Below are 55992 nucleotides of genomic sequence, written 5' to 3' on the forward strand. Positions count from 1 at the left end.
ATCTACCTCCTGGCTTTCGCCAGGACGACAGCGGTGAATGTCGCAAATCTCGGCTACGCCGGCCTGAATCCCGCCTTCGTCAACGCAGCCCGCCCCTCATTCGATGCCAGCGCGTCAAGAAAAGCCCGCACTGCCGGCCGCTGCTTGCGCGCCGTCACCAATGCGAAGTCATAATGCTCTTCAGCATGCGGTATGAAGCCGAGTCCCGACGCATCGGCGACCGGCGCGATGGTCATGCCCCAGTCGGCGCGGTGCTGCGCCACTGCGGCCGCAACCGCATTGTGCGAGCGCGGCTGATTCCAGTAACCGTCGGGCCGGCTGCCCGCGAGCAAGCGATCGATCAGGATGCGGGTGCCGGCGCCCTGGTTGCGGTTGACCATGATGCAGGCGGGATCGGCGAGCGCGGCGCGCACCGCCTGCTCTGCGCTCAATCCGGCGAAACGTGTGTCGTCCTTGCGGAACACGATGCCCTGCATGCGCCGCCAGCCCGGCACCAGCTCGAGTCCGTCGGCCAGATACGGCGTGTTGTAGGTCTCGGTCTTGTCGTCGAACAGGTGGATCGGGGCGAGATCGCATTCGCCGCGCTTGGCGGCAGCGAGTCCGCCGAGACTGCCGACCGCGATCGAACGCACCACGAGCCCGGCATGCGCCAGCGGCGCCGTGACGAGATCGAGCCCGGTGCAATGGCTGCCGACGATGACGAGATCGGGCACCCGCACATGCGGCGTGAACAGCGTCACCTCGGCCTCGCTGCCGGCCGGCAACTGGTCGGCCAGCGCCTCGATCTTCAGGAAGCCGTCGGCCTGCGCGAACGACGTGATCGCGCCCGAACCCTTGCCGCCGGGATAGGCGATCAGGCCGTCGGCGCCTTCGACCAGCGACACCATCACGAACTCGGTACGCCCGAGCTCGGAGGCGATGCGCACCGGCACCTTCGCCGCCACCTTGGCATCCGAGCGCGGCGGCAGCCCGGCCATCCGCCGCAGCGCCGGCACGATCATGTCGTGGAAGGTGAACATCGCCGAGGTCGGAAAGCCCGGCAGGATGACGACCGGCTTGCCGTCGCACACCGCAAGGCACAGCGGCTTGCCGGGCTTCAGCGCCACGCCATGCGCGATGATGCCGGGCTCGCCGAGCCGGGCGATGATCCGGTGCGAGACATCGCCCGCCCCCTTGGATGTGCCCCCCGACAGCACCAACATGTCGCTGTCCGCCAGCGCCTTGCGCATCACGGCCTCGAGCATCGCCTCATTGTCGGCGATCGCGCCGAGGAACGACGCGTCGCCGCCGTTCTCGGCAATCGCCGCGGTGACGATCGCACCATTGGTGTCGTAGATCGCGGCCGGCCGCAGCTTCTCGCCCGGCTGCACCAGTTCGTCGCCGGTCGAGAGGATTGCGACCCGCGGACGGCGCACCACCCGAACGTCGGCGATGCCGCAGGCCGCGAGCATGCCGATCTCGCGCGACCCGATCATCGTTCCGGCGCGCAGCAGGGCCTCGCCGCGCGCGATGTCGGAGCCGGCATAGGACACGAACTGGCCGGGCGACGCCGCACGCCGGACCTCGATGGTGCCGTGGCCGGCGGGCTGGGTGTGCTCGACCATCACGATCGCATCAGCGCCGCGCGGCACCGGACCGCCGGTCGCAATCGCGGTCGCGGTGCCCGGAAGAGCCGGCAGGGTGGGCGCGGTGCCGCACGAAATCGTCTCGCCGTTCAGCGCGAGTTGCACCGGCGCAGCCTCGCCGGCGCGCGCCAGATCGGCCGAGCGCACCGCAAAGCCGTCGACATTGGAGCGATCGAATGGCGGCACGTCGATCGGCGCCACCACGTCCTCCGCCAGCGCACGGCCGAGCGCATCGGCGAGCAGCCATCTCTCGGACGGCAATTGGCGCGGGAACAGCGCCGCCTCGAAACGTGCGAGCGCCTCCTCGCGCGACAGGATGGTCAGGAACTGGTCCTGCTCGAAGCGGGAGGTGTCATTCCGGGATGGTGCGCCAGCACCAGACCCGGAATCTCGAGATTCCGTGTTCGCGCTATCGCGCGCCCCGGAATGACGTTGCTGCTTACCCTCGTTCGATGCGGGCATCTTGCTCATCTCGGGAACTCACTCCGGCAACATATAGGCATCGACCACCGTGCCCGCAGCGAAGCCCTCGGCGGCGCCGGGCACGATCAGCAGGGCTTCGGCGCGCGCGATGGCATCGAGCGACAGGTCGCCGGTCGCAAGCGCCGCCCAGGAATCCTGTTGAGTACCTTGCTCGCGTGTCAGCAGCGCGACCTCGGCAACGCCGACGCCGGAAGCGATCTTGCGTTCCAGCGGCAGCGCCAGCGTTTTGCGAGCGCGCCGGCCCGACAGGCGGTCGAGCACCGGAAGCGCAATCGCCCACCAGGCTGCGAAAGCCTGATCCGGCGCGCCGGGCAAGGCCACGACGGGCGTTGTATGAATCCGGCCGACCGCCGTGGTGCGCCCGGGCTGCAGGGCAATGCCGTGCGCGATCAGCGTGCCGCGCGACGCCAGCGCATTCACCGCAGCATCGGTGTGACCAACGCCGGTGCCGCCGATCGTGATGATCAGATCGCAGCCGTCGGTATCGAGTGCGTTTGCAATCGTCGCCGCATCGGGCGCCGCCTCGATGCCGACGACCTCAGCGCCCGCGAGGCGCGCGGTATCAGCGATCAGTTGTGCGGTCAGCTCACCATTGGCGATGTTGACGATGCAAAGCCGCGGCCGTCGCGCGCGCAACATCTGCAGTCCGGCCGCGCGCGCGAGCAGCAGGCCGCGCGGCAGCAGCGGCTCCCCTGCTGCGATCACGGTGCGCCCGACGGCGATGTCGCTGCCGGCACGCCTGACGCCCTGCCCCGGGATTGCTTCGGCGAGCACCTGCGGAAGCGGACCGGAGGTATCGACGGCATCGGCATCGACGACGCAGTCGGTGCCATCAGGCATCGCGGCGCCTGCCGCCACCCAGACCGGAGGTTCGGCCAGCGGCAACGGCGCATAGGAAGACGCGCCGACCAGGTCATTGGCGCGCATCGCCCACCCGTCGCTGACCGCGATATCGTGCGGCGGGTAGGCGCGCAAGGCCGGCATCTCGGCTGCAATGCAGCGCAAGGCGTCGGCCGGCGGCAACGCGATCGGCTGGACCGGCCCGACGTCGCGCAGCACGGCGGCCAGTGCCGCATCGAGCGGGGTGAGCGAAGGCGGAAGGCGCTGGGCGGTGACCATGGCCCGCTATGGACTGAATCGGCCCCGAAGGAAACTGCCTCTCGCCCGACCGGGGCTGCGTCATTAGACCGATGGCGCGTTGACGCGGTCCCCAATATAGTTGCAAAAGAAACCAATATGACCGGGTCCCTGAAGGCCCGGCACAACCAATAATGGCCAATGCGCCAATTCAGGAGGGAGACAGAATGAAGGCCACCAGACTAGCCATGTTCGGGACGCTCGCAGCCGCGCTGCTGGCCTCCCCGACCGTATCGGCGCAGGTATCCGACGACGTCGTCAAGATCGGCGTGCTGACCGACATGAACGGCCCCGCCTCGACGCCGACCGGCCAGGGCTCGGTCACCGCCGCGCAGATGGCCATCGACGATTTCGGCGGCAAGGTGCTCGGCAAGCCAATCTCGGTGATCGTCGGCGATCACCAGCTCAAGCCGGATATCGGCGCGACCATTGCGCGGCGCTGGTATGACGTCGATCAGGTCGACCTCATCGTCGACGTGCCGGTCTCGGCGGTCGGGCTCGCGGTGCAGAACATCGCCAACGAAAAGAAGAAGCTGTTCATCACGCACTCGACCGGCGCGACCGATTTCCACGGCAAATTCTGCTCGCCCTATGCGATTCAGTGGGTGTTCGACACCAGGGCGCTCGCGGTCGGCACCGCGCAGGAGGTGGTGAAGCGCGGCGGCGACAGCTGGTTCTTCATCACCGACGATTATGCGTTCGGCCACTCGCTGGAGAAGGACGCCTCCGCGATCGTGACCAAGAACGGCGGCAAGGTGCTCGGCGCGGTGCGGCCTCCATTTGCGACGCCCGATCTGTCGTCCTTCATCCTGCAGGCGCAGGCCTCGAAGGCCAAGATCATCGGCATTGCCGGCGGACCGCCCAACAACACCAACGAGATCAAGACCGCCGCCGAGTTCGGCGTCTTCGCCGGCGGGCAGCAGATGGCGGCGCTGCTGGCGCTGATCACCGACATCCACTCGATCGGGCTGTCGGCCGCGCAGGGCCTGCTGCTGACCACCTCGTTCTACTGGGACATGGACGACAAGACCCGCGAGTGGTCGAAGCGCTATTTCGCCAAGATGAATCGGATGCCGACGATGTGGCAGGCCGGCGTCTACTCCTCCGTGACCGCCTATCTGAACGCGATCAAGGATGCCGGCACCGACGATCCGCTCAAGGTCGCGGCCAAGATGCGCGAGAAGCCGGTCGAGGATTTCTTCGCCCGCAACGGCAAGCTGCGCGAGGACAATCTGATGGTGCACGACCTCTGGCTCGTGCAGGTCAAGACCCCGGCCGAGTCGAAATATCCGTGGGACTATTACAAGATCCTGGCCAAGATCTCGGGCGAGGACGCGTTCGGCCCGCCGGACCCGGCCTGCGCGATGGCGAAGAAATAGGATAGACGAATGGCGGATAGAGAGTAGCGATGGCGATAGATCAGAATTTCCATTCGCCATTCGCTACTGGCTATTCGCCCTCATCATTTCGCCACCCCGATCTCGCGGAAATATCTGAGCACGCCGGGGTGGATCAGGTTGATATCAGGCGCGGCAGCGAGCGTGTTCGCCGCCGTGGTCTCGCACGCCTGGGCGAGCTTGTTGCAGAAGGTCGCCTCGATACCGTGCAGCGTCTTCGCCAGCCGGTAGGCGACATCGTCGGGCAAGGTCTCGCGCACCAGGATGTAGCTCCAGGAGCCGACCGAGGCGATTGCCGCGGCCTGCTTTGGATAGCTGCCGGCGGGGATCGTCAGCGGCTTGAGGAAAGCATGCTTGGCGCGGATGCGGGCGATCTCGTCCGTGGTCGGCGCGATGAAGCGCGCGCCGGTGGCACTCTCGGCCATCTTGGTGAAGCCGGGCCAGCCGATGCCGGCGCCCCACAATGCGGCGGCGCGGCCGTCCTCGACCATCGCGGGCCCATCGCCGGCGCGATCGAGATAGATCGACTTGAAGTCCTCGTCCTGCTTCAGCCCGATGCCGTCGAGGATGTAGCGCGACAGGATCGGCAGGCCGGAGCCCTTGGCGCCGAACGCGACGGGCTGGCCGACCAGGTCCTGGATCGTCTTGTAGGGACTGTCGGCACGCACCACGAACATGCCCGGGCTCGAATACATCGCGGTGAGGATCTTCAGCTTCGTGGCCTTCGGCCGGCCGATGCCCATGAAGGCTTCATAGGACGGCTCGCCTGCCACGGTCGCGATATCGACGTTGCCGGCCTCGAGCAGCGGGATGTTCTCATTGGAGCCCTTGGTGTTGCGCGGCTCGATCGACAGCGTCGGGTCGGCCGCATTCATCACCTCGGCAAAGGCATTGCCATAGAGCGGAAAGCCGCCACCCGGCGTCGCCGTGGCGAAACTGATCGTGGTTTTGGAAATGGTCTTGCTCCCCTCTTGCGCCGCCGCCCCGCCCGCGAGCAGCAGCGCGCCGGCGCATATCATAACAGCGAATTTCATCCCGAGCCTCAAGCATTCCACACCAGCCTGACTATCGTCGCACGGGCGACGTCGTAGGCAAAGCCAGCGTTTTGTGAAACCATGCCGGCAACAGTCACAAGAAAATGACGGGAGAGACGATGATCCGGTTCGCGCGTGTCGCTTTGCTTGGTTTGATTTGCTGCCTCGCCTCGATTGCCCCCTCATCCGCATCCGACTATCCGAACCGCCCGGTGCGGTGGGTGATCGGGTTTGCCGCCGGCGGTCCGGTCGACATCGTCGCGCGCATCATGAGCCAGTGGCTGTCGGATCATTTCGGCCAGCAATTCATCGTCGAGAACCGCACCGGATCGGGCGGCAACATCGCCGCCGCGGCCGCGATCAACTCGCCGGCTGACGGCTATACGCTGCTGTTCGTCGCGCCCAACAACGCGATCTCGACCTCGCTCTACAAGAAGCTGCCGTTCGACTTCCTGCGCGACACCACCCCGGTCGCGAGCATCATGCAGCTCACCAACATGCTGGTGGTCTCGAACGCGATGCCGGTGAAGACCGTCCAGGAGTTCATCGACTACTGCAAGGCCAATCCCGGCAAGATCTCCTATGCCTCGTCAGGCAACGGCACCTCGGTGCACATGTCGGCCGAGTTGTTCAAGGCGATGACCAAGTGCGACATGCTGCATGTGCCGTATCGGGGATCCGCGATCGCCTTCCCCGACATCATCTCCAACAAGGTGCAGCTGATCTTCGACAATCTGCCGTCGGCGCTGGAGCAGGCCCGCGGCGGCAACGTCCGCGCGCTCGGCGTGACCTCGCCGAAGCGCTGGGCGGGCGTGCCCGACGTGCCGGCGATCGCCGAGACCGTGCCGGGATTCGAGGCGGTCGGCTTCTACGGCATCTCGGCGCCGAAGGGCACCCCGCCTGAGATCGTCGACGCGCTCAACAAGGCGGTGGGCGAAGCGCTGAAGGATCCCAAGCTCGTGACGCGCCTCGCCGAGGTCGGCGGCATCCCGAAGCCGATGGCCCCGGCCGAATTCGGCAAGCTGGTGGCCGACGAGACCGAGAAATGGCGCAAAGTCGTCGAGTTTGCCGGCGTCTCGGTGGATTGAGGCGCCGGTCGCCGGGGAAACGGAGGGCCGGGCAAGATGGCTGCCTGCCACTGTTCCAGCGATGCCAGCCGCGAGACGTGGCCGGCCCGACGGCGATGGCACAGGGTGCGGGCGGCATTGCCGAAACCGCAGTCAGCCTGTAAACGGAGCCCGCACCGTTGCCGGCCGCGCCCCGCGGCCCGCAAGGCGGCGGGGCCTGTAGCTCAATGGTTAGAGCCGGCCGCTCATAACGGTCTGGTTGCAGGTTCGAGTCCTGCCGGGCCCACCAGCAAATCAACTGCAAGTTCGTTATCGCAGCTTGCCGAGCCACAGCGCGGTGAGCGCCGAGCGATTGCGCACGCCGAACTTGGCGTAGATCGACTTGACGTGGAAATGCGTGGTGTTCGGACTTTGGTCAAGCCTCTGCGCGATCTGCTTTTCCGTGTGCCCGTCGAGCAGTGCGAGCAACACCCTGCGTTCAGCAGGTGTCAGGGGTGCATTGGCGATGAGCAGGCCGTGGCTGAGCAGTTGCTGACGATGAAACCATCTCAACCCGCGCATCACGAAGCCCAGACGTTGGCCGTCCTGCGCCGAGAAGCGAGGGGCCTCCGCATCGCGAAATACGAACAGGCGAATCCTCACGTCGTCATTGAGCGCAATGCGCACGGAAATGCTGTCGGCGAAGCCGACGTCCAAATAGTGCCGCCGATAGTGCTCGCCCTCGAACCATTCCGGCGGCAGCGCTTCGAACAGCAGGCGGACGCGGAACGGCTCATCTCCCGACATGGAAAGGATCTGAGACAGGTCGACGTTGCGGGACCAGAGCGTATCGAACTGCTGCTGCACGGATGCTGCCACCGCCGGTATCGGGTCCAGCACCCGGACGAGGCGCGGACGCCAACCGAGCAAGGGATCGGCCCGCTTCGGCGAAGGCAATCGCACGACTACACCCCATAGCACATTGCGTGCCGACAACATGGTACGCAGTGCGGCTAGTAGATGTGTCAGTGCGGCGTCGGCGTCGCCGACGGAGAACTCGGCCAGCCGATCCCAAAGTGCATAGACATCTTGATTCTGCGGATTGGTGGAATCCGTGGATAGATACATGTCCCCCCCCCGAAACGAGTGCGCAGGTCACCGACCTTCGAGCAAGCATAGGAGACACCGGACCACCTTTCTAGGTGGTTCCCAGACGCATCAAGTGGCGAGATATTCAGTGCGGTGTTGGGAAGACTGGCCTTCTCACCGTCACGATATTCGGAGATTAACGATGCGCACAGCAACGGGCGCGCGCCGACTTGACACACCCGACGACGACTGGACGGAGCGGCGGTGGCGTCTCGGCTTTTTCATCGCCCTATTATGCGCCGTTTTGATTGCACTCGCGGTCTTCGCGCAGGAGCAACCCGCTAAAGCGTTGATCCGCCCCACTGGCCCGCTGCCGGCGATCAACATTCCCTGATCGAGGCGCTGTTGGCGCGCCACTTGCCTGGAGCCGAGATTTCATTTGCATTGGAAATTGTGTGATCCAGACCGTTAGCGATCGGGCATCTTTGCCCATGCTGATTTCAGTTTGCCTTGGGGGCCTGCTTTGTCTGGGCGTTCTAGAAGATCGAAGAAACCCTCCGTCGCCGAGAGCGGAATCGCGAGCTCATGCGTGAAGCACGACGCTCGCTAACGCCCAGTCATTAGCCAACTTCTGGAGATCATCATGCGCGCCGTTGCAGTTGCTGCGATTGCAAACGCTTTTGTCCGGGTATTCCCCGCATCCTCATTGCAGGCAAACGTCCTCAAGCAGACCGCGTTGTTCTGTGGAGCCGCCCTCTTGGTGTGGCTGCTGTCGGTGACTTATGGGCTGGATCTCAGTGCCGGATTCTTCTAGCCGATCAGCATCTGATTTTTGCGTTTTCTTCGGTATCCAAGCCCGTTGACCCACATGTACAGGGGTCGTCGCGCTCTTCAGGGGCAAGTTCATAGAAGGACGCGGAAATGCGCTGCTCAGACGTTTTGTTCTGCAGCTCGAAGTCCTGGGTTGAAGCCGCCGGCTATCTCGCATCTCTTCTCGTCTTCGCCACGTTTTGCATGAAGACGATGCTCCAGCTCAGGATCACGGCCATCTTGAGCAATGTCGCGTTCATCGCATACGCGTTCTTCGACGACTTGTATCCAATCCTCGTCCTTCACTCGGTTCTGCTGCCTCTTAACGCCGTCCGAACAGTCCAAATGCTCCGCGTCAGGCGAATTGTGGAGCAAGCATCCAAGGGCGAATTCACAACCGAACCGCTATGCCCGCTCATGGTTGCTGGTTCGAGTCCTGCCGGGCCCACCAGTAAATCAATGGCTCGGCACTCACGATCGCCGGAGGTCCTGTCTACTCCACGCAAAAAAGATGCCGCGCCCGAAGGACACGGCAAGTTTCAGGGAGGGTGAACCGGCAGACTTCCGGTGCATGCCTGCGACCCCGGCCCATCGTCAGTCAGGGCGCAATCTGAAAATCAGCGGCCGCCCACCAAGGCGGTCACCATTTCAATGCGGCCGTACGCACGGGATGATCCCAGAGCGCGGTGGTCTCGCTGTCGAGCAGGCTTACGGTGAGCGAGCAACCCGCCATGTCCAGCGATGTGACGTAGCTGCCGACCAGCGAACGGGCGATGCGCAGACCTCGCTCCTCGAGCATCCGGCGCGCCGCGTTGTACATCAGATAGAGCTCGATCGTCGGCGTGCCGCCGAAGCCGTTGACGAGCAGCAGCGCCTCGGAGCCCGCGGGCGCCGCGAGATCGCCGGCGATCGCTGCCGTCATCTCCGATGCGATCGCATCGGCCTCTGCAAGCTTGACGCGGCGGCGGCCCGGCTCGCCGTGGATGCCAACGCCCATCTCCATCTCGTCCACGCCGAGCGCGAAGGTCGGCGTGCCCGCGGCCGGAACGGTGCAGCTGGTCAGCGCCACGCCTATCGAACGTGTTCGCGCGTTGACGCGCTCGCCGAGCGCCACGCAGGTCTTGAGATCGGCGCCTCCCTCGGCGGCGGCGCCGACGATCTTCTCGACAATCAACGTGCCGGCGACGCCGCGCCGCCCGATACTGTAGGTCGACTTCTCGACCGCGACATCGTCATCGGTCACGATGGTGGCGATGCGACCCTCGGCGATCTCGGCTGCCATCTCGAAGTTCATGCGGTCGCCGGCATAGTTCTTGACGATGAACAGGACGCCGGCATCGCCCGCGACCGCCTGGGCGGCCTCGACGATCTGGTCCGGCGTCGGCGAAGTGAACACCTGGCCGGGACAGGCGGCATCCAGCATGCCGTAGCCGACGAAGCCCGCATGCAGCGGCTCATGCCCGCTGCCGCCCCCCGACAACAGCGCGACTTTCTTCGAGTTCAGCTCGCGGCGACGGACGAATTTCCGCTCAGCGCCGAGCATGACGAGGTCGGCATGCGCGGCGGCAAAGCCGTCGAGGCTCTCTGCGAGCATGTTATCGACCGCATTGATGAACTTCTTCATTGTGTCCTCCCCGCTTCGTCCGTTTGGCGTTTCTCGCCTATTTTTCCCGCATGATGCCAATCAGTCGCCGCGTGAACTCCTGGAGCAACGTGTCGAGCTCGGCGTTGCGCTTGGCGCTGCCGAGGTCCGGCAGATGCAGCGTCAGCGCCCGCTCGTGCGAGCCTTCGCTCAACCGGCCGACGCGGCGCGGATGTGCGCGCGCATAGGCGCGAAGGAAGGCTGCCTTCGCCTGTGGCGGAAAGTGGCAGACATCGAAGATCGTGTTGAGATGCTGCACCGGTATCGGCACCGGATATGCGGGATTGCTGATCTGGCTGACGAAGCTGCGGTTCTTGCCCATGGCATGGGCCAGCCGAAGCCGCATGCCGGAGGGACGGCTCTCCAGCACCTCCTTGAAGATGCGCTTGTAGACTGCCACCGCGCCGGCTTCGGGCGCGTCATCGGCCGCCGTGTCAGCCAAGGCCGCCTCCGCTGCTCAGCCGGTCGATGGTCTGCTTGATCTGCGCCAGCGCCGATGCATTGACGGAGAGTTCGCGCAGGCCACAATTCAGCAGGGCGGGCAGGCAGCGCGGATCACCCGCCATGTCGCCGCACAGGCTGACGCTGATGGCGGCGCGGCGCCCATGCTCCGCAGTCCGCGCGATCAGTTCGAGCACTGCCGGATGCAGCGGGTCCATCAGGGGGGCGAGAGCTCCGTTGGAACGGTCGCAGGCCAGCACATATTGCGCGAGATCGTTCGAGCCGATCGAGAAAAAGGACGTCTTGAAGCTCGCGATTGCCAGGGCCGCCGCCGGAACCTCGACCATGATTCCAAGTTCGGGCAGCATCGCGGCAATGCCGTCCGCCTGCAAGCGCTGCACGACATCTGCGAACAGCTTCCGCCCCGCCTCGAGCTCGTCCGCCGAGGTGACCATCGGGAACATGACCTTGAGATTGCCGCGCACCGCGGCCCGCGCCAGCGCGCGGAGCTGAACCGCAAAGATCTCGGGCCGGGCGAGGCACAGGCGCAGGCCGCGCACCCCGAGGAACGGATTGGCTTCGCCGTCCACCGTGAAGCCCGGCACCGGCTTGTCGCCGCCCGCGTCAAACGTGCGAATGGTGACCGGTCGCCGGTCTGCCCAACGCAACACCGCATCGTAGGCCTGAAACTGTGTCTCCTCGTCGGGCAGGCCACCACGCTCCGTCAGCAGGAACTCGGTGCGCATCAGGCCGATGCCGTCGGCATATTGCGCGTCGGCATGCTCGAGATCCTCGACGCGCTGGATATTGATGAAGAGCTTGATCCGCTCGCCGCGCCAGGAGGCTGTCGGCCGCCGCAGGATCGCGCGCGCGGATGCCCTGCTCTTGAGATGGCTGTCGCGCCGCTTCTCGAAAGTACGGACCTGTTCGGCATTGGGATCGAGCTCCAGCGTCGCGCCTTCGCCGTCGAGCAACGCCGTGGTGCCGACGTCTGGAATCGAACCGAGCTGCACCACCATCGGGATGCCGCGCGCGCGCGCCAGCATCGCGACATGGCTGGTCGGGCTGCCGCGCAACAGCGCCAGGCCACCGCCGCCGGACCAGTCGATCTCGAGGAATCGCGATGGCGGCAGATCGTCGGCGCAGACCACGCCCCCGCTCGGGACCTTCAGCGGCTGCCCCTCGTCGCCACGCAGAATGTGGACCACGCGGTCGCGCAAATCCGCAAGATCGGAGGAACGCGCTTTCAGATAGTCGTCCGGTGCGGAATTGTAGTCGGCGATGTGCGCGTCGAGCGTCGAACGCCACGCGATATCGGCCGGACGTCCCTCGCCGACCGACGCGAAGATCGCCTCGATCAAATCCTCGTCCTCCAGCAGCGCAACCTGGAATTCGAGAATCTGCGCAGCTTCGCCGCCGGCGCTGGCGGCAAGATCGGCGATCTGGCCACTCGCGACGTCGATCGCATTGCGCAAGGCCAGCGCCTCCTCGACCAGTGTGCCGGCCACGCGCTCGCCGGCCGCGCCCGCATCGACACGGACAAACGGGCCATGGGCAAAGCCGATCGAGGCGGTCCTGCCGCGGTAGGCCAGACCTGCAGCGCCGCCCTGCATGCTATGGTGCTCCATCCGGAAAATCGCTTGCGATCAGATCGACCAGCGCCGCGACCGCGGCCTCGGCGTCGCTACCGGAGGCCTTGATCTCGATCGTGCTGCCATGTGCCGCGCGCATTGCCATGATCTTGGCCACGCTCTTGGCATTGATCCATTCCGGCGCGCCCGCGACCCGCACGGAGATCTGAGCCTGGAACTTCTTGGCGAGCTTGGTCAGCTTGACCGCGGGGCGCGCGTGCATGCCGACTGCATGCACCAGCCGCACATTGCCGGTGAAGATCTGTCCGTCCGCTCTATCAAGCATGCTCATCATCCATTAATCGCATCGCCGACATCTCAATCGGCAGAGAGTTCCTCGGCCACGGCTCTGACCTGGGCCAGCGAGCTGCCGCCCGCAGCTTCGGTCGCCGCCATGACGGCGCCCTCGACGATCGGCGCGTTGCAGACGACAACGAGATCACGCCTCGCCGGCTCCAGCATTTCGACCGCCATTTCGCTGTTCGTCTCGGCGCCGCCGAGGTCGACAAGTACAGCAACGCCTTTCGACGACCAGGCATCGTTGATGGCGTCGATGATCAGCGGCACGCTGGTGCCGAGACCACCATCGGGATTGCCGCCGCAGAAGGCGACCTTGACCTCGCTGCCGACCATCTGCCGCACCATGTCCGCGGTTCCCTTGGCGATATCCCGGGAATGCGAGACGATCACGATCCCTACGGTATCGGTCATTGCCGCGCCTCCAGGCCAGCGCACACAGCGTGCAGCAGAACGCAGCTCGATCGCGCCCCGGGATCGACATGACCGACGCTGCGCGCACCGAGGAACGACGCCCGGCCCTTGGTGGCTTGCATCGGCACTGTGCGCTCGACCGCTTCAGCTGCGGTGATGCGCACCCGCGCGATCAAATCGGGCTGGCCGGCGCCCGCTTTCAGTGTCTCCAGCACCGGAACGAGCACATCGAGCATTGTCTTCTCGCCGGCCTGCGAGCGACCGCGCGCGCTCACCGCGTCCACTCCGCTGCCGAACACGTCGGCGAGATCGTCAGGCAGGTGTTTGTCTTGCGACAGCGCTTCGCCCGCGGCGAGAAAGAAACTGCCATAAAGCGGGCCGGAGGCGCCGCCGACCGTCATGACAAGGGTCTTGCCGATCGCCTTGAATGCCTCGTTGAGCGGCTGCGCCGAGATGGCATCGAGCTTGCCGAGCACGGCTTCGAAGCCGCGCTTCATGTTGGTCCCGTGGTCGCCGTCGCCGATCGCCTGGTCCAGGCTCGTGAGCTCAGGCGCGCTGGCGATGACCTGCTCGGCGGCCGCCTTGAGCAGCGACTTGAATGTCTCCGGTTGCACAGACATCTATCTGAACCTCTCGCTCCCCTATTGGACCATCGCGCCGATGCGTTGCCCCGCACGGTCGAAACACAGCGGACGCAGCAGTTGCAATTCAACCTCCTGGCCGGCCCGCAACGGTTGATGCGGATCCGCCAGCGTCACCAGCGTTTCGCCCTTATAGTCGAGGTGAACGTGATTCTGCTCGCCGAGGTGCTCGACGCGATGCACCCGGCCGACCATCTGCCCGCCGTTGCGCGCGGCGATCTGAAGGTGCTCGGTGCGGATGCCGACCGTCTCCGTTTCCGGCGGTATCGCCACATCGGACAGCAACCGTGCGGGGAGGAAATTGATCTGGGGCGTCCCGAGCCGCGATGCGACGTAGCTGCTGGATGGATTTTCGTAGATCTCCCTCGGCGTGCCGAGCTGAAGCAGCCGACCGTCCTTGATCACGCCGATCCTTGACGCCATCGTCATGGCTTCGACCTGGTCGTGGGTCACATAAAGGATGGTCGCGCCGAGCTCGAGCTGGATCCGTTTCAATTCGAGGCGAAGCTCGGCGCGAAGCTTTGCATCCAGCGACGACAGCGGCTCGTCCATCAGATAGATCGAGGGATCGCGCACCAGCGCGCGGCCGATCGCGACCCGCTGCATCTCACCTCCCGACAGGCGAGTGGCGCGATTATTCAGCTTGCTGGCGATATGCAGGAGCTCCGCGGTCTGCTCGACCCGCTTGCGGATCTGTGGCTCCGGCACGCGCCGCGCCGGAGAGCGCAGCGGGAACGCGAGGTTGTCATAGACCGACAGATGCGGATACAGCGAATATTGCTGGAACACGAATGCGATGTCCCGTGAACCCGGCGGATCATGCGTCACGTCGCGCCCGCCGATCATGACCGAACCGGCGTCGGGGCTCTCGAGCCCGGTGATCAGCCGCAGCGTCGTGGTCTTGCCGGCGCCGCTCGGCCCGAGCAGGACGAGGAACTCACCGTCGTTCACCGTCAGTGAGAGGTCGCGCACCGCCTCTACCGCGCCGAAGCGCTTGCTGATATTGCGCAAGCTGACGTCAACCATGGCGCCCCCCCTCCTCGCCGGCGGTCCTGATTGCAAGGCCGCTGCCGGCATCGAACAGTGAGAGCCGAACGGAGTTGAATTCGAGGCCGACGGTCTCTCCGACCCGCACCGAGGCGCTCGACGGCAGCCGCGCCGCGACCCGTCCATAGGCGGTGTCGATTGTGACGATCTGCGTCGTGCCGAGATATTCCGCGCCGAACACCTCGCCACGAACGGATCCGGCGTCGCTGAAGCGAATATGCTCCGGACGAATCCCGAGGGCCAGCGCAGCGCTGGCCCGGTCCTCGCGGATCTCGGGCACCACGAGCCTGGTGTCGTGAAACTTGATCGCCCGGTCACCAGATCGCAGGCCGCCCTCGAAGCGCAGGAAGTTCATCGGTGGCGAGCCGATGAAGTCCGCGACGAACATGCTGGCAGGCCGGTCATAAACCTCCTGCGGCGTGCCGATCTGTTCCACGCGCCCCTTGTTCATGATCGCGATCTGGTCGGCCATCGACATCGCTTCGAGCTGGTCGTGGGTGACATAGACCGTGGTCGCCTTGATGCGATCGTGCAAATCGCGCAGCTCGCCGCACATCAGATGACGAAACTCGGCGTCGAGCGCGCCCAGCGGCTCGTCCATCAGGAAGGCCTTCGGGCGCCGCACCATGGCTCGGCCGAGCGCGACACGCTGGCGGTCGCCGCCCGAGAGCTTCGATGTCTTGCTCGACAGCAGATGCTCGATCCGCAGCATCCGCGCGGTCTCCTGCACCCGCTCGCGAATCTCGCGCCGCGCCATGCCCTGGCACTTCAGGGGGAAGCCGATATTCTGCCCGACATCCATATGCGGATAGAGCGCGAACAGCTGGAACACGAACGCGATATCGCGGGCGGCGGCACGGTGGAACGTGACGTCCTCCCCGTCGAGCAGGATCTTGCCCTCGGTCGGCAGCTCGAGGCCGGCGATCATGCGTAAGGTGGTGGTCTTGCCGCAGCCGGAAGGGCCGAGCAACGCAAAGAAAGTGCCATCGTCGATGGTGAAGGTCGACCCTTCCACCGCGGTGAACTGATCGAACGACTTGCGAAGATTTTCGATGCGGATCTGAGCCATGACCCTATTCCGGAAAATGGCTGACGACGACGAAGCCTACCGTGCCGGCCAGAATCGTCACGAATGAATAGCTGTAGAGATCGATCGAGAAGGGCTGCACCAGCATGAAGATGCCGCCCCCGATCAGGGTCATCGCAACGGCCTCCCAGCGCCCGCGACTGAAGAAGCAGGGCAATGCCCCCTTGGTTCCCTTGGCACCCCTAATAACAGCAGAACCGCTCATTTGCGCACCGCTCCGAAGGTGATGCCGCGCAACAGATGCTTGCGGAGCAGCACGGTGAACATGACGATCGGGACGACGAACAGCGTGGTCGCGGCGGCAACCGCCGGCCAGTCCTGCCCGCCCTCACCGATGATGAAAGGAATGAAGGGCGGCATGGTCTGCGCCTCGCCGCTGGTCAGCAGAACCGCGAAGGCGTATTCATTCCAGGAGAAGATCAGGCAGAAGATCGCGGTCGCCGCAATTCCGGTGACGGCCTGCGGCAGCACCACCTTGCGCAGCGCCTGCAGCCGCGTGTAGCCGTCGACGAGGGCCGCCTCTTCGTACTCGCGTGGGATCTCGTCGATGAACCCCTTGAGTAACCAGACTGCGAGCGAGACGTTCACGGCGGTATAGAGCAGGATCATTCCGAGCCTGGTGTCGGTCAGGTTGAGCTGCCGGTACATCAGATAGATCGGGATCGCGACCGCGACCGGCGGCATCATCCGCGTCGACAGAATGAAGAACAAGAGATCGTCGGCCAACGGAATGCGGAAGCGCGAGAATGCGTAGGCCGCGAGCGTACCGAGGAAGACGGCGAGGAAGGTCGAACCGAACCCGATGATCAGCGAGTTGACGAAGCGCGGGACGACTTTGGACGGTCCGGCAATGACCATGTCATGCTTGCGGACCAGCTTGTCATACCAGGTCTCCGGGGGCGGCAACTTGGCGATGAAATCAGGTGTCTGGCGGGTGCGCACCGTGAACAGGTTGACATAACCTTCGAGCGTCGGCTCGAAGATTACCTTGGGCGGATAGGCGATCGCATCGCTTTGCGACTTGAAGGCGGTGGCGACGATCCAGAGCAGCGGCAGGATCGTGATCAACGCATAGAGGATGACGAGAGCACCAGCGAATGCCTTGGTGCGCGGCGAGGCCTCGACGATCGAGTGTGCGCTGGATCTGGCCAGGACAGGTTTGGCTACGGCAGCGGTCATCGTTGCTTCACCTTGTTGAGCGCTTTGACGTAGATGTTGGCGGCCCCGAACACGGCCACGAACAGGATGATGGCGAGCGCGGACGAATAACCGGTGCGCCACTTCTCGAATGCCGCGCGCTTCAGTGTGATCGATACGAGCTCGGTGGTTGACCCCGGGCCTCCCGACGTCAGCAGGTTGACCATGTCGAACATCTTGAAGTTCTCGATCGCGCGAAACAGCACCGCCAGCATCAGGAACGGTACCGTCATCGGCAGCGTGATCGACCAGAACTGCCGCCAGGCCGAGGCACGATCGACTTCGGCGGCCTCGTAGATGTAATCCGGGATCGAGCGCAGCCCCGCGAGACAGATCAGCATCACGTAGGGCGCCCACATCCAGGTGTCGACGAGCACGATGGTCCATGGCGCGAGCGCGACCTGCCCTGTCATGCTGAAGGAGCTCGGCGGCACACCGGTGAACATGCTGATCAGATAGTTGAACGGGCCGATCTGCGGCTGCAGCAGCAGCGTCCAGAAATTGCCGACAACCGCCGGCGACAGCATCATCGGCAGCAGGATGATCGTGGTCCAGAAACTGTGGCCGCGGAATTGACGGTTGATCAGAAGCGCGAGCCCAAAGCCGATCACGACCTGCATGGCGACCGAGCAGATCACGAATTGCGCGGTGGTCTGGAGCCGGAACCAGACGTCCTCGTCGTTGAGTATGTCGCTGAAATTGTCGAGCCCTACAAACCGCAGCGGCAGATAGGACATGCTGAGGTTGAGGCTGGTGAAGGACAGCCGGATCATCCAGACCAGCGGAAAGATGTTGATCGCGAGCAGCAGCGCAATCGTCGGCGCGACGAACAGCCACGCAATGGTCCGGTCGGACAGACCATGGACGCGGCGCGCGGCGCGGGATTTGGCTGGCTCGCTCACGCCCGGGATCGTAGCATGGTCGGGTTGCAGGATCGTCGTCATCTTGTCCATCGGCTGGGCTGGTTCGGCTTCCCCGAGGCTGACCTCGGGGAAGCCAGTTCAGTTGGGACGCGGCGTTCGAGCTATTGCGAGGCGACTTGCTTGCCCTGTTCCTTGAACACCTTGGTCCAGTCCTTGACCAGGAGATCGAGCGCCTGCTGCGCGGTACCCTTGTCGGCGACGACGTAGTCATGCACCCGCTTCTGCATATCAAGCAGCAGCTGGGCGTAGGACGGCTCGGCCCAGAAGTCCTTGACAATGCCCATCGACTCCAGGAATTGCGGCGCGAACGCCGCGCTCTTCGGGAAGTCCGGCGCGTCGACCACCGCCTTGAGCGCCGAGTAGCCGCCGATCTGCCACCATTTCTGCTGCACGGCGGGCTGCGCGAACCACTTGATGTAGGCGAGCGCGTCGTCCTTGCGGTCGGAGGTCGCAACCACCGAGATGCCCTGTCCGCCGAGCTGGGTGAAGTGCCCGTTCGGGCCGGCCGGATTGACGAAGAAGCCGATCTTGTCGCCACCGACATTCGGATCCTTGTAGAGGCCGGGGAAGAAGGCGAACCAGTTCATTTGCATCGCCACCTGGCCCGACTTGAAGGCATCGAGCCCTTCCTGCATGTAGGCATTGGTCATGCCCGGCGCGGTGCAGCACTTGTAGAGTTCCTTGTAGAACTCGAGCCCCTTGGCCGCCTCGGCGGAATTGACGATGCCTTGCATCTGGTACGGCTTCTTCGGATTGTCGTAACTGAAGCCGTAATTGTAGAGCACGTTGGTCACGCCCATCGTGATGCCTTCGGAGCCGCGCTCGGTGAAGATGTAGGCGCCATAGACCTTCTTGCCGTCGATCTCGCGGCCCTGGAAGAACTCCGCGATCTGCTTCAACTCGTCATAGGTTTTCGGCGGTGCCAGATCACGACCGTACTTGGCCTTGAAAGCCGACTGAATGTCGGGCCGCGAGAACCAGTCCTTGCGATAGGTCCAGCCCACGGCGTCGGCCATCGCCGGCAGCGCCCAGTAGTTCGCCGAATTCTTTGGCCACTGCGAATAGCCGACAACGGTCGCCGGGACGAAGTCGTCCATCGAGATGTGCTCTTTGTCGAAGAAATCGTTGAGCTTGACGTACCACTTGTTCTCGGCGGCGCCGCCGATCCACTGGCTGTCGCCGATGATCAGGTCGCAGAGCTTGCCGTGGGAGTTGAGCTCGTTGAGGAAGCGATCCGCGTAGCTCGTCCAGGGGACAAACTCGTACTTCATCTCGATGCCGGATTGCTTGGTGAAATCCTTGCCGAGTTCGACCAGCGCGTTGGCCGGATCCCATGCCGCCCAGCACAGCGTGAGCTGCTTACCCTGGGCCGCAGCTTCGCCTCCGCCAAATATCCCCAGCAGCGCCGCCCCGAGAACCGTGGTGGCCGCTGAGCTTCTCAGCCAATTGAATGTCCGCATATCCGTTTCCTCTCTCGTTGAAGCGTCCAACCCGCTCAGCGCGCCCTGCCGGAGCGACGCCAAGACCCTGAAACCGAGTTTGAGGAGCGATGAGTGAAGGACGAGACGGACCGCTGCCGGAGACGGCTCCGGCATGGCTTGGGCTCCTCCTGCACATCAGCGCTCGATGCGCGATGTTTAGTTTTTTGTATTACTAAACGTAGTACTAAATTTTTTGGCCCGTCAAGCCGGTTCTCGCGACCTTGGCGAAAATATTCCCGACGCTCGCACGCGCAAGCGTCGACGTTCGCAATGCAACAAATTGCCCAAGGATTGCAGCGAATGCGGCGAACAACGATTGCCGACCTGGTCCGGCGGACGCAATTCGGCCCGTCCCGATAACAGGAAAGCCAGAAGGTCAGCCACAGCCAGAATGTTTAGTATGCGACTTTACTGAACGTTCAACAAAGCGATTGAGCGCGCGAGCAGCCTCAGCGTCGGCCGAAATCCGCCATTGCCGCGAACCGCACCAGTTTCGCGCCAGAACACGACCTCACCAAAGCGCGACGAGCGCAATCGAACTCAAGCATGGTGCAGCAAGATCAACGAAGCTGATCTTGCTCCACCGCTCATAACCGGTCTGGTTGCAGGTCCGAGTCCTGGCGGGCCCACCACTCGTGTTATCGACCGGACACCGGGATCCTGAGGCTTGCGGTCAAAATGCACCCCAATGCCAACGCCACACCCACGCCTGCGACACAGGCGGCCCATCCGAAATGGTCGAACAATTGACCAAGCACCGCGCTGCCGACCAGGCCGCCGAAGAAATAGCAGGCAAGGTAGGTGCCGCTGGCAACCCCGCGGTTTGTTCGCGCCGCTTGCCCGACGAAGCCCGTGGCGCAGGCTTGCGCAAAGAACGTGCCGACCCCGATCAGCACCATCCCCGCGAGCACCTCCGCAAGGTGCGATGAGAGCATCAGTGGCAGGCCCAGAGCGGCGATTGCGAGACCGCCCCAAAGTGATAGGCGCATGCCGAACAGTGCCACCGCTTTGCCAGCCAGCAGCGTCGTGACGACGGAGGGGAGAAACACGAAATAGACAAAACCCACCCCCATCATGCCGAGCGACAGTGGGGCACGGACCAGGATGAAGTTGACGTAGGTAAAGGTGCCGATGAACGCGAACAGGATGCAGAAGCCAAGGCCGTAGGCCGCGCGCAGGGCCGGATCGTGCCAATGCTCTATCATTGCCGAAAGTGGCGATTGCGCCGGGTCGATGGAGTGCATGGGCTGGACGCGCTTGATTGTGAAGTGGACCAGCAGCGCGCCTGCGAGATTGAGCACGGCAAAGAAATAGAAATTCGTCGCCAGGCCCAGATTGTCGGACACGGACGCCGAGATGAGACGCCCGATCAGATTGCTTGCGACGTTCCCGGTGATATAGGCAGCGAAGGCGCCGCCAGCATCCATCGCGCTGCACTGTTCGCCCAAATGGGCAAGGGTGAGCGTAAAGGCTGACGCCATGCAGAGGCCCTGCATGACGCGAAGAATGGTGAAGACGGTAAGGTTCGGTGCGATGGCAAGCAAGCTCGTCGGAATTGCGAGCAGAAGCAGGCTTGCCAGAATGCCGGTCCTGCGATCGATGTGCGGGCTGAAGGATCCGACCACCAGTCCTGCGACTGCCATGCCGATGGTGCTGGCATTGACGGCGAAACCCATCGCACCGGGCGTGACGCCGTAGTGCCGCGTCAGAGTTGGTAGAATTGCTTGAGTTGCGAACAGGTCGACGACGGTCAGGAATGCGGTGAGGCCGATCACCAGGGATCGCAGCGCCACGCCGGTTGAATGACCGTGCTCTTGCATCGGTTCTGCCGTGACTCCCATCGGCATGTCGGCCATCGCGGCAGCTCCTGTAATCGAAAGAGGGGATGTGACGCCGGGCGTGCGGGGCCAACACGGGCTCCCGGGTCGTCACATCCGGTAACGAGGCGTGGGGCGGAGCACTCGTTACATGTTGTGGTCGGTCGGATCCTTGCGGACATCACCCACGTAGAGAATGACGGTCTCTTTGCCGAGGTTCTTCCACCAATGCGAGGTGCCGTAGACCTCCGGTCGCAGGTCGCCAGCCTTGTGCACAATTGGGTCGACGCAGTTGCTGGCGTATTCGACGACCTCGCCCTGCTGGACAAAGATCAGTGCCGGCCGGTCGTCATGGCTATGCCAGGGCACGATGCCGCCGGGCTCGATGGTCAGCTTGCGGAAGCGCAGTTCGCGTCCCTCGATATGCGCGGGCTGCTTGCCGAGATCGATGGAGCCAAGCGTCACGTCGGTAACACCAACCGGCTTGTAGTCCACCATCGAGCGGGCATTGGCCTTCATCTTGTCGGCGGGACATTCACCGGCGAATGTCGCGGATGCTGTCGCGAGCGAAATGGCAATGGCGCTTGCGACGCCGAGAGCTTGCCAGATCTTGCGCGCGGTTGCGATGTCATTGAACATGTTGTTGTCTCCTCGATGTCGCGGCCCCGAAAGGCTGGCCGGCGTGTCAGGAGCATCGCGCAAGGCCTTTGCTTCGGGAAATGCCCGTTGGCTGTTGAGTCGATAGCGGCGAGCTATGCGACTCAAGCGTTGCCGGGCATGTGCTCGATGTCCGGACGCGAAGGTCCGACAGGCGGAAATGTGGTCACGAAGCTCGCTCGCGCGAATGTCGAGATTCATTGCAAGGCCGAACATATCTCCAAGCTTATAACCGCCATGGCCCACGAGGTGGAAATCAGGAAAGGAAAGGTAGCGAATTTGCCAAATCACAGTACGTTATAGCGGGACATAGAAAACCCCTCGGGGGACGGCCATCCTCGCTCAGGCGTCCAACATGAAATGCGGGCGCGCTCTGATATCGATAGCCCAATGCTATCGTGCTTTGTGCAATGCTCCTGGCGGAGACAAAGGCGCCTGTGGTGGGCGGTCCGCGCAGGATTGCCATCTGAAGGTCAAACATACGGGAGCAAGGGATGACATCGCTTTCCCCAGCCGACGCCGAGCGGCTCAAGGTCGCCTTTCAGCGCTGCCGGGAGATGGAAGGCACTCTCAACGAGCAGCTCCAAGCTTATGCGGCAGCAGGCCGGGAAATCTTTCCGGCCTACGGCGACGCAGTCGATCGCCTCGTTATCAGGGTCAACGAAAATGGCGGCGGCGAAAACGCGCCGCGCCCTGGCGAACCGATGCCACCCTTCGTGCTACCCGACGAAAGCGGTCGCCTAATCGCCTTGCCTTCTCTGCTCGAGCGAGGCCCGGTGGCGGTGATGTTTTTCCGCGGCCATTGGTGCCCGTATTGCCGGCTCAATGTCAGGGCGGTGATCAAGGCCTATGACCGCATCAAGGCTCTGGGGGCGGACGTCGTCGCCATCATGCCCGAGACACAGGAATATGCGGCAGAATTCAAGTCCGAAGCCGGAGCACCGTTTCCAGTGCTGACCGATCTCGACAATGGCTATGCGCTGTCCCTCAACCTGGCGATCTGGCTTGGTGCAGAGATTGAGCGGCTTCTCTCTTATCTCGACATGCCGAGCTTTCACGGCAACGACGGTTGGGTGTTGCCAATTCCTGCGGCCTTTGTGATCGGATGCGATGGCATCGTCAAAACGCGTTTTGTTGATCCCGACTTCCGGCGCCGCATGGCGATCGAGGATCTACTCGGAGCTCTGAAGGACGCGAGGTAGGCACTTCCGGACGACCCGCGTGCATTGGTACTCTCACGCGGCTCGGCTCTTCTCCAAAAACTGCCGCCAATCCGTGCCACGCAGCATGCGCATGACGGCAGATGCGACCGCAGTTCGTTCGCGACCGGCGATGCCGTAGAGATTGACCGTGCGTCGGGCATCGAGTCCCTCTACCGAGGTACGTTTGAGCGTCTGCGGTATCCGCGAGGTGTCAGGAACCACGGCGATGCCGATACCGGCCTCAAGCAGCTCAATGAGATCGCGCTCGCTCGAGATCTCGTGGCAATGACCGACGTCTATGCCGTGCTCTCGCAAGACGGTGTTCAAACGCAGGCCATACTCGCAGTACCCACGCGACAAAAGCTGTTCGGAACGCAGATCATCGAGGTCGATGCTGTCCTGATCGGCAAGCCGGTGGTCAGCGTTGACGACGAGCTGAAAGTCCTCCGTAAATAGCGGCCAAGTGTCGAGCCGCTCCCAATTCGGGTCGAGTTCAGCTGCGATTCCAAGCTCCGCCTCACCTTTCCTCAGCATGTCTCCGACTTCGCGGCCATTGCCACGGAGAAAACGGAATTCCAACCGATTGAACTGGCGCTTGATCTGATCGAGGAAGGGAATCAGCAGACACAGATCGATCGAGTGGGTGAGCGCGATTCTCAGCGCGCCGATTTCGCCGCTTTTGAATGACGAGGCGAGCGAGCGCGCGCCGGCGGCGGCCTCGTAGCATTGCTTCAGCAAGGGGTGCATGCGCTGACCAAGCTCGGTCAATCCGGCCGGACGCTCGCGGCGAAACAGGTCGCCGCCAAGCTCAGCCTCGAGCTGCTTGATTGCCCGCGTCAGCGATGGCTGGGTGACATTGCACTCATCAGCAGCACGCGTGAAATTGAGCGTCCGCGCGACCGCGAGGAAGTACCGAACCTGATGCATTTCCATGGCCGAACTCCCCTGATCCGGCTCACAGTCTAGCCGATTGAGGGCCAAGGCGGCCATAGCGCGCACCTATGGTTTTGGAAGTCAAAGGGTATTTCCGTAAGTCCATTTTGCGATGCAGATTTTGGCGACCGTCGGATACCGCCGACGATGCAAGCGGGATTTCACAAGATGAATGTCCAGATCAAATCGCATGCCGACGTTGACGCAAAATTGCTCGATGGCAGGGCCGCCGTCGTGACCGGCTCAACCAGCGGGATCGGGCTTGGCATCGCCCGCGCGCTTGCCGCGGCTGGCGCAAACGTGATGCTGAATGGCTTCGGAGCCGCGGCCGAGATCGCCTGGACGAAGGACGCGATAGAAGCCGATCATGGCGTCAAGGTCGGCTATTCAGCGGCCGATATGGCGTCGCCGGATGCGATCGCCGAGATGGTCGCGGTGACGCTGGCCGACCTTGGTCGGCTCGACATTCTCATCAACAATGCCGGTATTCAGCACGTCGCGCCGCTCGACCAGTTTCCGGTCGAAAAATGGGATCAGATCCTTGCGATCAATCTATCGTCCGCGTTCCACACCACGCGGCTGGCACTGCCGGCGATGCGCAAACAAGGATTCGGCCGCATCATCAATGTGGCATCTGCGCATGGGCTGGTCGCCTCGCCGTTCAAGGGGACCTATGTCGCCGCCAAACACGGCATTGTCGGTTTGACAAAGGTAGCGGCGCTCGAAATCGCCGAGGAAGGTATTACGTGCAACGCCATCTGCCCTGGCTATGTCTATACCCCGCTAGTCGAAGCCCAGATCGATGGACAAGCCAAGGCGCATGGCATCTCCCGGGATCAGGTGATCCGCGACGTGCTGCTGGCCCAGCAACCGAATAAACGCTTTGCGACAGTCGAGGAGATCGGTGCGCTGGCGGTTTTCCTGGCGAGCGAAGCAGCCGCGTCGATTACCGGAATTGCTTTGCCGGTCGATGGCGGTTGGACAGCGCATTGAGACGACGCTCGTAACAGAGCCGGGCGCGCTTGCGAATATTAGACCAGGCCGAAATGGGAGCACAACATGCAGGACAGAACTTCGTCGCGAAATATCAGATCGCTGGCCAAGGATCTCCCCGGCCAGGTCGTTCTGGTGTTGCAAGGCGGCGGCGCCTTGGGCTCGTACCAGGCAGGTGTCTATCAAGCCTTGCACGAAGCAGGCATAGAGCCGGACTGGATCATCGGCACATCGATCGGCGCCATCAATGCCAGCCTCATCGCCGGCAATCCGGTCGAGAACCGGCTGTCACGCCTGAAAGAGTTCTGGAAGCGGATGGAGCAAAATCCGGTCTGGAACATCCGGACGGCCTTTCCCGGCTTCAATGACCGGCTATCCTACTGGGCGACCATCACCCACGGAATTCCTGGCTTTTTTCGTCCAAATGCCCTTGCGCATGCGGGTGACGGCTACCCGCTGGGTGCCGAACGGGCCGGCTATTACTCGACCGCGCCACTGGAGCAGACCCTGTGCGAACTCGTCGACGTCAAGCTGCTCAATAGCTGTTCGCCGCGTCTGACGGTCGGGGCCGCCCACGTGCGGACCAGCCAGATGCGCTATTTCGATAGCCGCGACGGCGAACTCACCATCAGGCATATTATGGCCTCCGGCGCGTTGCCACCGGCCTTTCCCGCCGTCCGCATCGACGGCGAGCTCTATTGGGACGGCGGTATTCTGTCCAACACGCCGACTGAAGTCGTGTTCGATGACGATCCCCGCAAGAACTCGCTGATCTTCGCTGTCCATCTGTGGAATCCTGCAGGCCTGGAGCCGACCACGATGGCGGAGGTGCTGAATCGACACAAGGATGTCCAATATTCCAGCCGCATCATGAGCCACATCGCACGCCAGCAGCAGGCGCATCGGTTGCGTCACATCATCAACCAATTGGCCAAACGGCTGCCCGACAGCGAACGCAACACTCCAGAGGTGCGCGAACTGGCCGGTTATGGCTGTCAGACACGCATGCACGTCGTGCGTCTGCTTGCGCCGCAGCTTGATCGCGAAACCCACACCAAGGACATCGATTTCAGCCCGCGCGGCATCATGCAGCGGTGGGACGCTGGTTACTCGCACACGAGAGCAGCCCTTGAACACGCGCCGTGGGTTGGCGAGTTTGATCCGCTGTCGGGCGTGATCCTGCATGAGCAGATGGAATTGATGCCGGTGGCGGCGGAATAAGGTGCGATCCAGGAACAGGATTGCGCGATGGGAGAATTACTCGTCCGATCCAGCTTCCTTAGCGGAGAGGTCCTTGACGGCAAGAGGGATGTCACCTAGCCACGTCTACCTCAGCCTCGCGGACGAGCGAACCGACAGCCCACGAATAGGGCGTCCCCTTGACCGTGGTCAGGCTTACTTCCCGCCAGAACTCAGGATTGACCAGCGGGCCGGCAACGACGTCCTTCTTCGATATCGAATGCTGCCGCTTTCGCACATAGCCAGCATCCAGTCGTCTGCCTGGTACCGGCGGGTCGGCTATTTTGATTGAAGTGTCACGACAGGTGACCACGTGTCGTCAACACCCGACTGCTCGAGGAGCTTGCAGCGGTCGAGCATCAGTTCAGTTGGCCTGTCGTGAGGACGCTGGCGCAAGACAGCCTCGAAGCAGCATATGGCGCTGGCGAAGTCGCGCTTGCGATATTCAAGCAGTCCCTGCTCGTAATCGATGATCCAGGCCGGGTAAGCGTCGCCTGTAGCCGAACCGATCAGTTCATGCACGGCGAGGCCTTCTGTCTTGCCGTAGACGGCTATGCGATCGATCTCGCGTGTGACCATGGCCCCCTCAACCAGGCGCTTGGTCTCGGCGCCGATCAGAATTTGCGTCTCATAGCGCTTGTTGGCGCCTTCGAGGCGGCTCGCCACGTTCACGGCATCGCCAATTACGGTGTAGTTCAGCCGCAATTCGGAGCCGACATTGCCAACCAGCATGCGGCCGGAATTGATGCCGATCCGGATTTGCAGGGGATGGCCCTGGTCGTCCCTGACGCCCGCGGCCTCAATGCCCTGGCGGCAGACGAGTGCTGCACGGCAACAGAGCAGGGCATGTTCGGCCTGCGCTGTCGGCGCGCCCCAGAATGCCATCACAGCGTCGCCAATGAATTTGTCGATGGTGCCGCCGTGGGCGACGATGACTTCGGAGGCGACGTCGAGATATCGCGACAACAGCGGCACAACGCGATCCCCCATGCGCTCGGAAAGCCCGGTGAAGCCGGCCACATCGATAAACATTACCGTCAGCTCCTGGATCGAGCCGCCAGGTTTCGCCTCGATGCCCTGGCGAAGGAGCGACCGGACCAGATCGGCCGGGATGAATTTGCGGAAAGCAGACAAGCCCTGCGCCATCTCGGCTATCGCGCCCGAAAGGCTCGAAATCTCGGCGAGCCGCGACGGGTGGCGGCGCACCTGGTCCAATGCAAAGCTTTCCACATGTCGGATTTCGCCGACCACACGGGCGAGCGGCGTGGCGATCACCGACCGCGCCAGCATCGCAGAGAACAGGGCGGCGAGGAGCGCACCGATGGCAAGACCGATGATGAGCCGTCGCAACGTGGTTTCGACCGGGCCAAGAAACTCAGCCTCAGGGATCACGGTCGCCAGGCACCAGCCGGTAAATGGTAGGGGCGTCAGCCCAACCTCATAGGCTGCGCCATCGAGGGTAAGCCGCCGCCGCCATGCTTCCTTGCGACCGTCCTCGCCGGCCAGTGTCCGAGCCATGCGCGCCAACGGCAACAGATCGATCCGGCTGTGCGCGGGATGCAGTTCGTCGGCGTTCTTGTCGGGAGCCGCGATCAATTCGTCGCCGGCACCGAGGATGAAAGCCGTTCCGGTGCGGCCGACCTCGAGCTGGGCGAGGAAACGGGAGAGCCTGGTGTACTCGATGATGATCGCAAGGACGCCCTGACGTTCCTGATAGACATCGATCGGCCCCGCGAAGGCGATCGATGGGCGCGGGCCGATCGGATGGTCGACGACCCCGAACCACTGCGGGCCATTGGCCTCCATGCCGATCTTGAACCAGTCCTGCATAGTGACGCTAAAGTCTGTGGGTTCGAAACGGCGGGATTCAAATTCGATGTCGCCGGGGATAACCTGATATTCGTCGATGCGGCGCTGGCCGACATGGTCGATCTTCGAGATCTCCATCATCTCGAGATGGCCGTCACCGAGCTTATGTGCGGCGAAGAAGGAACCGTCGGGCCACCCGAAGGCGACCCAGGAGATCGTCGCTTGTGACTGCAATTGTGATAGGAACACGAACTCGCGCTTGTCGGCCTCGCGGGTATCGAGCACGTTCTGCAGGAACAGCGTGCGCACGGCGGTGTGGGCGGCGCGCGCTTCATTGACGATCGCGGCCACCTCCTTGCGAACGGCAGCGACGATCTGTTCGTTGATCGTTGAGGCGAGCTGCCGGCTGATCGATTCGGCCGTGCGCCACCAGAGCAGGCTCGAGGCTGCGGCGGTGAGCAGGATCGCCGTAAGGACCAGCGCCGAGACGGCAAGACGAATGCTGATCGTCAGCATCCTCGCCGAAGACGGTGACCGCGGTCGTTCGAGGGCGCTTGAGCGTTCAAAGGCGTTCATGTTGGCCTTCGCCGGCGGTCGGAGGGCTTGATGGCGATACGCTTGCGTCCGGCAGATTGTTACGTCTCGGAATTATGACAGGCGGAGCGTCGCCATCGCCAATGCTCGACCCGCCCGGTTTCCATAGCGACAAGGCATTGGAGGCTCCGGTCGATGTCGGCGTATTTGATTGGCACGCAGACGGCACAAGAGCCATTTGCGTGACACCCCGCAGCGAAGTCACGGATTCGTGAGCCGCCAAAACCGTAATGGCAGCAGCGAACGGAACGAACCTGTCGATGCGCCCCCGACGCCTCAGGAGGCGACGCAAAATAACGATGTGGAGAGATCTATGAAGAATGTCATCAGCTCGCTTGTCCTTGCCGGCGCCGTTTCGACCGCGCTTGCAACCCTTGCCACCGCCGCTCCCCTCACCAAGGCCGAGGCGGATGCAGCGACCGCGGCCCACAAGGAGAAGTGCTTCGGCGTCGCGCTGAAGGGCCAGAACGATTGCGCGGCCGGCCCCGGCACGACCTGCCAGGGCACCTCGACGGTCGACTTTCAGGGCAATGCGTGGAAGTTCGTGCAGGGTGGCACCTGCACCAGCATCCAGCTTCCGAACGGGAAGACCGGATCGCTCAAGCCGGTCTAGTCGCACCGCACGGCAGACGTTCACGATCATAGGGAAAGCGGAGAGACGACATGAACGCTGCGATCTTGTCCCGGTTGCTCGCAGCCGAGCCTGCCCGCTTTCCCGCGCTTGCCATACATGGCCTGGCTGGTACCAGCTTCAAGCCCGAGCACCTTGCTGCGATCCTTGGCGCCGGACGGCAGCGTGGCTTTTTCGAGGTGCATGCAGAGAATTACATGGGCGCAGGCGGGCCGCCGCATCGCGCGCTGGAAGCCGTGCGCCGCGACCATCCGCTGTCCCTGCATGGTGTGTGCATGTCGATTGGCGGCGAACGGCCGCTCGACAAGGCGCATCTGAAGCGCTTCCGCGATCTCGTCGAGCGCTACGAGCCTGCGCTGGTTTCGGAACATCTCGCCTGGTCGACCCACGACACCACCTACTTCAACGACCTGTTGCCGCTGCCCTATACCGAAGCGACGCTCGCACGGGTCTGCGATCATATCGATCAAGTGCAAGACGCCATCTGGCGGCCGCTGCTGCTGGAAAATCCGTCGACCTATCTCGCATTCACCGAATCGACGATGAGCGAGACCGAGTTCATCCGCGGCGTCGCGGAGCGCACCGGATGCGGACTGCTGCTCGACATCAACAATGTGTTTGTCTCGGCAAACAATCACGGCTTCTCCGCGCTCGACTATCTCTCCGACTTTCCGTTGTCACGCGTCGGCGAAATCCATCTCGCCGGTCATGCCGAGCAGCTCGACGATGAAGGCGACCTGCTCCTGATCGATAGCCATGACGGACCGGTCACGGACTCGGTGTGGAAGCTGTTCGAGATCGTCATCTCGCGCTGTGGTCCCGTACCGACGCTGGTCGAATGGGACCGCAAAATTCCGGGCTGGCCAGTGCTGAAGGCCGAAGCGGCCGCGGCGCAAGCAATCCTCGACCGCCACCAGCGGGAGATGCGCTATGCTGCCGCTTGAGCAGGAGCTCTCGTCCTACGCGGCGCGCTTCGCGGCTGCGCTGATCGACCCCGGGCGCGCGACGCCCTCACTCGTCACCGGGCCGAACGGAAAGGCGGCGGTCCGGCGCTACAACGTCTATCGCAACAACGCCACGGTCAGCCTGATCGATGCGCTTGCCGCGGTCTACCCTGCGGTCCAGCGCATCACGGGGGTCGAGTTCTTCCGTGCCATGGCGCGTTTCCATGTCCGGGCCTCTCCGCCAACATCGCTACTCTTGCTCGACTATGGCCGCGATTTTCCCGCGTTCATCGAAACCTACGAATATGCCTGTGCCATGCCCTGGCTAGCGGATGTCGCGCGGATCGAGCGGGCCTGGCTCGATGCCTATCATGCCGCCGATGCCGCGCCACTGTCACGGGATGCGCTCGCTCTGGTTCCACCGGAGCGGCTGGCGGATGTGGTGTTCACCGCACATCCCGCGGCAGGAATCGTCCGCTCGCCTTTCGCGGCAGTGACGATCTTCGCCGCCAATCGCAGCGGAGAGATGCCAGGTCGGATCGACGCGGGAACCCCGGAGGATGCTCTGATCACCCGGCCCGAGATGGACGTCGTCGTGCGCCATCTGCCCGAGGCCGGCGCGGTGTTTCTGACAAACCTGATGTCGGGACGGCCGCTTGGCGACGCAGCAGCGTCGGCACTTCAGTCCTCGCCCGGCTTCGACATCGCGGCGAACATCGCGGGCATGATCGAGGCGGGCGCTTTCACATCAATCAATTTCGGAGAAGCATGATGGTCATCGATCAGCATTTTGGCGCCAGTGAACGCTACCGGCTGAGCCACCTCGCTGACAGGGCCGAGCACCTGATCCAGACAATGGCCTTGCCGTCGCTGGTTCAATTCGTGATGCGCGTGGCGCTGGCGGTGCCGTTCTGGAAATCCGGCATTCTGAAATGGACCGGCTTCCTCAAGCTGAGCGACACCGCGGTGACGCTGTTCACCGACGAGTTCATGCTGCACCTGCCAGGCGGGCCCTATCACTATCCGCTACCTGCGGTGATGGCATTCCTGTCCGGATGCGGCGAGATCACCTTTCCGGTGCTGCTGGTGCTCGGCCTTGGCACCCGCTTTGCCGCACTCGGGCTGTTGTTCATGACCATGATTGTCGAACTCACCGTGCCCGACGGCTGGCCGATCCACCTCACTTGGGCGGCGATGGCGCTCGGGATCATGGCTTGGGGACCGGGACGCATCTCGGCGGATCATCTGATACACGGATTCCCTCGGCAAGCGAACTGAGCACATCAAGCTTACGTCCTGTACGTCTTTGACTGTGGCGCGTCCGTCGGCTGGGATCTGGCTCTGACATATCCAGACCGTGTTGCCGGAATCATCAGCCGGAAACGCCTATGTCGACGGCCTAAGGAAGGAAGCTTGAACCTTCCATTACAGCGAACCGGGTCCAGTTCACGCATCGCTTCGCTCACGTGCACACAGACCGTTTTTGTCCGGCAGAACACCTGGGATAACGGCAGTCGCAGGCTTTCCTCTGCAGGTCCGAGTCCTGGCGGGCCCACCAAGACACGCTGAGGCGTCACCATTTCAATAGGCGCGCGCGAAGTCCCCCTCCTGCTTGATGTCAGTGAATACCGGAAAGCGCGCTTTCCACGGCGTGCCCTTGGCCGTCGTCAGCTTGTTGAGCCGCTCAAGCACGCCGAGGCCATCCTTGCGCAGGCTCGCCGAAACCGCTGTAAGGTCCGGGAAATTCTTCAGGACGGCATCGAGCCAGATGGTGCGACCGGCCAGGAAACCGCCCGCGCCCGCGGCATAGGCGAAGTCGAGAACGCGTTCGAATTTTTCCGGCGCGGCGCCGCCCGACAACAGGACCCAGGGAATGCTCCGCTCGCGGCAGATATCGCCGATCGCATCGAATTCCTTCTGCGCGGCCTTGGCTTCGGCGCTGCCGTCACGGGCCGGCAGGCTGTTGGCCGCGAGAGGGCTCTCAAGCTTCAGGAGATCGACGCCGTATTCGGGCCTGGCAAACTCGCGCACGCTATCGATGACGAGGCCCGGGAGCTTGCCGGGCGATTCCACATAATCGGCGGTGTGATTGGCGCTGCCAAGGAACGGATAGACCAGCAGTTCAAGAACATAGGGAACATCGTGGCGGGCGCACTCCTCGCCAATCTCGCGCACGAAGCGCTTCTGATGCTCGTTTACCGCGGCGTCCGCATCCGGCCGATACCAGGCCAGCACCTTGACGGCGTCGCCGCCCATGGCGCGAATTTTCTCCACACTCCAGTTGGCGATCGCGCGCGACATGCGACCGCCCGCGGTCTCCTCGACGCGATGCTCCTCCAGCGTCATGATCAGGCCGCAGCGCGGCGGCAACAGATCAATCGCGGCGGGCACGGCAAAATTCGGGTCGAACAACATCGAGCTGCAATGCGGCGCAAGGTTTTCGACGAGGAGCCGCTTGGCCGCGGTGACGTCGGAATATTCGACCTGATCCCGCGCGATTCCCTTCGCCCTCGCAATGGCATCGAACAGCGGCGGTCGCTGATCCAACGCGACCATGCGAAAGTGGCCTTCCGCATCAGCAAGGCGTCCCAGCCCGCGGTTCTTTCCAATCGTTCTCATGGCTTCGTCCTCATGAATGCAAGACAATCGTTGATGGTGGGGATTCCGTTGCGGCCGCCGGCGTGGCGACATTTCATCGCAGCCGTGGCCGCGGAAAACGCCATGGCGTTGCGCACATCGAGGCCGACGCCGATCGCCAGCGCATAGGCGCCGTGGAAGACGTCGCCGGCCCCGGTGGTATCGACGACATCGACGGCATAGGCGGCGTGCCCGTGCAGCTGGCCATTCTCGTACCAACTGACGCCACCCTCGCCGCGCGTGACGGCGAGGACACTGCAGCCGAAGCGCGCCAGCCTTGCGAGAGATTCGTCTTTGGCAGATCCGGCGAAAGAGGCGAGCGCAGGCTCGGAGAAGATCGCGTGGTCGGTCAAGGGCAGCAGTCGCTCGAATATCTCGGCATCAGCCATGTCGCCGTCGAGCACCGTCGGAATGCCGCGCGCACGCGCCTCGCGAAACAGCGTTGCGGCGCCCTCCACCCAGCGCGGATCGGCCAGCACCGAGGATGCGCGAGCGACGGCTTCAAGCGGAAGCCAATCGGCCGCTTCCGGAAAGAGACCACGGAAGTTCACGATCTGCCGCTCGCCCGAACTGTCGACAATGATGCCTGAGACCGACGAGCGGCCATCGGGAAACAGCCGGAAATTCTCGACGTCGACACCTTCGGCAGCAAAAGCCGACCGCATCTCGTGCCCGGCGGCATCGTCCCCTGCCCGTCCCCAGAACGCGACGGAGGCACCGAGCCGTGCGGCCGCAACCGCGGCATTAGCGGCCATTCCGCCGCCAAGGGTACCGTAGTCGATGGCCTTTATCTTCTCGCTGTTGCCCGCAAAGAGCCGATCGACACGCCAGACCTGATCGAGCGCGGATAGCCCAAGGCAGATCACCTGGACGCCCCTGGTTCCCGACGCTACATCCGCGAGCGCCGAAAGAGCTGCTATGTTCGCCGATGCGCTCACCGCAAGACCTGCCCGTTCGCTGCATCGAACAAATGCGTCTTGCCCGGCTGCGGCCGCAAACTGAGGCGATCGCCGAGCTTTGGTCGCAACGCTGGATCGACCCTTGCGATCGCGGAGACGTCGGCGAGATCGAAATGGATCAGCGTATCCGAGCCGAGCGGCTCGACCAGCTTGACGTTGATGGCGATGCCGTCCGCCGCATCGGTCGCGACGGCAAAATGTTCAGGACGAATGCCGAGCACGGCATTTCCTGCCCGCTGCAGGCGGCTTGCGGCCTCGCCGTCCAGCGGCGCCACCGTTGCGCCTTGTGAAAGGATCGCGCGCTCCTCACGCCATTCGACTGGGAAAAAGTTCATGGCCGGCGAGCCGATGAAGCCGGCGACGAACTGGTTGGCCGGCCGCTCGTAGACCGTCTCCGGCGTGTCGTATTGCTGGATCGTACCGTTCTGGAGCACCACGATCCGGTCGGCCATCGTCATGGCCTCGATCTGGTCATGGGTCACGAAGACCATGGTGGTCTTGAGCTCCTGCGATAGCGCCTTGATCTCGGCCCGCACCTGTCCGCGCAGTTTTGCGTCGAGGTTGGACAACGGCTCGTCGAACAGGAACGCCTTGGGATTGCGCACAATCGCACGGCCCATGGCGACGCGCTGGCGCTGCCCGCCGGAGAGCTCCTTCGGCTTGCGATCGAGATAGGGCTCGATGTGCAGGAGCGCGGCGGCACGCTTCACGCGCGCGTCGATCTCCGCCTTCGGCGTTCCCCGCAACTCCAATGCGAACGACATATTGTCGTAGACGCGCATGTGCGGATAGAGCGCGTAGTCCTGGAACACCATCGCGATGTCGCGCTGTGCGGCTTGCACGCCGTTGACACGCTTGTCGCCTATGTAGAGGTCACCGGACGTGATCGGCTCGAGACCCGCGATGATTCGCAGCAGGGTCGACTTGCCACAGCCGGACGGCCCCACGAAGACGACGAATTCATGGTCCGCGATCTCCAGATTGAGATCGGGGATCACGGTGAAACTGCCGTAGCGCTTGACGAGGTTGCGGATCGAGATCGAGGCCATGATCGCTAATCCAGCGCCAATACCGGCTTGATCAGCTCGCCCCTGGCAAAGCGGGCGAAATTCTCAGGCAGGGCCGGCAGGCCGAACTCGCCGTCGACGAGGACGCGGTATTCGTCCTTGAACTTGCGCAGCAGCTCGATGTTCGGCTCGAAATCCGAGACCGGAAAGTAGAAGGTCCGGATCATGTAGAAGTCCTTGCGGCGGAACACCTTGCCCTCCTCGATGGTCCAGGGCGCGGCGTTCTCGCCGACCAGCACCAGCGCGCCGCGCGGCAGGACGAGCTCGATGCCGAGATTGCGCGCCGCATGCGCGCCGGAGCATTCCATGATGAGAGCAAAGCGCTTCGAGGTGTCGCCCACGGGATGCGCCTTCGCGCCGAAGGATTGCGCGATCTTCAGCCGCGTCGCATTGGGGTCGGCGACGTGGATGTCGTTGTAGCCGAGCGCGCGGAGCGCCAGCACGACGCCGAGACCGACTGGCCCGGCGCCCATGACAAGAACAGGTCCGGCCTCACCCGGCGGCACCACGCGGCTGACGAAGCGCACGGCGTGACCCGACGTCCCGATGGTGTCGAGCAGCAGCGGCGCGAGGCTGTCCTCGATGTCATCGGGCACCGGCAACAGGCAATTTTCCGGCACCGGCACGTATTCGGCGTAGCCGCCCGGCCGGTTCCAGCCGATCAGGCTCGAGACCTCCAGGCACATCTGGGTATCGCCGCGTTTGCAAGCCGCGCAATGGTCGCAGTGGAGTGGAATATAGACGGCACAGCGGCGACCATGCAGCCGGTGACCGGGCTGCTCGACCACGCCGAAAATCTCATGGCCGGCGGTGAACTCGGCGCCCTTGTGCCAGAGCTTGAAGTCCGAACCGCACAGCGCGGTGCGCGAAACGCGCACGAGCACTTCACCTGTGCCGACGTCAGGCATTGCCACGCGCTCGATGGTGATGCGGTCGTTGCCGTGGAAGACCGCGGCCTGCATGATCGAATTCGGACGGGGTGATACGTTCATCAGATACCTAGCCTTTCACCGCACCGAGCGTCAGTCCGGACACCAGCCAGCGCTGCACCAGAGCAGCCAGCACCAGCGGCGGCAGCGCGATCAGCGTCGCCGCGGCCATGAGAGCGCCCCATTGCGTCGAGCCTTCGCCCATGAAGTTGAAGGCCGCCGCGATCAGCGTCTTGGTGTCGCCGTTGGAGAGCACCAGCGCAAACAGGAAGTAGTTCCATGAGAAGACGAAAGCGAGGATCGCCGAGACGGCGACGCCGGACGCCACCAGCGGCAGCGCGATGCGCCAGAGGATGCGCGTGACGCTGCATCCGTCGACCTGCGCCGCCTCGAAGACGCTGCGCGGGATGCCGTCGAAGGATGGCAGCAGCACCCAGATCACGATCGGCAGCGTGATGACCGCGTGGCTCAGGATCAGCGCGGTGTAGGAGCCGATCATCCCGACCTGCCGGAACATGACGTACCACGGCAGCAGGAACAGCGTGCCCGGCGCCATGCGCGCTGCGAGCGTCAGGATCGCCGGCCACGAGATCCGTGTCCAGGACACGGCGAAAGCGGCGGGGATCCCGAACAGCAGCCCCAGCGCCGTCGAGCCGACGGTGACGATGAGGCTGTTGAGCGCATAGCTGAGGAACGGCGTGGTCTTGGTCAGCTCGACATAATTGTCGAGCGTCGGCGTGAAGATCAGCGTCGGCGGATAGGCCGTCACCTCGAACGACGGCTTGAACGAGGACAGCACCATCCAGACCGTCGGCGCCATGATGAGCACGCCGGCGAGCACGAGCTGCACGGTATTGAGCCAGCGGATCCAGCGGTCGGTGTTGGCGGCATCCGTCATGACATCACCACGCCACGGCGCCGCGCAGGCGGTTGAAGGCGAGCACGGCGCCGAACACGATCGCCGTCAGCGTCAGCATCAGGGCGCTGGCATAGCCGATGTTGAAGAATTCGAAGCCGACCCGGAAGCCGTAGATGTTGAGCGTGTTCGAGGCGTTGCCGGGGCCGCCCTGGGTCGTGATGTAGATGATGTCGAAGAAGCGCAGGAGATCGACGCTGCGCAGGATGGCTGCGGTCACGATGGTCGGCAAGAGCAGCGGCAGCGTGATGCGCTGAAAAGTCTTGAACGGCGAAGCCCCGTCGATCTGCGCGGCCTCGTAGACGCTCGGCGGCAGCGATTGCAGGCCGCCCAGCACGATCAAGGCGACATATGGCGTCCACTGCCAGCTGTCGATCAGAGCGACGGTCGGGATAACCCAGGTCGGCGACGCCAGCCAGTCCGACGGCGGCAGGCCGAACGACTGCAGGATATAGTTGGCCGCGCCCAGCGAGGGATCGAGGATCACCAGCCACATCATGCCCGCCACCACCGGCGGCATCATGAAGGGGGAGATGAAAAGCGAGCGCACGATTCCCGGCAGGCGCTTGGCGTGAAACAACACCAGAGCCAGCCACACGCCAAAGACGAGCTGGAGCACCAACGACAGCACATAGAGCGCTATGGTGATCCAGAGCCCGTGCCAAAACTCGTAGTCGGAGATCAGCTTTGAGTAATTGGCGAGGCCCGCAAAGGACTGCTTGCCGGTCGAGGAGAATGTCTGGAAGCCGAGCCAGATCGTATAGATGACCGGAAACGCGATCATCGCGACCGTGAAGATCACGGCCGGCGCCGAGAGCGTCGCCATTTCCAGCTTCTGCCGGTCCTGCGTGAGTGTCGCGGCCGCGTCCGACATGCGTCCGTTTCCTTGAGAGTGAGGCGCCGGCAGGCGCAAGCCTGCCGGCATCAAGCGGTTACTTCTGGGCGATCAACGCATCGAGCGCCTTGTCGGCATCAGCACAGGCCTGGTCGATCGGCTTCTGCTTCAAGATCAGATCCTGCACAGCCTGGCCGATGAACTCGCGCGATTCCGGGTTGGCGATGATGGGGTAGCCGACCTCGGAGGAGCCCTTCGTGGCCAGCACATCGAGCGCAGCCTGCCATTCCTTGCGGACGGGTTCTTCGTCGATCCACTTGCGGTACTCAGGATCCTTGGCGACCGACGGCCGCGGCGGCGCAATGCCCTGAAGCGCCATTTTCTTCTGCACCTCGGGGCTGGTCGCCCACTGCACGAAGTACCAGGCCGCGTCCGGCTGTTTGCTGTGCGAAGACACCGCCATGCCCCAGCCGATCGTGGTCGGCACCTGGCCGGCCTCGCCCGCCGGGAACGGCAACAGGCCGGTGTCCTTCAGGCGCGCGCCGCCCTCCATCACCGTGCGCAACTCATTCGAGGATTCGAACGCCATCGCGGCGCGGCCGCTGCGGTAGAGCGCCGAAATCTGCTGGAAGCTGTAGTTGACCACACCCGGCGGACCGAAGTCGCGCAGCAGCCGGCTATAGGTGTCGAGTGCTTCCTTGCCCTTGGCCGAGCAGAGGTTCGACTTGCCGCCCGCGATGTAGCTGCCTCCGATGTTGTGCAGCATGTTGCTGAAGGTGTAGGCGACGGCGGGTTTGAGGCCGCGCGAGACAAAGGGCGTAACAGCGCTGTCGCAGGTCTTGATCTTCTCGGCCGCCGCCTCGACATCCTTGATGGTCTTCGGCGCCTCGATGCCGCACTTCTTGAAGATGTCGGTGCGGTAATAGAAGATCGGACCTTCGATGTTCATCGGCATGCTGGTCAGCTTGCCGCCGAAGGTCGCGGCCTTGAGCAGAGCCTGGCTCAACCCGGCCGGGTCGTATTCCTTGGCCACCTCGTTCTTGGCCATCGCAGTGAGATCGCCGTACCAGCCCGCCGCGGCGAACTGCTCGCCCTCGCGCGAAGGTAGCGTCATGAACACGTCAACCTCGTCGCTGTTCGCATTCATGACGGTGACCAGACGCTGGCGCATCTGTTGTTCCTGATAGCCGTCGACCTTCAGGGTCATGCCGGTCAGCTTCTCGAAATCGGCCTTGTAGGTCAGCAGCGCCTGCGCGACCGGATTGTTATTGGCGAGAAAGGTGACGGTCCTGCCCTTGAACTTCATCCAGTCGAAATCGGCCGCATGAGCCTGCGCGCCGACGGCGACAATCGCGAGAACGGGCAACGCGACGTGGGTCGCGAGCATCCTGACCTTCATCGAACTCTCCTCCCGGCTGGCCGCCTTAAGCTGGCGGGCCATTTTGAACGCAACTTGAAAACGGTTACAATCTAAACCTCACATCGGTTGTGTCAAGCAATGGACAAACCGGATATTCTGCGGCAAATTTACGAGGTTACCGCTGCCATGCGGTTTGCCTCATCGAATGTAACGTTACATTGATGCGATTGACCAACGCCAAATCCGTGAAACAAGGCATCCGCGCCGTAGCAGCCCGTGCCGGCGTCTCAACGGCCTCGGTGTCGCGCGCGCTGAACAATCCCGATGCGGTAAGCCCTTCCCTGCGGGCGCGCATCGAACAGGCCATCGACGCGCTCGGCTACATCCCGCATGCGCCGGCGCGCATCCTGTCGTCACGGCGCTCGCGCACTCTCGGCGCCATCGTTCCGACCATCGACAACACGATGTTCGCGCGCGGCATCGCCTCGCTCCAGCAGTATCTCTCCTCGGTCGGATACATGCTGTTTCTCACCACGAGCGGCTATGATCTCGACGTCGAATTGCAGCAAGCGCGCAATTTGATCAGCCGCGGCGTCGATGGACTTGTGCTGCGCGGTGATTGCCATCACGAGGGACTGCGCAAGTTGCTTGCGGACAACGCGGTTCCCTTCATCAATGTCGGCATCTACCAGCCTGATCGACCCCACCCGTGCGTCGGAACCAACAACGAAGCGGCGGCCCACCGCGCCGCCGCCCACGTCATCGAGCTTGGCCACCGCCGCATCGGGATCGTCTCGGCGCTCCAGCGCAACAACGACCGCGCCAGCGCTCGCGTCGCCGGCTTTCGCCGCGCGCTCACCGAGAACGGCCTGGAGCTTCCTCCGCAATGGCATGTCGAGGTGCCCTACACGCTGGACGACGCGCGCGAAGCGGCCCGCTATCTCCTCAGCCTGAAGGATCGTCCGACCGCCGTCGTCTGCGGCAACGATGTGATCGCCTACGGCGTGTTGCTCGAGGCGGAGCGCGATGGATTTTCGGTGCCGCGCGACCTGTCGGTGGTCGGCTTCGACGATCTCGACTGGAGCCGCCATTTGCGGCCGAGCCTGACCACGATCCACGTACCGACCGGAGAAACCTGGCAGCGCGCCGGGGAGTATCTGGTGCGCAGCCTCGCCGGCGAGCAGACCATCATGCATCGCGAGATCGACTTCTCCCTGGTGGTCCGTGAATCGACGGCTCCCCCACTCAAATCCTGAAGCGAGACCCTCCAATGCGCTCAAACTTTTCTCTTGCGCCCGACTTCCATGCCGTGGTGATCGGCGGCGCCGGCGACATTGGCGCCGCAATCAGCAATCAGTTTTGCGACCTCGGCGCGACGGTGACCGCAACGGCGGCCAACGAGACCGATCTGGCGCGCACTTTGCTGAAATCGCGCGCCGGACTTACACTGGCGACGCTCGACGTCACGAACGACGACGCTGTCGCTTCCCTTGCCCGACAACAAAAGCGCGTCGACGCGCTGGTCAACTGCGCGGGAATCCTCGCTCGCGACAAGGAATACGAGATCGAGACCTTCATGAAAGTGCTCGACGTCAATCTCACGGGCACTTTTCGAACCTGCATGGCGTTCCGCCCGCTTCTCGCCGAGAGCAAGGGCGCGATCGTCAATCTTGCCTCGATGAATGCGACATTGGCGCTGCCGCGAATCCCGGCTTATTGCGCCAGCAAGGGCGGTGTCGTGATGCTGACCAAGGCGCTCGCCTTGGCATGGGCCGAGCAAGGCATCCGGGTCAATGCGGTTGCGCCCGGCTATATCGAAACGGCGATCAATGCGGCCGGCCGCACCGATCGCGCGCACTATCAGCGCATCGCCGACCGCACCGCGTTCAAGCGCTGGGGTCAGCCGGACGACATTGCGGGAGCCGTCGCATTCCTCTGCATGCCGGCATCACAATATGCTACCGGCACCGTCGTCGCGGTGGATGGCGGATTTCTTGCCGGATGAGCCAGGAAACCAACGGATACGGCCTGCATAATGTCGCCGGAAATGTTTGGGAATGGTACGAGGACCGCCTCGCACCGTCGGGAGTCCCCTTGAATCGCGAGCCTGCACCGAACCGCTCGACGCGCGGTGAATCCTGCCTCGAGTCCCGCGGCAGCCGCCACCGCTTCGCAGCGCGAAACCCGAACGCATCGGTCGGCTCGTCGGGCAAGACCGGCTTCCCCGTCGTGCGCACCGAGCAGCTGCGGGATCCGGCATAGGATGACGCTGGCGACAAATGCCGCGAAGCCGGCACCTGCTCCCGGCACCCGTCTGTTGCCGCAGTTCTTGCGCAATTTCGTGCGCAATCGCGAGACCGGCCTCGTGCTGGTCGGCATTGTCGTCGGGTTGCTGAGCGGCGTCCTCGTTGCCGCGATCTCGGGCCTCAGCCAGGCTTCGCACGCGCTGCTGTTCGACATTCCCCTCGACGCACATCTGAGCGCCACCGGCGTAATTTCCTGGCAGCGCACGCTGCTGATCCCGGCAGTTGGCGGCCTGGTCCTGGCGCTGATCGGGCTGTACTTCGCGCGGCGCGTGAAGGGACAGCAGCTCGCTGACGCGATCGAAGCCAACGCGCTCTATGGTGGCCGGGTGTCCTTCCGCGGCAGCCTGCTGATCTCGATCCAGACGCTGCTGTCCAACGGGTTCGGTGGATCGGTCGGACTGGAAGCGGGATACACGCAGATCTGTTCGATGTTTGGCTCCCATGTCGGCCAGCGCCTCGCCGCCCGCCGTAACGACATGCGGCTGTTGGTGGCCTGCGGCGCGGCGGGGGCGATCAGCGCGGCGTTTTCGGCTCCGCTGGCCGGCGCCTTCTATGCCTTCGAGGTCGTGCTGGGAGCCTACACCTCAGCCGCTCTCGTGCCCGTCATCGCCAGCGCCGTCACGGCCTGGCTGGTGGCGCGGGAGTTGACGCATCAGTCCTTTCTGATGGTGCCGGGCTTCCCATCGCCCGTGTCCGTCGAGATGATCGGACAGACCGTGCTGATCGGCATCATTTGCGCATTCATCAGCATCCTCGTCATGCTCGCGGTCGCATTTTCCGAACGCTGCTTTCAGCGCGTCACGCTTTTCAGCGGCTTCGTGCGTCCGATCATCGGCGGCCTGCTGCTCGGCGGCCTCGCTTTGCTGACGCCGACCGTGCTCGGCGCCGGCCACGGCGCAATGCAGATCCTGCTGGTCAGCAACCCGACCTGGCTCCTGCTCACGACGACCATCGTGCTCAAGATCCTGGCATCGGCCATCTCGCTCGGCTCCGGCTTCCGCGGCGGCCTGTTCTTCGCCTCGCTGCTGCTCGGCGCGCTGATCGGGCAGCTCTACAGCGTCGTGCTGACCGGCCCCTTCCCCACGCTCGCGCTTCAGCCCGGCACCGCCGCCATCGCGGCTCTCGCCGCGCTTGGGACCGGCGTGCTGGGTGCACCGTTCAGCATGGTTTGTCTCGCACTCGAGATCACCGGCGATTTCTCCGTGACCGTCGGGGCGGTGGTCGCATCATCGGTCTGCGCGCTCATCGTCCGCGAGTTGTTCGGCTACAGCTTTGCGACATGGCGCTTCCACCTGCGCGGCGAGGTGATCCGCGGTCCGCAGGACATCGGCTGGGTCCGTCAGATGAGCGCGGCTTCCCTGATGCGCGCCGACTTCGAGAATGCACTGACGACCATGCCGATCGGCGAGGCGCAGAAGCTGTTCTCGCCGGCCCAGGTCCGGCAGGTCGTGCTGCGCGATCCGAACGGCAGCTATGCCGGCATCGTTGCGGCGGCGACGCTGCATTCCGTTACCAATCGGGACGACGATGCGCTCGGATCGCTGGCGCAGCAGCAGGATGAGTACCTGCTTCCGACCACGTCGGTTCGCGAGATCCTGAAAGCCTTTGAACGGAGCGAAGCCGACGTCCTCGCGGTCATTGACCGTGCCGACCATCGCGTCACGATTGGCACCTTAAGCGAATCCCATGTGCTGCGCACCTATGGGGAAGAGCTCGAACGCCGGAACCAGGAGCTGTTTTCGCGGTGAACCTTGCGCGCTATGGCCTTAGATCCATATCGATCCGCACAAAATCGCCGCGATAGGTGACTTCACCGAGATAGATCACGGTGCGATCGCTCGCCGTGAAGACACGGCGGACTTCGGCAACCGGCGAGTTCAGAGGTACGCGCAGCAGCCGCGCCGCCTCGATATCCGCGGTTCCGATGGTCAATGTCTGTCGGGCGCTGGCAATCGCCGGATCCCTGAGATCGTTGAGGATCGGGATCACCGTCTCGTTGCGAAAGCGCTTGGGAGACCTGCGAAAGATCTTCTCATCGAGATAGATGGAAATGACGCAGTAAGGCTGCTTCTGGCGCGAGTGCAGACGGCGCATGAAGACATATTTCTCGGCCGGCTTGCCGTCTTCGGGAAGCAACGGCGCATCGCTCCGGCTTTCCGAGATGTTGATGATTTCCGGCGAGGTGTCGCGGTACATGTCCGCGAGGTCGGACAGGGTGGTCTCGACCTTGAGCCAGCGGTCCTGTCGTACAGTCCCGGTGACGAAGGTGCCGCGGCCCTGCTGCGCCTCGATGACACCGTCGCGGGCGAGCAGTTCGACGGCCTGCCTGATGGTGACGCGCGAGACGCCGAACTCGGCCGCCAGATCCTCGTTGGCCGGCAGGCGAAAACCTTGACTCCAGACACCGCGCGCAATCCGCTGGCGAAAGATATCGGCAATCTGCGCGTATTTGGGGACGTGACTGTCGGAACTCAATTCCATCTCGCCCTCCGGAAATCAAGCGACCCAATCACGGCATGACAAGGGCTGCACCGCGTTCCCCGATCATCAGGCTGGTCGCGTTGGTGTTGGCCGAGGTGATCTGCGGCATCACCGAGGCGTCGATCACGCGCAGCCGCTCAACGCCGCGCACCCGCAGCTGCGGATCGAGCACTGCCCGCTCGTCGCTGCCCATGCGGCAGGTGCCGACGCAGTGAAACACCGTGCCGCCGGTGTTGCGCGCGAAATCCCATAGCCCGGCATCGTTGCGTGCGGCCTCGCCCGGCACCATTTCGACGTCCCAGAGCGGGCGGAACGCCTCTTGCCGATAGATCTCGCGCAAGATCTTCAGGCCGGCAACAATGGTCTTGCGGTCGATCTCCTCGGCGAAATAATTGGGCGCGATCAGCGGCTGCTCGAACGGATCGGCCGAACGGATCGCAAGCTGTCCGCGCGACCGGCCGTGGCATTGCCAGACCGAGGCCGTGAAGCCGGAATAGCTGTGGAGGGGTTCGCCGGGCTTGTCGACAGAGAGCGGCATCACGTTGAACTGCACGTCCGGACGGCCACCGACCGCATATTCGGTACAGGCCGCTCCGCCCACCTGTCCCGCCCCCACCGTCAACGGCCCCCGCCCGGCCAGCATCCACTGCAACCCCATCTTCGCGAGCGCGACGGGATGACGGACCTGGTCATTGAGCGAGATCCGCTCCTTCAGGCGCACGATCAGCCGTGCCTGGTAATGGTCCTGCAGATTGGAGCCGACTTCGGGCGAGTCGGTGACGACGGCAATACCGTGCTTGCGAAGCAGGTCGGCCGGACCGATCCCGGAAAGCTGGAGGATTTGCGGCGATTGCAGCGCGCCGCCGGACAGGATGACCTCGCGATCGGCTGTCGCGCGATGAACCTGCCCCTTGCTGATCCACTCGACGCCAGTCGCGACGCGGCCGTTGAAAGTGACTTTGCTCACCTGCGCGTGCGTGATGATGGTGAGGTTGCGCCGGTCGGCAATCGGTCGAAGAAAGGCGGATGCCGAGCTGGTCCGCCAATGCCGTCCGATGCCAAGCTGATAGGAACCGACGCCAAGCGTCGTCGCGCCGTTGAAGTCGGGATTGCGCGGCAGGCCGAACTGTACGCCCGCCTCCACCCAGGCACTCGACGCCGGATTGTCGTTCCGGAGGTCGGAGACCTCGAACTCACCGAGGCCGCCGTGATACTGGCTCTCGCCGCCGCGATAGCGCTCGTAGCGCCGGAAATAGGGCAGGACGTCGCGATAGCTCCAGCCGTCGGCGCCGAGACGTTCCCAGTCGTCAAAATCCTCGTGCTGGCCGCGGATGAAGATCAGGCCATTGATCGACGACGATCCGCCGAGCACGCGGCCGCGCGGCCAGACAATGGCGCGGCCGCCGCTTCCTTCCGACGGCTCGGTGTTGAACAGGCGCGAGAAGCGCTCGTTGTAGATGGTCCGGTAATACCCGACCGGCAGCTTGAGCCAGAAATTCCGGTCCGATCCGCCGGCTTCGAGCAGCAGCACGCGGCAGGCAGGATCGGCTGACAGTCTGTTTGCGACCAAACAGCCCGCCGACCCCGCACCGACGATGATGTAATCGTAGCCAAGCCCCGACATCACGCGGTCCGGTATTGTTCGATCGAGGCAAGATCGGGCGCGATGCCGAGACCTGCCTCGTCGCCGAGCTCGATCATTCCATCGCTGACGTGAAGCACGGGGCCGCAGAATTGATCCCGCAGCGGGTTCTCATTGCTGTCGACCTCCAGCAGTCCCTCGCCGCCGACGCCCGCCAGAAGATGCGCCGACGTCAACAGGCCGATGCCGGCGCCGAGATAGTGCGGGCAGAACATCTTGCCTGACGTCAGGATGTCGCGGGCGATGCCGGCGCAAGCCGAAAGCCCGCCCCACTTGGCGATGTCAGGCTGGACGACACCGAGAACCGGCTCGCTAAGCATCTCGGCAAAGCCAGCGTGGCTCGCGATGTTCTCACCGGCCGCGAGCGGAAAACGGATCGTCTCGTGCAGCTGCTTCCATTCCTGCCGCGGACGGTCCGCGCGGATGGGCTCCTCGAGCCAGGCAAGGCCGAACGGCTCGAGCTGCGGCGCACGCTCGAGCGCCTGCGCAATGGTCCAACCCTGGTTGACATCGGCCGCAAGCATGCCATCGCCGACGAGGCGGCGCAGCGCGGCGAGATTGGCCCGGTCGCCTGCCGGATCGAAGCCGATCTTCAGCTTCAAGGCGCGGTAGCCGCGGCCGAGCGCTGCTTCCGCCGCTCGCTCCGATCCGACCGGATTGATGCCGCTGGCATAGACCTTGATGCGGCTCCGCGATCCGCCGAGCAGTTTCCACAACGCTACGTTCCGGCGGCGCGCATGGAGATCCCAGACGGCGAGATCGATGCCGGCGATCGATTGCGCGAATGGACCTGCTTCGCCGGATTGCAACGCGAGCACCGACGTCCCCTGCGTCAATCGCTCGAATGCGGCATCAGGTTCGCTTGCCCTGAATCCGACAAGCGCCGGTGCCAAGACCTCGTTGACCAGCCGGACACGATGCTCGGCGCCCGGCGCGGGAAAGTTGCACCAGACCTCGCCCCAGCCCACGTAACCGTCCGTGTCCTCGACCCGAACGAACACGGCAGGCCGGTCCCCCATCCGCCCGAACGAGGTGATGACCGGTATCGTCAGAGGATAGCGAAAGCCAAAGGCCTGGACGCTCCGGATGGTGAAAGGCGGCGATGTCATGCGCGGAAGCCTGCGGCGCCTACGACCAAAGCGGCGCTTGTATGGTCATCCTATTTATAATATGACTTGGGCAAACATCAACTGCAATCTGGGTGGACGCGTCGAATGGACGGAGCTGGCGTGAGACGCTTTGGTCTCGGGTTGATACCGTGGGTCGGTGCGATCCTGCTCTGGTATGCCGTGCGCTGGAGCGGCTTCGTCAACACATCGCTGATCCCCGCCCCGCACCAGGTCGCCGCGAAGTTCGTCGAGCTTCTCACCAAGGAAGGCCTCCTGATCGACATCTTCGCCTCGACCAGGCGCGTCTTCTTCGGCGTCTCGCTTGGAATTCTCGTCGCGGTGCCCGTCGGCTTTCTGCTCGGATGGTATCGCCCGGCCCGCACCTTCGCCGACCCCATGATCAACTTCTTCCGCGCGCTGCCGCCGATCGCGCTGATCCCGCTCGTCATCGTCTATTTCGGCGTGGACGAGCTCGCAAAGCTCGTCATCCTGTTCTACGCCTCGTTCTTCTCCGGCGTGATCGTCATGTATGAGGGGGTCTCTCAGATCACGCCGCTCTATATCCGCGTGGCGCAGACGCTCGGCGCCAATCAAACGGAAATCTTTCGCAAGGTGATCATTCCCCTCACCGTTCCGCACATCCTCACCGCGCTGCGGGTCGCGCTTGGGGTAGCCTGGGCGACGCTGGTGGCATCCGAACTGATCGCCGCCCAGCGTGGGCTTGGCGCCATGATCCAGAATGCATCGACCTATTTCCTGCTCGACGTCATCTATGTCGGCATCATCTGCATCGGCCTGATCGCGCTGATCATGGACATGATCCTGCGCAAGATCACGGCCCGGTTGCTGGTCTGGCAGGATCGGGCCATCGCATGACCACGCGCGCGCAGTTCGACAAGGTTTCGCTTGCCTTCGAGACCCCGAAGGGACGCCTCAACGTCGTCGAGGATGTCAGCTACGATATCAACGATGGCGATTTCATCGCGGTGATCGGCCCGTCAGGCTGCGGCAAGACCACGATGATGAGCATGCTCGCCGGCTTCCAGAAGCCGACGACCGGAAGCGTGTTGTTCGACGGACAGCCCGTCGCTGGTCCCGGTCCCGAGCGCGGCGTCATCTTCCAGGAATATGGCGTCTTCCCGTGGCTGACGGTGAAACAGAACATCGCTTTCGGCCTGACGCTCCGGGCCAATCACGTTGCGGCCGGTGAGCGCGATTTGATCTGCGATCACTATCTCGGCCTAATGGGGCTGTCCGACTTCGCCAACTCCTATCCGAAGCATTTGTCCGGCGGCATGCGTCAGCGGCTCGCGATCGCGCGGGCTTACGCGGTCAAGCCGCAGTTCCTGCTGATGGACGAGCCGTTCGGTGCGCTCGACGCCCAGACCCGTTCCAACATGCAGAACCTGCTGCTCAAGGTGCTCCAGACCGAAGGCAAGACGGTCATGCTGATCACCCACTCCGTGGAGGAGGCGATCTATCTCGCGTCCCGTATCGTGGTGGTAACCGCGCGGCCGGCGCGGATCAGGCAGATCATCGACGTGCCGTTCGCCTATCCGCGCGATGAATCGATCCAGGAACGGCCCGAATTCGGCGAGCTGCGAAGCTATATCAAGCATCTGGTGATGGACGAGTATCGCGCCCAGCAGGCGCAGATGCGTCCGGTCTCATTCTCGGAATAACAACACAGCGGAGGACGACCTATGGATCGGCGACAATTTCTGACCACGACGGCCGGGCTTGCCCTGGGGTCCTTCACCGCCGCAGCCCCTGCGATTGCGCAGGCAAAAACAAAAGTTCGGGTCGGCTATCTGCACACCGTTGCCGTCGACGGCCAGATCTGGACCGGCATGGACCGCGGCTCCTTCGAAAAGCAGGGACTGGATCTCGAGCTGCGGCAGTTCAATACCGGCCTCGAAATCTTCCAGGCGCTGATCGGCGGCAGCCTCGACGTGCTGGCGACGGGCGCCGTGCTCTCGAACTTCCCCGCCCGCGGCCAGGGCAAAGTCTTCCTCATTAACGACATCGAGGTCGCGACCGCACAGCTCTGGGTGCGCGGCGATCAAGGCATCAAGTCATTCGAGGATCTGAAGGGCAAGCGAATCGCAACCGCGACCGGCACTACCGCGCATGTGTTCCTGGACACCGCGTTGCGCGCGAACAAGGTCGATCCCAAACAGGTCGAACTCGTCAACCAGACCATGCCGGCCGCCGTAACCGCGTTCATTTCAGGCGCGGTACCTGCCGTCGCGCTCTGGGTGCCTTTCAACGTGACGGTTCGCGACAAGGTGCCGGGCGCGGTCAAGCTCGCCGACGCCTCAGCCTATTATCCGAAGGCCGCGATCATCGGCGGCTGGGCGGCGGCCAACGATTATTACGAGCCCAACAAGGAAACGCTGGCGAAGCTGATCCGTGGCTGGGCCGATGCCAATGACTACATCATCGCGAACAGCACCGAAGCGATGGAAAAGCTGCAGAAGGGCCATTACAGCCAGACGCCGATGGCCGACATCGACGAATCGTTCAAGGCGCAGAAGATGTTCTCGTCTCGGGACTGGAAGCGGATGTATTCCGACGGCACGGTCACCAACTGGCTGCAGCAATCGACCGACTTCTTCATGGCCAATGCCGGCATCAAGAACTTTACGCCGGCAAGCAAATATTTCGATCCGAGCCTGTATCTGAAAACGATTGCGTGACGCACCTGGACGCGAATCGCGTCCTAAAGCGCGATGAGATTAGGTTGAATCGTCGTCGCGCTTTAGCTCCTTGTTTGAGCATGATCTTTTCGGAAAACCGCTTCGCACTTTTCCGGATCATGCTTTAGAGGTAGTTTTCGAACGCGACTCGCTGCGCGGGCGTCAAGTGCAAGCCGTGCTTGGTGCGCCGGTCCAGGAAGTCGGCGGGCTGCCTCGCCCACTCATTCTCGCGGAGATACACCGCTTCGCATTCATAGAACTCGCCGCCGAAATGACGACCCAGGTCGACGGTGCTGCGGACCCGACCCAGCAGTTGGCGCGCGCGCGTCCCATAGAGACGGGCATAGTGATCGACGAGGGTTCGCGGCAGGTCGGGATAGTCGCGTGCCAGCCGATTTGCGAATTCATCGAAGCTGCCGCCGATGTCGCCGCCCGGTAACGGCCGGTGCGCGGTCCAGGCCGACGACAACTTCGGAAACCACGGCGCGAAGCGCTGCAGCGCCTGCTCCGCCAGCCGGCGGTAGGTCGTGATCTTGCCGCCGAAGATCGACAGCAGCGGCGGTGCATTCTGCGCGCCGTGAACCTCGAACACATAGTCGCGCGTCACGGCCGACGGATTGTCGGCGTTGTCGTCGTAGAGCGGCCGGACCCCGGAGAACGCGTGCACGATCTCGCTCGCCTGCGGCGGCGTCTGGAAATAGCGGCGCAAGACCTGCAACAGGTAATCGATCTCGTCCTCGCCGATCGCGACGTCCTCGGCGCGGCCGTGATAGGGAATGTCCGTTGTGCCGATCAAGGCGAGATCATCCTCGTAGGGGTTGACGAAGATCACCCGGCGATCGCTGTTCTGCAGCAGATAGGCCTGCGGCCCGTTCCAGAATTTTGGCACCACGATATGGCTGCCCTTCACCAGCCGCAAGCTCTGGGCCGAATTCAGTCCGGCCACGCCCTGGATGACATCCTGAACCCACGGCCCGGCGGCGTTGACCAGCGCGCGCGCCCGCACCACCTGCGCCGCGCCGTCGTCGCCGTGCATTTCGAGCAGCCAGGTCTCGCCGTCGCGGCGCGCGCGCACCGCCCGCGTGCGCGGCAGGATGCTGGCGCCGTTCTGCGCGGCATCGATCAAATTGAGGATCACCAGCCTGCTGTCATCGACCCAGCAGTCCGAATATTCGAAGCCTCGCCGGAACTCCTGACGCAGCGGCGCGCCCTCCGGAGCGCGCGACAGATCCAGGCTGCGGCTCGCCGGCAGCTGCTTGCGGCCACCGAGATGGTCGTAGAGCAACAGCCCGGTGCGGACCAGCCACGCCGGCCGCTGCTCCGGCGAATGCGGCAGCACGAAGCGCATCGGCCAGATGATGTGCGGCGCCGACGCGAGCAGCACCTCGCGCTCGATCAGCGCCTCGCGCACCAGTCGGAACTCGTAATATTCGAGATAGCGCAGCCCGCCATGGATCAGCTTGCCCGAGCGCGACGAGGTGCCCTCGGCGAAATCATCCTTCTCGCAGAGCAGCACTTTCAGTCCGCGGCCGGCGGCGTCGCGGGCGATGCCGGCACCGTTGATGCCGCCACCGATGACCGCGATATCGACCAGCCCGTGATCTGTACCTGCGACCGGCGCAGTGCCCGTCATCGCTTGCTGCTGCGCCGTTTCTCGGCGCGGCGCGGCGCCGCCTTTGCCGTCGCGCGGGTCTTGTTCGGCTTCGGCGCCTGCAAACCGTAGGTGGAGAACCCCTTCGCAGTGTCGGCAATCTCCTCGTCGGTCAGGATGACGCGCGAATCGAGCGCGAGCGAGAGGTAGTACTGCCGCGCGATGGTCTCGAGCTCGACCGCGAGCCACATTGCCTTGTCGAGATTGGCGCCGAGCGCGATCATGCCGTGATTGGCGAGCAGGCAGCCATTGCGTCCTTCGAGCGCCGCGATCGCATGATCGGACAATTCCTTGGTGCCGTAGCGCGCATAGCCGGCGCAGCGGACCTCGGTGCCGCCGAACGCCGCCATCATGTAATGGCAGGCCGGGATCGGCTTGCGCGCGATCGCGAGCACGGTCGCGTAGGTCGAATGGGTATGGACGATGGCGCCGACGTCGGGCCGGGCGCGCGTGATGTCGAGATGGAAGCGCCATTCGGTGGACGGCTGCAGCGGCCCCTCCCACGCGCCGTAGTCGCCCTCCAGCGGCATCGAGGCGATCATCTCCGGCTTCATCGAATCGTAGGGGGTCGCCGACGGCGTGATCAGCATCCGGTCCTTGTAGCGGGCGGAGATGTTGCCCGATGTCCCCTGGTTGAGACCCGACGCATTCATCCACCGGCACTTGGCGATGATCGCCTCGCGCAATTGTCGTTCCTCACGGGTCATACGAACTGCCTTTCTCTTCAGCACGGATTGCGTGGCGGCTCGCCGGCCAGGAAGCGGCGAACCTCTTCGGCCGCCTGCACGGCGGCCACGGTGACGGTACGCACGGAGGCGCCGGCGATGTGCGGCGTCAGCGTGACGTTGGGGAGTTGCAAGAGCGGCCAGTCCGCCGGAACCGGCTCGACCGCGAAGGTGTCGAGCATAGCGCCGCCGAGATGCCCCGACGCCAGCGCATCATGCAGCGCTTCGTAGTCGACCAGCGGACCGCGCGCGGTGTTGATCAGGAACGCGCCCGGCTTGATCCGCGCCAGCGCCTCGCGCCCGATGAAACGGGTGGTCTCCGGCGTCACCCGGGCGTGCAGCGTGACGACGTCGGCGCGGCCGAGCAATTCGCCGAGCGCGACATGCTCGACGCCGTCATTGCGGTCCTGGGCGCTGAGCTGGACATAGGGGTCGGCGACCAGGATCTTGCAGCCGAAGGCCTTCAGCAGCTTGACCACGCGGCTGCCGATCGCGCCGTAGCCGACAATGCCGACCGTCATCTCGCCGAGCTCGCGCCCGGTACGGTCGGCGCGATAGAGATCGCCGCGCCATTCCCCGCCTCGCAGCGCCTCGTGACCGCTGCGGATCAGGCGTGTCTCGGCCAGAATGGCGCCGATCGTGAACTCCGCGACCGCACCTGCATTGCGGCCGGGCGTATTGACCACCAGCACGTTGTGGTCGCGCGCCGCCTGCATGTCGATGTTGACCGGGCCGCCGCGCGACACCGCGATGAACTTCAGCTTCGGCAGCCGTTCCAGCATCGACCGCGAGATCGGCGCCAGATGGGTGACGAGCAGTTCGGCATCGCCGATGAAACCGATGATCTCGTCGGGCTGCCCCATGAATTCCTTCAGGCCGTCGAGCTTCGAGCCGGCGTAACCGTGCTCCATCGGCTCGTCCGGCCAGGGCTGCTCCAGGGTGCGAATGTCGACGCCATCGCCGCAGGCCGATCGGATGTGCTCGGCGAACACCGAGGGCAGCATGAAGCGGTCGCCGACGATGGCGATGGACTTAGACATGATCGCCTCCGGCGCGCAGCGCGGCGAGTTGCTTCCAGACCGGCCGCGACGCCAGCCTTGCCTCGAGATAGGTCGGGAAGATGCTGGCATAGCGCTTCGCCAGCGCAGCGTCCGGCGATTGCGGGCTACTGAGATGCGGCGCGACCCACTGCCCGGCACAGGCGCGCATGTCGGGATAGGCATCGATCGCGACCGCCGCGATCATCGCAGCGCCCGCGGCGCCGGCCTCGGCGCGGCTGCAGATGCGGACGTCGCAATCCAGTGCGGCCCCGAGGATGGCACCAAGCGCACGGCTCTTCGCCGCGCCGCCCGTGATCCTGACGTCGCGCGGCAGCGAGCCCATCGCCGCATAGCAATCCCGCGCGGCGAAGGCCAAGCCCTCCATCACGCCGCGCATCAAGTCGCCATAGCGGTGACGCGAGCGCAGGCCGAAGAATTGCGCGCTGGCCTCATGCGCCACGAACGGACCGCGCTCACCGGCATCGGAAATGAACGGATGGAACAGCACCTCGCCGGGCCTGGCCCGCAGCACCTGATCGTCGAGCCGGCGGATCAGCTCGGCGCGCGTGCGCGTCACGCCTTCCGCCGCCAGCATGTCGCAGGCGAGATCGAGCATCCAGTCGATATTCAGCGTCGCCGCCATGTTGGACTGCATCTGAGCATAATGACCCGGCACCGGGAACGGCATGGTGTAGCCGGTGGCCTCCCGGTTCAGCGTCACCGCGTCGGCGCTCGGCACCAGCCGCATATGCATGCCGGTCGAGCCTATGATGGTGCAGCCGACATCGGGTGACGGATCGTAGAGCCCGGCCCCGAGCGCATTGCAGATCACGTCCACATAGCCGAGGCACACCGGAACTCCTTCCGGCAGGCCGATCTCGATGGCGGCGGCCGCTGTCAGCGGATGCGTCATGACCGCGCCGTCAACGACCGGCGGGAACAGGCGCGTCAGGTCGGCGATACCGATCAACCGCGCGGTCTCCGCATCGAAGGCACGCTTGCGGAAATCACCGCAGGAGAACGTGGCTTCCGACGGATCGGTTGCGCGTTCACCGGTAAGCAGGAAATAGAGCCAGTCCTTGCAGTGGAAGGCCGTTGTCGCGCGAGCGATCGTGTCAGGCATATGGGCCTGCAGCCACGCCAGTTGCGGCCCCTGCTGGCAGGCATTGAGCCCGGAGCCGGTGCGGCGGTAGAGGGCCGCGTTGCGCTCGCCGGCGCGAATCTCCTCGACCAGCCGGCCGGCGCGCGAATCCAGCCACAGCAGCGCCGGCGCAACCGGCCGGCCGTCGTCGTCGATCAGCCAGGTGCCGTCGCCCTGCCCGGTGACCGCGACGGCCGCGATCCGCGCCGACAGGTCAGGCACTGACTTCGCCAGCGCACGAATCACCGCGACCGTATCGCTCCAGGTTTGCGCCATGTCCTGCTCGACGTGGCCGCTGGCCGGGCTAACGTACGCGTTCGGCCGCGAGACATCGGCAAGCTGCTCGCCGGTCAGCGTGAACGCCACGGCCTTGATCAGGGAGGTGCCGGCGTCAATGCCGATGATGACGTCGCGGCTGGCCGAAGCGGTCATCGTCACGCTCCCTCCGCATGGCGAATGCAGGTCCCGTCGCCGCCGAAGATGTGCAGGTGACGCGGCTCCAGCGCGAACGAGACGATCTCTCCCGGCCGCGCGGCGACGCGGCCCGGCGTGACCGCGATCAGCATGCGGCCGCCGCAATCGCCGGCGACATGCGATTGATCGCCGAGCCACTGGTTGGAGACGACCTTGACCCTGACGTCACCGGTCCCGACCACGATCTTCTGCGGACGAATGCCGATCCGCACCTGCGGCGTGGCCGCGAGCGTCTTCGCCGCCTCAACGTCGAGTCCGGCGCCGGCGATATCGAAACGCATGTCGGTTCCGACCGACAGGCGGAAGCCGCTATCCGACCGCATCACCTCCGCGTCGAGCAGGTTCATCGGCGGCTCGCCAATGAAGCTTGCGACGAACAGATTGGCGGGCCGGCCCTTCAGCTCCTTCTCGCTGGCGAATTGCTGCAGCACGCCGCCTTCCATGACGGCGATGCGGTCGGCCAGCGCACTCGCTTCGGTCTGGTCGTGGGTGACGAAGATCGCGGTCATGCCGCGCTCGGCAAGCAGGCTCTTGATCCGGCCACGCAGCACCGCGCGCAGCTGCGGTTCGAGCTGCCCCATCGGCTCATCGAGCAGATAAAGATCGGCGTCGCGCACCAGCGCCCGCGCCAGCGACACGCGCTGCTGCTGGCCGCCGGAGATCGCGCGCGGATAGCTGTCAAGGATGTCCTCGATCTCGACCAGGCGGGCGATCTCGTCGACGCGGCGCGTTACCTCCGCGCGCGGCAGCTGGGCGGATTTCAGCGCGAACGCAATGTTCTCGCGGACCGTGAGCGGCGGATAGAGCGAGTAGCCCTCGAACGCCATCGCGACCTTGCGCCGCGCCGGCGGCAGCTCGTGGATCCGCCGCCCGCCGAGCGCGATCGATCCGGCGGAGACGTCCTCGAAGCCTGCGATCATGCGCAACGTCGATGTCTTGCCGCAGCCCGATGATCCCAACAGTGCGACGATCTCTCCCTTCTCGACCGCCATGTCGAGTGCGCGCACCGCATGCACCGGCTCTTTTCCGCGGCTGCGGTAGACCTTGTCGATGCCTCGAAGCTCGAGCATGTCCATGACCATCCGCTCCTATGCCGCCTTGAGCCGGTGCGACGCCCCGATCCGCAGCCCCGTCGCGCGATCGAACAGCATCGCGGCGTCGGGCGCGAAGCGAACGAAAACGGCATCGTCAGCCGCGCCTTGCGGTGCATCCGGCGGCAGCGCCGCCAGCCATTCCGTTCCGTCGGCAAGACGGAGCAGCAGCACCGCCTTCTCGTGCATCGGCGTGATCGCGAGAATGCGCGCCGGGATGGCGTCGTCGGTGGACGCGGACGAAACCGCGAGATCCTCCGGCCGGACGCCCAGCCAACATGCACCGGCCGGCGCTGCGCCATCGGCCGCCCCGAGCCGCATCCTGGCGCCGGCGACCGTGGCCAACAACATGCCGTGTTCCGCCACCGGCGATACCTCGGCGAGGTTGATGGTCGGATCGCCGAACAGGCGCGCGATCGCTACCGACGCGGGTTGGGCATAGATATCGGCAGGCGTCGCGACCTGCGCGAGCCGGCCGTCGATCAAGACTGCGATGCGGTCGGCGATCGCCATCGCCTCACGATAGTCCTGGGTCACGTAAAGCACGGCGGCAGTGCCGCGCCGCAGCAGATTCGGCAGCTCGAGCCGCATCTCGTAGCGCAGCTTGGCGTCGACATTGCGCAAGGGATCATCCAGCAGCAGGACATCCGGATTGCCGATCAGCGCCCGCGCCAGCGCCGTGCGCTGCT

At 64.0% G+C, this 55992-nt stretch carries 55 protein-coding genes and 1 tRNA gene (1 of these 56 only partly in view); 19 read left to right on the forward strand and 37 right to left on the reverse strand.

The features are described from left to right. Positions 1-53: 53 nt before the first annotated feature. Together AKL29_RS07525 and AKL29_RS07530 are read right to left on the reverse strand one after the other, a co-directional pair. Complete coding sequence (locus AKL29_RS07525; RefSeq protein WP_244481823.1) at positions 54-2096, reverse strand: molybdopterin biosynthesis protein; 2043 nt, start codon at positions 2094-2096, stop codon at positions 54-56. Between the two features lie 9 nt (positions 2097-2105). Further along, on the reverse strand, positions 2106-3227 hold the full coding sequence (locus AKL29_RS07530; protein ID WP_050383665.1) for a molybdopterin-binding protein: 1122 nt from the start codon (positions 3225-3227) through the stop codon (positions 2106-2108). A 185-nt stretch (positions 3228-3412) separates the two neighbouring features. Here AKL29_RS07530 and AKL29_RS07535 point away from each other — a divergent pair, with 185 nt between their 5' ends. Next, entirely contained in the window at positions 3413-4624 is a 1212-nt protein-coding gene (locus AKL29_RS07535; protein WP_050383666.1) for an ABC transporter substrate-binding protein, read from the forward strand. An 83-nt stretch (positions 4625-4707) separates the two neighbouring features. On the opposite strand, the gene AKL29_RS07540 is transcribed toward AKL29_RS07535, so the two are convergent. Beyond that, positions 4708-5676 carry a TAXI family TRAP transporter solute-binding subunit gene (locus AKL29_RS07540; protein ID WP_050383667.1) on the reverse strand — a complete coding sequence of 323 codons (969 nt, stop codon included), beginning with the start codon at positions 5674-5676 and terminating at the stop codon, positions 4708-4710. Positions 5677-5795: 119 nt separating this feature from the next. Here AKL29_RS07540 and AKL29_RS07545 point away from each other — a divergent pair, with 119 nt between their 5' ends. Both AKL29_RS07545 and AKL29_RS07550 read left to right on the forward strand, forming a co-directional pair. Beyond that, positions 5796-6764 (forward strand): Bug family tripartite tricarboxylate transporter substrate binding protein, encoded by a 969-nt coding sequence (locus tag AKL29_RS07545; RefSeq protein ID WP_050383760.1) that lies wholly within the window; start codon positions 5796-5798, stop codon positions 6762-6764. Between the two features lie 192 nt (positions 6765-6956). After that, positions 6957-7032: transfer RNA gene (locus tag AKL29_RS07550), tRNA-Ile, on the forward strand. Positions 7033-7052: 20 nt separating this feature from the next. Here the strand turns inward: AKL29_RS07550 and AKL29_RS07555 are convergent. Next, the gene (locus tag AKL29_RS07555) at positions 7053-7850 is read right to left on the reverse strand and encodes a helix-turn-helix transcriptional regulator (RefSeq protein WP_028335624.1); all 798 of its coding nucleotides are present in this window, start codon (positions 7848-7850) and stop codon (positions 7053-7055) included. A 163-nt stretch (positions 7851-8013) separates the two neighbouring features. Between AKL29_RS07555 and AKL29_RS07560 the strand changes: the two genes are divergently transcribed. Continuing rightward, positions 8014-8205: a hypothetical protein gene (locus AKL29_RS07560; RefSeq protein WP_050383668.1), complete on the forward strand. Its 192-nt coding sequence runs from the start codon at positions 8014-8016 to the stop codon at positions 8203-8205. A 249-nt stretch (positions 8206-8454) separates the two neighbouring features. Next, complete coding sequence (locus tag AKL29_RS41660; RefSeq protein WP_244481824.1) at positions 8455-8625, forward strand: hypothetical protein; 171 nt, start codon at positions 8455-8457, stop codon at positions 8623-8625. 116 nt (positions 8626-8741) lie between these two features. Here the strand turns inward: AKL29_RS41660 and AKL29_RS43615 are convergent, their stop codons facing one another. The 15 genes from AKL29_RS43615 to AKL29_RS07630 form a co-directional block, all read right to left on the reverse strand. Next, positions 8742-8927 (reverse strand): hypothetical protein, encoded by a 186-nt coding sequence (locus AKL29_RS43615; RefSeq protein ID WP_160321714.1) that lies wholly within the window; start codon positions 8925-8927, stop codon positions 8742-8744. A 334-nt stretch (positions 8928-9261) separates the two neighbouring features. Then, positions 9262-10245, reverse strand: a complete 984-nt coding sequence (gene dhaK, locus AKL29_RS07570) for a dihydroxyacetone kinase subunit DhaK (RefSeq protein WP_050383669.1) — start codon at positions 10243-10245, stop codon at positions 9262-9264. Positions 10246-10282: 37 nt separating this feature from the next. Then, complete coding sequence (locus AKL29_RS07575) at positions 10283-10705, reverse strand: hypothetical protein (RefSeq protein ID WP_028335628.1); 423 nt, start codon at positions 10703-10705, stop codon at positions 10283-10285. Further along, complete coding sequence (gene ptsP / locus AKL29_RS07580) at positions 10698-12317, reverse strand: phosphoenolpyruvate--protein phosphotransferase (RefSeq protein ID WP_050383670.1); 1620 nt, start codon at positions 12315-12317, stop codon at positions 10698-10700. The genes AKL29_RS07575 and ptsP overlap by 8 nt, the downstream gene beginning before the upstream one ends. A gap of 1 nt (position 12318) precedes the next feature. Next, on the reverse strand, positions 12319-12621 hold the full coding sequence (locus tag AKL29_RS07585; RefSeq protein WP_244481825.1) for an HPr family phosphocarrier protein: 303 nt from the start codon (positions 12619-12621) through the stop codon (positions 12319-12321). Between the two features lie 32 nt (positions 12622-12653). After that, complete coding sequence (gene dhaM / locus AKL29_RS07590) at positions 12654-13046, reverse strand: dihydroxyacetone kinase phosphoryl donor subunit DhaM (protein ID WP_028163196.1); 393 nt, start codon at positions 13044-13046, stop codon at positions 12654-12656. Next, positions 13043-13666 (reverse strand): dihydroxyacetone kinase subunit DhaL, encoded by a 624-nt coding sequence (gene dhaL, locus AKL29_RS07595; RefSeq protein ID WP_028335630.1) that lies wholly within the window; start codon positions 13664-13666, stop codon positions 13043-13045. The genes dhaM and dhaL overlap by 4 nt, the downstream gene beginning before the upstream one ends. 21 nt (positions 13667-13687) lie before the next feature. Then, entirely contained in the window at positions 13688-14713 is a 1026-nt protein-coding gene (locus AKL29_RS07600) for an ABC transporter ATP-binding protein (RefSeq protein ID WP_050383672.1), read from the reverse strand. Beyond that, positions 14706-15803 carry an ABC transporter ATP-binding protein gene (locus tag AKL29_RS07605; RefSeq protein WP_028335632.1) on the reverse strand — a complete coding sequence of 366 codons (1098 nt, stop codon included), beginning with the start codon at positions 15801-15803 and terminating at the stop codon, positions 14706-14708. The genes AKL29_RS07600 and AKL29_RS07605 overlap by 8 nt, the downstream gene beginning before the upstream one ends. A 4-nt stretch (positions 15804-15807) precedes the next feature. Beyond that, a complete protein-coding gene (locus AKL29_RS40365; protein WP_028335633.1) occupies positions 15808-16026 on the reverse strand; it encodes a hypothetical protein in 219 nt (72 codons plus the stop codon). Then, a complete protein-coding gene (locus AKL29_RS07610) occupies positions 16023-17000 on the reverse strand; it encodes a carbohydrate ABC transporter permease (RefSeq protein ID WP_038377690.1) in 978 nt (325 codons plus the stop codon). The genes AKL29_RS40365 and AKL29_RS07610 overlap by 4 nt, the downstream gene beginning before the upstream one ends. Then, on the reverse strand, positions 16997-17971 hold the full coding sequence (locus AKL29_RS07615; RefSeq protein ID WP_152977471.1) for a carbohydrate ABC transporter permease: 975 nt from the start codon (positions 17969-17971) through the stop codon (positions 16997-16999). Before AKL29_RS07615 ends, AKL29_RS07610 begins: the two co-directional genes overlap by 4 nt. 71 nt (positions 17972-18042) lie before the next feature. Then, positions 18043-19401 carry an ABC transporter substrate-binding protein gene (locus tag AKL29_RS07620; protein ID WP_028335636.1) on the reverse strand — a complete coding sequence of 453 codons (1359 nt, stop codon included), beginning with the start codon at positions 19399-19401 and terminating at the stop codon, positions 18043-18045. A gap of 659 nt (positions 19402-20060) precedes the next feature. After that, positions 20061-21278: an MFS transporter gene (locus AKL29_RS07625; protein ID WP_050383673.1), complete on the reverse strand. Its 1218-nt coding sequence runs from the start codon at positions 21276-21278 to the stop codon at positions 20061-20063. A 108-nt stretch (positions 21279-21386) separates the two neighbouring features. Beyond that, a complete protein-coding gene (locus tag AKL29_RS07630) occupies positions 21387-21878 on the reverse strand; it encodes a cupin domain-containing protein (protein WP_050383674.1) in 492 nt (163 codons plus the stop codon). A gap of 512 nt (positions 21879-22390) precedes the next feature. On the opposite strand from AKL29_RS07630, the gene AKL29_RS07635 reads away from it, so the two are divergent. Next, complete coding sequence (locus AKL29_RS07635) at positions 22391-23098, forward strand: peroxiredoxin-like family protein (RefSeq protein ID WP_050383675.1); 708 nt, start codon at positions 22391-22393, stop codon at positions 23096-23098. Between the two features lie 33 nt (positions 23099-23131). On the opposite strand, the gene AKL29_RS07640 is transcribed toward AKL29_RS07635, so the two are convergent. After that, the gene (locus AKL29_RS07640; protein WP_050383676.1) at positions 23132-24031 is read right to left on the reverse strand and encodes a LysR family transcriptional regulator; all 900 of its coding nucleotides are present in this window, start codon (positions 24029-24031) and stop codon (positions 23132-23134) included. A gap of 168 nt (positions 24032-24199) precedes the next feature. On the opposite strand from AKL29_RS07640, the gene AKL29_RS07645 reads away from it, so the two are divergent. Further along, positions 24200-25024, forward strand: a complete 825-nt coding sequence (locus tag AKL29_RS07645) for a 3-hydroxybutyrate dehydrogenase (protein WP_050383762.1) — start codon at positions 24200-24202, stop codon at positions 25022-25024. 66 nt (positions 25025-25090) lie between these two features. Further along, positions 25091-26245: a patatin-like phospholipase family protein gene (locus tag AKL29_RS07650; RefSeq protein WP_050383677.1), complete on the forward strand. Its 1155-nt coding sequence runs from the start codon at positions 25091-25093 to the stop codon at positions 26243-26245. A 297-nt stretch (positions 26246-26542) separates the two neighbouring features. Here the strand turns inward: AKL29_RS07650 and AKL29_RS07655 are convergent, their stop codons facing one another. After that, positions 26543-28588, reverse strand: a complete 2046-nt coding sequence (locus tag AKL29_RS07655; RefSeq protein WP_050383678.1) for an adenylate/guanylate cyclase domain-containing protein — start codon at positions 28586-28588, stop codon at positions 26543-26545. A gap of 391 nt (positions 28589-28979) precedes the next feature. Between AKL29_RS07655 and AKL29_RS07660 the strand changes: the two genes are divergently transcribed. Genes AKL29_RS07660 through AKL29_RS07675 form a run of 4 tightly spaced genes read left to right on the forward strand, consistent with a single transcriptional unit; the run spans position 28980 to position 31519 of the window. Then, the gene (locus tag AKL29_RS07660; protein WP_038377692.1) at positions 28980-29279 is read left to right on the forward strand and encodes a BufA1 family periplasmic bufferin-type metallophore; all 300 of its coding nucleotides are present in this window, start codon (positions 28980-28982) and stop codon (positions 29277-29279) included. Between the two features lie 50 nt (positions 29280-29329). Beyond that, on the forward strand, positions 29330-30241 hold the full coding sequence (gene bufB, locus AKL29_RS07665; protein ID WP_050383679.1) for an MNIO family bufferin maturase: 912 nt from the start codon (positions 29330-29332) through the stop codon (positions 30239-30241). After that, positions 30228-31013 (forward strand): HvfC/BufC N-terminal domain-containing protein, encoded by a 786-nt coding sequence (locus AKL29_RS07670; protein WP_193395191.1) that lies wholly within the window; start codon positions 30228-30230, stop codon positions 31011-31013. Before bufB ends, AKL29_RS07670 begins: the two co-directional genes overlap by 14 nt. Continuing rightward, entirely contained in the window at positions 31013-31519 is a 507-nt protein-coding gene (locus tag AKL29_RS07675; protein WP_050383680.1) for a DoxX family protein, read from the forward strand. The genes AKL29_RS07670 and AKL29_RS07675 overlap by 1 nt, the downstream gene beginning before the upstream one ends. 303 nt (positions 31520-31822) lie before the next feature. Here AKL29_RS07675 and AKL29_RS07680 read toward each other — a convergent pair whose 3' ends face one another. The 7 genes from AKL29_RS07680 to AKL29_RS07710 are packed head-to-tail and all read right to left on the reverse strand — an operon-like array spanning position 31823 to position 38983. Further along, positions 31823-32860 carry a tagatose 1,6-diphosphate aldolase gene (locus tag AKL29_RS07680; protein WP_050383681.1) on the reverse strand — a complete coding sequence of 346 codons (1038 nt, stop codon included), beginning with the start codon at positions 32858-32860 and terminating at the stop codon, positions 31823-31825. Beyond that, on the reverse strand, positions 32857-33816 hold the full coding sequence (locus AKL29_RS07685) for a sugar kinase (protein ID WP_050383682.1): 960 nt from the start codon (positions 33814-33816) through the stop codon (positions 32857-32859). Before AKL29_RS07685 ends, AKL29_RS07680 begins: the two co-directional genes overlap by 4 nt. Next, positions 33813-34886 (reverse strand): ABC transporter ATP-binding protein, encoded by a 1074-nt coding sequence (locus tag AKL29_RS07690; RefSeq protein ID WP_050383683.1) that lies wholly within the window; start codon positions 34884-34886, stop codon positions 33813-33815. The genes AKL29_RS07685 and AKL29_RS07690 overlap by 4 nt, the downstream gene beginning before the upstream one ends. Positions 34887-34891: 5 nt before the next feature. Further along, on the reverse strand, positions 34892-35896 hold the full coding sequence (locus AKL29_RS07695; protein ID WP_050383684.1) for a zinc-dependent alcohol dehydrogenase family protein: 1005 nt from the start codon (positions 35894-35896) through the stop codon (positions 34892-34894). A gap of 7 nt (positions 35897-35903) precedes the next feature. Next, positions 35904-36731: a carbohydrate ABC transporter permease gene (locus AKL29_RS07700; protein WP_050383685.1), complete on the reverse strand. Its 828-nt coding sequence runs from the start codon at positions 36729-36731 to the stop codon at positions 35904-35906. A 4-nt stretch (positions 36732-36735) separates the two neighbouring features. After that, complete coding sequence (locus AKL29_RS07705; RefSeq protein WP_050383686.1) at positions 36736-37623, reverse strand: carbohydrate ABC transporter permease; 888 nt, start codon at positions 37621-37623, stop codon at positions 36736-36738. A gap of 58 nt (positions 37624-37681) precedes the next feature. Further along, a complete protein-coding gene (locus AKL29_RS07710) occupies positions 37682-38983 on the reverse strand; it encodes an ABC transporter substrate-binding protein (protein ID WP_050383764.1) in 1302 nt (433 codons plus the stop codon). Between the two features lie 182 nt (positions 38984-39165). On the opposite strand from AKL29_RS07710, the gene AKL29_RS07715 reads away from it, so the two are divergent. The 4 genes from AKL29_RS07715 to AKL29_RS07730 are packed head-to-tail and all read left to right on the forward strand — an operon-like array spanning position 39166 to position 42998. Next, positions 39166-40200, forward strand: coding sequence for a LacI family DNA-binding transcriptional regulator (locus AKL29_RS07715; RefSeq protein ID WP_050383687.1), 1035 nt, complete (start codon positions 39166-39168; stop codon positions 40198-40200). A gap of 14 nt (positions 40201-40214) precedes the next feature. Beyond that, on the forward strand, positions 40215-40949 hold the full coding sequence (locus AKL29_RS07720; protein ID WP_050383688.1) for an SDR family NAD(P)-dependent oxidoreductase: 735 nt from the start codon (positions 40215-40217) through the stop codon (positions 40947-40949). Next, positions 40946-41206, forward strand: a complete 261-nt coding sequence (locus AKL29_RS07725) for an SUMF1/EgtB/PvdO family nonheme iron enzyme (RefSeq protein WP_050383689.1) — start codon at positions 40946-40948, stop codon at positions 41204-41206. The genes AKL29_RS07720 and AKL29_RS07725 overlap by 4 nt, the downstream gene beginning before the upstream one ends. Position 41207: 1 nt before the next feature. After that, complete coding sequence (locus tag AKL29_RS07730; protein ID WP_050383690.1) at positions 41208-42998, forward strand: chloride channel protein; 1791 nt, start codon at positions 41208-41210, stop codon at positions 42996-42998. A 10-nt stretch (positions 42999-43008) separates the two neighbouring features. Here the strand turns inward: AKL29_RS07730 and AKL29_RS07735 are convergent, their stop codons facing one another. Genes AKL29_RS07735 through AKL29_RS07745 form a run of 3 tightly spaced genes read right to left on the reverse strand, consistent with a single transcriptional unit; the run spans position 43009 to position 46482 of the window. Next, positions 43009-43731, reverse strand: coding sequence for a GntR family transcriptional regulator (locus AKL29_RS07735; protein ID WP_028335658.1), 723 nt, complete (start codon positions 43729-43731; stop codon positions 43009-43011). Positions 43732-43759: 28 nt separating this feature from the next. Then, positions 43760-45355, reverse strand: coding sequence for a GMC family oxidoreductase (locus tag AKL29_RS07740; protein WP_050383691.1), 1596 nt, complete (start codon positions 45353-45355; stop codon positions 43760-43762). Then, positions 45355-46482 (reverse strand): mandelate racemase/muconate lactonizing enzyme family protein, encoded by a 1128-nt coding sequence (locus tag AKL29_RS07745; RefSeq protein ID WP_050383692.1) that lies wholly within the window; start codon positions 46480-46482, stop codon positions 45355-45357. Before AKL29_RS07745 ends, AKL29_RS07740 begins: the two co-directional genes overlap by 1 nt. Positions 46483-46602: 120 nt before the next feature. Here AKL29_RS07745 and AKL29_RS07750 point away from each other — a divergent pair, with 120 nt between their 5' ends. Genes AKL29_RS07750 through AKL29_RS07760 form a run of 3 tightly spaced genes read left to right on the forward strand, consistent with a single transcriptional unit; the run spans position 46603 to position 49181 of the window. Then, positions 46603-47358, forward strand: a complete 756-nt coding sequence (locus tag AKL29_RS07750; RefSeq protein WP_410712095.1) for an ABC transporter permease — start codon at positions 46603-46605, stop codon at positions 47356-47358. Further along, a complete protein-coding gene (locus AKL29_RS07755; protein WP_050383694.1) occupies positions 47355-48164 on the forward strand; it encodes an ABC transporter ATP-binding protein in 810 nt (269 codons plus the stop codon). The genes AKL29_RS07750 and AKL29_RS07755 overlap by 4 nt, the downstream gene beginning before the upstream one ends. A gap of 21 nt (positions 48165-48185) precedes the next feature. Beyond that, positions 48186-49181: an ABC transporter substrate-binding protein gene (locus tag AKL29_RS07760; RefSeq protein WP_050383695.1), complete on the forward strand. Its 996-nt coding sequence runs from the start codon at positions 48186-48188 to the stop codon at positions 49179-49181. A gap of 124 nt (positions 49182-49305) precedes the next feature. On the opposite strand, the gene AKL29_RS07765 is transcribed toward AKL29_RS07760, so the two are convergent. The 6 genes in view from AKL29_RS07765 to AKL29_RS07790 are tightly spaced (at most 17 nt apart) and all read right to left on the reverse strand, a layout consistent with a single transcriptional unit that may run on beyond the window. Then, a complete protein-coding gene (locus tag AKL29_RS07765; protein ID WP_050383696.1) occupies positions 49306-50814 on the reverse strand; it encodes a glycerol-3-phosphate dehydrogenase in 1509 nt (502 codons plus the stop codon). Next, positions 50811-51539, reverse strand: a complete 729-nt coding sequence (locus tag AKL29_RS07770) for a class II aldolase/adducin family protein (protein ID WP_050383697.1) — start codon at positions 51537-51539, stop codon at positions 50811-50813. Before AKL29_RS07770 ends, AKL29_RS07765 begins: the two co-directional genes overlap by 4 nt. A 17-nt stretch (positions 51540-51556) precedes the next feature. Continuing rightward, complete coding sequence (locus AKL29_RS07775; protein ID WP_050383698.1) at positions 51557-52597, reverse strand: 2-hydroxyacid dehydrogenase; 1041 nt, start codon at positions 52595-52597, stop codon at positions 51557-51559. Further along, the gene (locus AKL29_RS07780) at positions 52590-54170 is read right to left on the reverse strand and encodes an FGGY-family carbohydrate kinase (protein ID WP_050383699.1); all 1581 of its coding nucleotides are present in this window, start codon (positions 54168-54170) and stop codon (positions 52590-52592) included. Before AKL29_RS07780 ends, AKL29_RS07775 begins: the two co-directional genes overlap by 8 nt. Before the next feature lie 2 nt (positions 54171-54172). Continuing rightward, a complete protein-coding gene (locus AKL29_RS07785; RefSeq protein ID WP_410712096.1) occupies positions 54173-55288 on the reverse strand; it encodes an ABC transporter ATP-binding protein in 1116 nt (371 codons plus the stop codon). 12 nt (positions 55289-55300) lie between these two features. Then, positions 55301-55992, reverse strand: the 3' portion of a protein-coding gene (locus tag AKL29_RS07790; RefSeq protein WP_050383700.1) for an ABC transporter ATP-binding protein. It continues 412 nt past the right edge of the window; only the last 692 of its 1104 coding nucleotides appear in the window; its start codon lies off the right edge, out of view — the gene reads right to left on this strand; the stop codon is at positions 55301-55303.

This window comes from Bradyrhizobium pachyrhizi, from assembly GCF_001189245.1.
Lineage (GTDB): Bacteria > Pseudomonadota > Alphaproteobacteria > Rhizobiales > Xanthobacteraceae > Bradyrhizobium > Bradyrhizobium pachyrhizi.

Coding starts and splice junctions, on each gene's coding strand:
- AKL29_RS07525 (WP_244481823.1), bottom strand. CDS start 2,096: ATGAGCAAGATGCCCGCATCGAACGAGGGTAAGCAGCAACGTCATTCC.
- AKL29_RS07530 (WP_050383665.1), bottom strand. CDS start 3,227: ATGGTCACCGCCCAGCGCCTTCCGCCTTCGCTCACCCCGCTCGATGCG.
- AKL29_RS07535 (WP_050383666.1), top strand. CDS start 3,413: ATGAAGGCCACCAGACTAGCCATGTTCGGGACGCTCGCAGCCGCGCTG.
- AKL29_RS07540 (WP_050383667.1), bottom strand. CDS start 5,676: ATGAAATTCGCTGTTATGATATGCGCCGGCGCGCTGCTGCTCGCGGGC.
- AKL29_RS07545 (WP_050383760.1), top strand. CDS start 5,796: ATGATCCGGTTCGCGCGTGTCGCTTTGCTTGGTTTGATTTGCTGCCTC.
- AKL29_RS07555 (WP_028335624.1), bottom strand. CDS start 7,850: ATGTATCTATCCACGGATTCCACCAATCCGCAGAATCAAGATGTCTAT.
- AKL29_RS07560 (WP_050383668.1), top strand. CDS start 8,014: ATGCGCACAGCAACGGGCGCGCGCCGACTTGACACACCCGACGACGAC.
- AKL29_RS41660 (WP_244481824.1), top strand. CDS start 8,455: ATGCGCGCCGTTGCAGTTGCTGCGATTGCAAACGCTTTTGTCCGGGTA.
- dhaK (WP_050383669.1), bottom strand. CDS start 10,245: ATGAAGAAGTTCATCAATGCGGTCGATAACATGCTCGCAGAGAGCCTC.
- ptsP (WP_050383670.1), bottom strand. CDS start 12,317: ATGCAGGGCGGCGCTGCAGGTCTGGCCTACCGCGGCAGGACCGCCTCG.
- AKL29_RS07585 (WP_244481825.1), bottom strand. CDS start 12,621: ATGCTTGATAGAGCGGACGGACAGATCTTCACCGGCAATGTGCGGCTG.
- dhaM (WP_028163196.1), bottom strand. CDS start 13,046: ATGACCGATACCGTAGGGATCGTGATCGTCTCGCATTCCCGGGATATC.
- dhaL (WP_028335630.1), bottom strand. CDS start 13,666: ATGTCTGTGCAACCGGAGACATTCAAGTCGCTGCTCAAGGCGGCCGCC.
- AKL29_RS07600 (WP_050383672.1), bottom strand. CDS start 14,713: ATGGTTGACGTCAGCTTGCGCAATATCAGCAAGCGCTTCGGCGCGGTA.
- AKL29_RS07605 (WP_028335632.1), bottom strand. CDS start 15,803: ATGGCTCAGATCCGCATCGAAAATCTTCGCAAGTCGTTCGATCAGTTC.
- AKL29_RS40365 (WP_028335633.1), bottom strand. CDS start 16,026: ATGAGCGGTTCTGCTGTTATTAGGGGTGCCAAGGGAACCAAGGGGGCA.
- AKL29_RS07610 (WP_038377690.1), bottom strand. CDS start 17,000: ATGACCGCTGCCGTAGCCAAACCTGTCCTGGCCAGATCCAGCGCACAC.
- AKL29_RS07615 (WP_152977471.1), bottom strand. CDS start 17,971: ATGGACAAGATGACGACGATCCTGCAACCCGACCATGCTACGATCCCG.
- AKL29_RS07620 (WP_028335636.1), bottom strand. CDS start 19,401: ATGCGGACATTCAATTGGCTGAGAAGCTCAGCGGCCACCACGGTTCTC.
- AKL29_RS07625 (WP_050383673.1), bottom strand. CDS start 21,278: ATGGCCGACATGCCGATGGGAGTCACGGCAGAACCGATGCAAGAGCAC.
- AKL29_RS07630 (WP_050383674.1), bottom strand. CDS start 21,878: ATGTTCAATGACATCGCAACCGCGCGCAAGATCTGGCAAGCTCTCGGC.
- AKL29_RS07635 (WP_050383675.1), top strand. CDS start 22,391: ATGACATCGCTTTCCCCAGCCGACGCCGAGCGGCTCAAGGTCGCCTTT.
- AKL29_RS07640 (WP_050383676.1), bottom strand. CDS start 24,031: ATGGAAATGCATCAGGTTCGGTACTTCCTCGCGGTCGCGCGGACGCTC.
- AKL29_RS07645 (WP_050383762.1), top strand. CDS start 24,200: ATGAATGTCCAGATCAAATCGCATGCCGACGTTGACGCAAAATTGCTC.
- AKL29_RS07650 (WP_050383677.1), top strand. CDS start 25,091: ATGCAGGACAGAACTTCGTCGCGAAATATCAGATCGCTGGCCAAGGAT.
- AKL29_RS07655 (WP_050383678.1), bottom strand. CDS start 28,588: ATGCTGACGATCAGCATTCGTCTTGCCGTCTCGGCGCTGGTCCTTACG.
- AKL29_RS07660 (WP_038377692.1), top strand. CDS start 28,980: ATGAAGAATGTCATCAGCTCGCTTGTCCTTGCCGGCGCCGTTTCGACC.
- bufB (WP_050383679.1), top strand. CDS start 29,330: ATGAACGCTGCGATCTTGTCCCGGTTGCTCGCAGCCGAGCCTGCCCGC.
- AKL29_RS07670 (WP_193395191.1), top strand. CDS start 30,228: ATGCTGCCGCTTGAGCAGGAGCTCTCGTCCTACGCGGCGCGCTTCGCG.
- AKL29_RS07675 (WP_050383680.1), top strand. CDS start 31,013: ATGGTCATCGATCAGCATTTTGGCGCCAGTGAACGCTACCGGCTGAGC.
- AKL29_RS07680 (WP_050383681.1), bottom strand. CDS start 32,860: ATGAGAACGATTGGAAAGAACCGCGGGCTGGGACGCCTTGCTGATGCG.
- AKL29_RS07690 (WP_050383683.1), bottom strand. CDS start 34,886: ATGGCCTCGATCTCGATCCGCAACCTCGTCAAGCGCTACGGCAGTTTC.
- AKL29_RS07695 (WP_050383684.1), bottom strand. CDS start 35,896: ATGAACGTATCACCCCGTCCGAATTCGATCATGCAGGCCGCGGTCTTC.
- AKL29_RS07700 (WP_050383685.1), bottom strand. CDS start 36,731: ATGACGGATGCCGCCAACACCGACCGCTGGATCCGCTGGCTCAATACC.
- AKL29_RS07705 (WP_050383686.1), bottom strand. CDS start 37,623: ATGTCGGACGCGGCCGCGACACTCACGCAGGACCGGCAGAAGCTGGAA.
- AKL29_RS07710 (WP_050383764.1), bottom strand. CDS start 38,983: ATGAAGGTCAGGATGCTCGCGACCCACGTCGCGTTGCCCGTTCTCGCG.
- AKL29_RS07715 (WP_050383687.1), top strand. CDS start 39,166: ATGCGATTGACCAACGCCAAATCCGTGAAACAAGGCATCCGCGCCGTA.
- AKL29_RS07720 (WP_050383688.1), top strand. CDS start 40,215: ATGCGCTCAAACTTTTCTCTTGCGCCCGACTTCCATGCCGTGGTGATC.
- AKL29_RS07725 (WP_050383689.1), top strand. CDS start 40,946: ATGAGCCAGGAAACCAACGGATACGGCCTGCATAATGTCGCCGGAAAT.
- AKL29_RS07730 (WP_050383690.1), top strand. CDS start 41,208: ATGACGCTGGCGACAAATGCCGCGAAGCCGGCACCTGCTCCCGGCACC.
- AKL29_RS07735 (WP_028335658.1), bottom strand. CDS start 43,731: ATGGAATTGAGTTCCGACAGTCACGTCCCCAAATACGCGCAGATTGCC.
- AKL29_RS07740 (WP_050383691.1), bottom strand. CDS start 45,355: ATGTCGGGGCTTGGCTACGATTACATCATCGTCGGTGCGGGGTCGGCG.
- AKL29_RS07745 (WP_050383692.1), bottom strand. CDS start 46,482: ATGACATCGCCGCCTTTCACCATCCGGAGCGTCCAGGCCTTTGGCTTT.
- AKL29_RS07755 (WP_050383694.1), top strand. CDS start 47,355: ATGACCACGCGCGCGCAGTTCGACAAGGTTTCGCTTGCCTTCGAGACC.
- AKL29_RS07760 (WP_050383695.1), top strand. CDS start 48,186: ATGGATCGGCGACAATTTCTGACCACGACGGCCGGGCTTGCCCTGGGG.
- AKL29_RS07765 (WP_050383696.1), bottom strand. CDS start 50,814: ATGACGGGCACTGCGCCGGTCGCAGGTACAGATCACGGGCTGGTCGAT.
- AKL29_RS07770 (WP_050383697.1), bottom strand. CDS start 51,539: ATGACCCGTGAGGAACGACAATTGCGCGAGGCGATCATCGCCAAGTGC.
- AKL29_RS07775 (WP_050383698.1), bottom strand. CDS start 52,597: ATGTCTAAGTCCATCGCCATCGTCGGCGACCGCTTCATGCTGCCCTCG.
- AKL29_RS07780 (WP_050383699.1), bottom strand. CDS start 54,170: ATGACCGCTTCGGCCAGCCGCGACGTCATCATCGGCATTGACGCCGGC.
- AKL29_RS07785 (WP_410712096.1), bottom strand. CDS start 55,288: ATGGACATGCTCGAGCTTCGAGGCATCGACAAGGTCTACCGCAGCCGC.